Origin of the sequence: Acinetobacter sp. YH12052, from assembly GCF_013419835.1 — a bacterium.
Taxonomy (GTDB): domain Bacteria; phylum Pseudomonadota; class Gammaproteobacteria; order Pseudomonadales; family Moraxellaceae; genus Acinetobacter; species Acinetobacter amyesii.
Map to the genome: position 1 here is coordinate 172,375 of NZ_VOZI01000003.1, position 57,671 is coordinate 230,045.

Here is a 57,671-nt window from a genome sequence, read left to right on the forward strand (position 1 = left end):
CAGTTCACCCTTAGAAAATACGGTTTTTATCTTTTTCAGCCTGAGGTAATGCATCTGCAACTTTTTGTGCAATCGCCATGTAGCTTTCAGCAGCATCATCACCTGCTATCACAGATGGTTTCCCTGCATCGGCATTTTCACGAATTTGTACATTCAGCGGTAAACGACCTAAGAGCGGAATGTCGTATTGGGCTGAAAGTTGGTCGCCACCACCTGTGCCAAAGATTTGCTCTTCGTGCCCACAGTTCGAACAGATATGAGTCGACATATTTTCAACCACGCCCATCACAGGGATGTGTACACGGTTAAACAACTCAATACCTTTGGTCGCATCCATTAATGCAACGTTTTGTGGTGTCGTCACAATCACAGCACCTGTCACTGGTATACGCTGAGCAAGCGTCAATTGAATATCACCTGTGCCTGGTGGCATATCAATGACCAATACATCCAGATCAGGCCATAAAGTTTGGTTAAAGAGCTGCATTAACGCCCCCGTCGCTTTCGGCCCACGCCAAGCCACAGGGGTATTGTTATCACCTGTTAAATGGCCAATCGATAAGACTGCCAAACCATAAGCTTCAATTGGTACAAATTGTTCAGCTTCAATCATAGGCGTACGGCCTGCATTGCCGAGCATCGTTGGAATACTTGGACCATAGATGTCTGCATCTAATACCCCAACCTTTAAACCCAGCTGTTGTAATGCGAGCGCCAAGTTCACAGTGGTGGTCGATTTACCCACACCGCCTTTACCAGATGACACCAAAATGACATTTTTAATGCGTTGATGTTTCGGCACATCACGTTGCAGAGGTGCCGCTTTTTGAATTGGTGGATTGTTTGGATCTTCTTCAGCCTTGGCTTGAGTAGCAGATGCATCCACAACAGGTGGCAGATTACTCGTAGTAGACTTTTGCTCAGTTTGTTCATTAGCTTTAGGCTGTGTTGAACAGCTTTCACCTTCTGCATGGTGATGACCGCAACCACCCGATGTATGTCCAGTCTTTTGCTGAATCACGTGCATATTTAATTCTGTGATGCCACATTTTTCCAATGCATCGGCCAAATCATCATGGATTTTTTGTAAGTCATCGGCTTCTGAAGGAAAGGTATTAATCGTGATCTGTAAGATCTGACCTTGCACATTCACCTGAGTAATACGGTCTTTTAAGGCATTATCTGATTTGGGAAGTACATAGTTTTGTAAAACCTGTTGGATTTCCTCCTCTTTCACCTCTTGGGAGGGTGAAAACACAGATTTTAGAGAAGAAAGCCACGACATTATGTTGTCTCCAAACAGGAACATCAAAAGATAATAGCGATAGTTTACCTGTTCATCTGCCACAGAGTAAGAGGGAGATGAATGACTTATCCCTATAAGCTTATAAAGTTGAGTAACTGATGTTACGCACCTAAAAGTAATTTCGCATTTTAAAAATGATTTTTAAGTCTATTCAACGGAGTCTTATATCTAGGGTTTGAATAAAGAGATTAGCCTTCGGCTGGAGGTACTTTTGTTTTGGCAAAAGTACCCAAAACCATTGTCATCCGCAAAACTCGTTCACTAGCGTCAAATTATTCAAAGTATCGCAAAACCATTTTTGATTAGAAGGAGTCCTGTCTCAAACACTTGCGGATGACCTTACCGCGTATCATTCTTTTATTTGAAGCAAACGGTGCGTCTGATGTTACTGCGTAACATCAGTGAGTAATTTAGTCAGCTTTCAAGCAAGTTTTCAAGCGTGTGCCACTTAAAATGCCCTTATAGTTGATCTATGCGGCTAAACCAAAGCCATTAAATTTTAAATTGATTACATATCAACCATACTTTTACAGCGTAATTTCAGTTTATATTTCAATCGTTTCAACAGAATAATTATAGTGATGGATGTGCAATCTAAAGGCACATTTTGTGCTTTTTAGTTTTTAAAATGGGGATGACGATGTATCCGAAGACTATCTATAAGAAGAATATTTATAAAACGACTTTATGTGCCTTGATGCTCCTGACTTCAGCAGCCTATGCAGAAATTGCGACTGAAGCCATTCAAACACCTGACCGACAAACTGTGGCGATTGGTGATAGCCTCGATCTCATGCGCTCGCGTATGCAAGCTTCTCCGATGAAAATGGTGTCTTACCCACTGCAAGAGAAAAATCAACCTGCAAAACTAGCAGTAGATTACACCTATGAAATTGCCAATATGCGCTACGTGATTACCGTAGTCGATGATCACGTCAAAAATATTAAGACTGAAAATTTAGATGGATTAAAACAATGAAACCTAAAAAAGCCGCTCACGATAGAGCGGCTTTTTTCATTAGACCTAATTAAGCTTGGTCATCTTTTTTAAACTTATGCAGTGTGTCAGTGGCTTTCTTTTTTAACTCGTCAAATTTCTCTGTCGCCTGCACTTTTAGTTCATCAAATTTTTCGACAGCCTCATGTTTAAGTTCGGAGGCTTTGACTTTGGCTTCATCAAATTTATGACTCGCTTCTGCTTTTAACTGCTCTAGACGGTCTTTGGTTTCAGCATGCTGTTCTGCATGTTCATGTTTGGCGTCATTTAAGGTTTTTTCACCCTCAAGCTTGAGTTCTTCAACTTTATGCTTTGTACCATCGAGTGCTTTTTCACCTTCAAGTTGCGCCTCTTTGGCTTTGAGCTTTAGATCATCACCCAACTCTGACGCTTTATCTTTCAATTGATCAATTTTATTTTCAGTTGTCATCGTTCTCGCCTCTTCTCTGTTATTGTCTAACAATAGTTATAACGCGATTTGAAGCAGATACTTGAAATAGACGCATTTAGAAACAAATCAACCACAGGAAAACGCCATGTGATTGCCTATTTTCACAATGGCTTGATGCAAATATGCATGGTCGATTTTACTCTATGCTTTTAATTTTAAAGGATGATGTAATGCAAAGAGATCAATGCCACTCCTATGCATTGATCTCTTGAAATTAAACTTATTTGCTGACCGTACTCATAAAGCTCACTGCGGAAAACAGCCAAATAAACAGGATAAAACTCCGTCCCTGATTAAAATGCGCGACATCGGTACCATGCAAAATATTATGACGGGTCATCGCTACGGTAGAGCTGCTATCCATTTGATAGGCCGCCAATTCGGCAAAATACGGATTCAACTCATTGGCAATTTTAGATTTGTGCCAAAGGCTTTTAATTTCACTGCCTTTAAGTCCCGGTACAATTTTATAGACATCGACAAATTTAGTGCCGTTTTGATTTAAGAAACCGGTTTGAATCAAGACGTCCGTCAAAATACCTTCAAGCTGTGCATATAACACAGGGATACAGCCTGCATGAATATTTAATTTATACAGTTTAAACGCATCTAAAAGTACCTGACGGCGCGCTGCTTTATGTTCACCAATATTCAAAGCATCAAAGGCTTTCAACATTTCAGTTTGGAAAAACTCGCTATTGATGACATTCAGAAAATCAAAGTCTGCATCATTTTCATGTTGATGAAGCAGTTGCCAAAAATACAATAAATTTAAAGCATCATTCGCTACTTTCATTTCTACCGGCTGATCTAATTCATCGGCCAAAATATCGAAGTAAGGCTCATCTTGTGCCAAATGACGCAGGGTTTGAATCAGTAAGGCATGCTCATCTGCTGAAATCTGTTCTAAATATTGCTGCGCATCTTTGATAATGTGATGCCCCAATTTATGACGCTGTTCATTTTGAGGAATACGAGTGATTGGCTGATCGTCTTCATAGTCATCTTCATACATGGGCTTGTTACTCTTAGGCATCACAGTTATGCCCTATTATCACTGTAATTGTGTCAGCAATATAGATTTTTTTACTTTTGCAAAGATTTCACCTATTCCCTTGTGCAAGTACTGGCTATCTCATGTAAAATTACAGCCCATTGCATAAATACGAATGAGAGAGTCATATCCGTGCGTAATATTTTAGTTACTAACGCCCTTCCATACGCGAATGGCCCAATTCATATGGGTCATTTACTCGGTTATATCCAAGCTGATATTTGGGTTCGTGCCATGCGTGCAATGGGTCATAACGTGACTTATGTATGTGCGGATGATGCTCACGGCACAGCGATTATGCTACGTGCGGAAGCCAATGGTATTTCGCCTGAACAGCAAATTGCCAATGTGCAAAAAGAACATGAACGTGACTTTGCTGGCTTTAGAGTTGACTTTGACCATTACGACTCAACTAATAGCCCTGAAAACCAAGCACGCGCTTCAGAGATTTACATTAAGAACCGTGAAGCGGACAACATTGCTGTACGCCCTGTGACGCAATTGTTTGACCCTGAAAAAGCAATGTTCTTGTCGGATCGTTTCATTAAAGGTACATGCCCGAAATGTAAAGCGGAAGACCAATACGGCGACTCATGTGAAGTGTGTGGTACAACATACAACGCAACTGAATTGTTGAATCCAAAATCGACTTTAAGCGGTGCGACACCTGTAGAAAAATCTTCAGATCACTACTTCTTTAAGCTACCGAATTTTGGTGATTACCTACAAAAATGGACACGTGACGAAGGTCGTCTGCCTGTGTCGATTGCCAACAAACTCGATGAATGGTTTGAAGCAGGTCTGTCTGATTGGGACATCTCACGTGATGCGCCTTACTTCGGTTTTGAAATTCCAGATGCGCCAAACAAATACTTCTACGTTTGGGTTGATGCGCCAATTGGCTATATGTCGAGCTTTGAAAACTACATCAAGACTAAACGTCCTGACCTAAGCTTTGAAGACTACTGGAAAAAAGATTCTAAAAATGAGGTGTATCACTTCATTGGTAAAGACATCGTTTACTTCCACGCGTTGTTCTGGCCTGCAATGCTTGAAGGTGCAAACTACCGTACCCCTACAAGCCTATTCGTAAACGGTTTCTTGACTGTAAATGGTCAGAAGATGTCTAAATCTCGTGGTACATTCATTAAAGCGGAAACGTATCTTGAGCATTTAAACCCTGAATACTTACGTTACTACTTCGCGTCTAAACTTTCTGACAAAGTTGAAGATTCTGACTTGAACCTTGATGATTTCGTTCAGAAAGTAAACTCTGACTTGGTTGGTAAAGTGGTTAACATCGCAAGCCGTTGTGCGAAATTCATCAATACTAAATTTGATAACAAACTAAGTGCAACATGTGCTGAACCTGAATTGGTACAAAGCTTTATTGATGCAGGCGCTTCAATCGCAGCGCAATACGAAGCACGTGAATTCTCTGCGGCAATCCGTGAAATCATGGCGCTTGCAGATAAAGCCAACCAATACATCGACGAGAAAAAGCCTTGGGCACTTGCGAAAATTGAAGGCGAGGAACAGCAAGTTCATGATGTATGTTCTGTTGGTATTAACTTGTTCCGTCAATTGGCGGTTTACCTTGCACCAGTACTTCCTACCTTGGCAGCAGAAGTTCAAAGCTTCTTAAAATTAGAATCTTTCGACTTTGCGTCTGGTAAAACGATTTTGGTGGATCATGAAATTGCTCAATTCCAACCATTGATGCAGCGTGTAGACCCGAAAGCGGTTGCTGCTATGGTTGATGCATCTAAAGATTCTTTAGCTGCACCTGCCGAAGCACCAAAAGCTGAGAAGAAAAAAGAGAAGAAAGCTGAAAAGAAACCTGAGCTTAAAGTTGGCGAAGCTGAAATTATCGGTATCGAAGACTTTATGAAAGTTGACCTGCGTGTGGCTGAAGTTTTAGAAGCAGCTCATGTTGAAGGTTCAGACAAACTGCTTCAATTGACTTTAAATGTCGGCGAAGCTGAGCCACGTAACGTGTTTAGCGGTATTCGTGAGTTCTACCAACCTGAAGACTTAAAAGGCAAATTGGTAGTGATGGTGGCTAACCTTGCACCACGTAAGATGCGTTTTGGTATTTCTAACGGTATGGTATTAGCTGCGGGTAATGGCGATGGCGTTTGGGTGATTTCACCTGAAAGCGGTGCTAAAGCTGGTGATAAAGTGTCTTAATTTTTAGATTAAGATAAGAAAAAGCCTCTACGTTGTAGGGGCTTTTTTATGCCTTTAGGTTCCCTCTCCTTTTAGGAGATGAGAAGCACTGCTTCGCAAGGTAACAAAAAATCTTTTGTTTACTTGATGGTGCGTCCATGTATCACAAGTGAACGGCGACATCCATGTCGCCTACCATCTAAAACAATGCTCTGTGACTAGTTCTGTTTTTTATGAAATCGAGCAAATCAGCTGTAAATTTTAGAACTTCAGCATTTGCCTTGTCGTATTGCAAAGAATCACTTTTAGCTACTCATATACTTTAAATAAATGATTCATTTCGACAAATTGACGTAACTTTTGATCAAGTTGATCTGGAAACTCCCCAAAAAATTTATCCAACTGATCCAATTGAATACTTTCAGCTTCGGTGCTGTTTTTTAAAATATTAAATCTTAATCCTTGCTCAAATGGAACCTCTAAAGCACCAAATAATAGTATTTTCGCACTTTCTAATAATTCTAAACTTTCAAAAGCCTGTAACGCTTTTAGAGCTTGTATCGTTTCAGCATAATAATCGCCTGAGCTATTATGAAAATATTGATCAAATCCACCATTAAAAACTTCTGCAATTAATATTTTCACAACAAAATAGACTTGATTCTCAAAACTTAGTTTTTTCAAATCCTCTAAATCAGATACCTGCTGTGATAAATTCAACCAATATACATATTCTTCAGATGCTCTATATTTTTTCTCCTCATCGTAGTATTTCTTAGCTGCTTCTATTTGGTTTCTATAGCCTTTAGCACAAGGAACACATAAACCCTGATTCTTTATTGCCGTATCAGATAAAATAAGTGCTTTACAAGTCAAACAAGCAATTCTTGTTTCCATTTACACCTCCATATATTTTATGCTTGCAGATACACATTACCCTAAGCAACTTCCAATAATAAGATTATTCCTACTTAAAAAAGGCTTTGTTGCACAAACCTATCTGTAAAGGCTTTTTCAGCGATATAATTTTCAAATGAAGAAGCTTACACACAAAATCTACCGCACAACCAATTGGGCCCGCATATAACCGAGCACTCATGAGTCGCGGAAATATTGCCCTTTGGTTTGATTCTGCTACGCAATGGTATGCACCATCAAAAGGCAAACAAGGGCGAAATCAAACCTACTCCGACGCAGCCATCCAATGCTGCTTAATGATTAAATCCTTATTTCGTCTGTCTTTACGTATGGTTACTGGCTTTGTGCAAAGTCTGATTAAACTTTGCGGATTAAATTGGATAGCTCCAGATTACACCACGCTTTGTAGAAGACAAAAGCATATTGATATTGTAATCAGCTACCAAAAAAGTAGCGATGGGCTGCATCTACTCATAGACTCTACAGGCATGAAGTTTCTAGGTGAGGGCGAATGGAAGCGCAAGAAACATGGACCTGAATATCGTCGCCAATGGCGTAAACTTCATATTGGTATAGATGCTGAAACCCTTCAAATACGCGCCATTCAACTCACTACAAATAATGTGAGTGATTCACAAGTGCTTGGTGATTTACTCGATCAGATTCCACAAGATGAGCAGATTGACTCTGTTTATACCGATGGAGCTTATGACACCAAGCAATGCCGTCAGGTCATTGCAGATCGGCAAGCGCATGCGGTGATTCCACCTAGAAAAAATGCGAAACCATGGAAAGATATAAAGAGTAGCTCGCTAGAGCGAAATGAATTACTTCGAACAGTTACACGTTTAGGCAGGACACTATGGAAAAAATGGTCAGGCTATCATCGGCGAAGTTTGGTTGAAACTAAGATGTACTGCATTAAATTATTAGGAGATAAACTCAATACAAGGAGTTTTGATAGCCAAGTGAATGAGATACATACACGTGTAGCAGTCCTCAACAGATTTACGGAATTAGGTCGACCACTTACCCAAGTTACGCCTTAAATTTGGCTCAATTAGGGGCGTTTTGCATTTCCAATCTTTGTGCAACAAAGCCCTTAAAAAATAAAAATTAAACCAAAAATAATCACATTTATATTCGAGAAACGATCAATTTTTTTTATTAAAAGGAAAAACAACCTAATGTATGCTAAAAACATCCACTATCTTACAAGGTATAAGAATTCCATGAAAAATATAAAACCCCTATTCTTTGCACGTATTCTCATCAACACATAAACATAACAACTAAAAAGCCCCTAACTAGAGGGGCTTTTTATTATTTCTGCGGACTTAATCCATTCTGCGCAAAGTTTGGCGAACGAGGCCCATACAACAAGCCCTTCTGCTCACTTAAACGAGGTGAATAAAGTAAATGACTAACTGTCCCAGACAACACATAAGCTTTATCGCTTAAATGATTCGAGATTTGGTCAACTAAAGCACCCACTAGCATACCGACTAAACCAGCATTATTGTTGCTGTTAGACAGCACTTGCTTTTCAGTTCCTTCCCAAAGTAACTCACCTGTTTTTAGATCAACTAACTTCGCTTCAACAGCAACCGTTGCAACAGTTTGAATAACTTGATACTTAGAACCGTATTCCTTCACTTTGACATAAAGCGCAGCATCAGCACCAAAGATTTCTTGAAGCTTTTTAGGGCTAATCGTTTGTGCATCTGCGCCGTTATAAACACCATTTTCTTTAAACATGGTGTCAACAACACTGATTGGAAAAACGTAATAGCCAGCTTCAGCTACTGGCACCGTCACAGTCGACCAGTAACTATTGGTTGCACGAGTATCAGGTGATTCATTCACAGGTGGCATCACCAAAATAGATTTTGGCATATTTGCAGTATAGGTACTTAAATCACGTGTATTTTTAGGTGCAGTTGCACAACCCGTTAATAAGCCAACAACGGCAGTAACTGTAAATAAAGTTTTTAAATGCTTCATTTTTTTGCTCCTGCTGAAGTTTGACCCGTCATTTTTTTCAATAAACGATCCATTAATACAGTCGACTCAGGATAGACCTGACGCTCAAGCTCAAAATATTGAATCGCACGCGGTGCATCATTCATATTTAGGTATTGCAGTCCCAAATGTGCATACAGTCCAGGCGGAACAGCTAAGTTTTTCGCCTTAGCTTTTTCAACGTCTTTTTCAAGTTTTAATACTTGATCTTGTGGCATCGCTTTCTCAGGCAAACTTAAAGATAAATAAGTTTGCTGTGGAAATTCACCCCAGCTGTACAATGACTTTGGCGCAGTTGCGCACCCAACCAAACTTAGCGAAATAAGACCGCTCATCAATAAAAAAATATGTCTCACAGCAACATCCTATTACTTGTTAGACCACTTGCCAGTCTGTAAATCAAGCACAAGATTATTCACTGCTTCACGTACAGCTAAATCTAAAACTTTACCATTTAATGTTGAATCGTAAGATGCAGTAGAGCCAAAGCCAAGTACTTCTCGTTCGCTGAGTGCGTACTCACCAGCACCTTGTACAGAGTGTACAATCTCAGCCGTTTTTACATCTACAATGTTTAGATTAACTTTTGCATAAGCAATTTGAGTTTTACCACGACCTAGTACACCAAAAAGCTGGTGATCACCCACTTCTTTACGACCAAACTCAGACACATCACCAGTTAATACAAAACGCGCACCTTTAATCGACTGCGCAGATTTACTGAATCCAGATTCCTGCTGTAATTCAGATAAATTATCGCGGTTAAGTACAGAGAAATATCCAGACTGCTGAAGATGCGTTTCTAAAATTGTTTTTGCTTGACCACCTAAACGATCAACATTATCCGAAAAAATACCACGCATATAGCTTGAGCGATTGTCAAATTTACCAATCGAAACAGGTGTTTTTACACCAGTATATTGAACCGCTGCGGTTGCTGCTGTGACTTGCGGCGCTTGTATAGTTCTAGAAGTCTCTGTTGTTGAACAAGCTGTTAAAGACATACACCCCAATGCAGCTATTAATAAAATTTTATTAGACATATCATCCCTCTGATATTTATATAAAAAGCATACAAATAATAACAGTAAATAACATGATAAATGAAGAAATTTACCCGTTTAATAGCAACAAATATCGATCTAATTAACTTGTTTTTAACTCAGCTCTACCAACACATATAGCAGAATTAATACGCGACAGCCTGCAAAGATACATTTGACCTCAAAAATTTCAGCATAAAAAAGCCTCTATTCGTAGAGGCTTTTTTTGGGGAGCTAAGTTCAATCACTTCATCCCAAAAATCAGCTTTAACCCAAGCACTGTCATCACTGCCCCAGCTGCCCGATCAAAACCCGCTTTAAACTTCAAATAGACTTTACGTGGTTTTTCTGCTGACAACGCCACAGCGACCAATGAGCACCAGCCTGCATCGATAAAGAAACACAAAACTGGCAATACAAAGTAGAAATACGTCGGAATCTCTTTCGGTAAAAGTGCCGTAAAAATACTGGCTAACACAATTGCAATTTTCGGATTCGACAACTGAGTAATTAAACCAGTCGTAAATGCACGACGGAGTGACATTTGCGAATTGCTCGCATCGCCTGCTTCAATCGGTTCTTTGGCATGTTTTATAATTTTAAATGCCATCCAAAGCAGATATAAACCACCACAAATTTTTAAAGCCAAATATGCAGAAGGTACAGCCAATAATAATGCCTGCAAACCCAATACCGCTAAAAGCCCAAATATTGCAGCGCCCAAACCTGTACCAAGTGCAGTAAATAAACCGTGTTTACGTGAAATCGCAATGGAATTCTTCGCCACATAAATTGACGTTGGCCCCGGGCTCATTGCACCAAGTAATAGTGCTGCCGCAATCGAGCCTAATATCCAAAATGATTCCACTGTCACACCGTTTTCACTTAAATTCGTGGCAATTTTACAGATAGAATCTCTGAATTTCTCCCTATAATTTGCAGTGTATATTTCAATTGACCAAATTTTTCACTATAAATAACTTGAATACCGCATTAATCCATCGCATGATCGCTAAAAGTACAAATTAATATCAAGACAATGAAATTAGCCGAAGCCCTACTTTTACGCAGTGACTTACAAACTAAATTGGCCTCGCTGCAACAACGAATCAATAACAACGTGCTCATTCAAGAAGGTGATGCACCTAGCGAAGAACCGAATGCTTTAATTCAAGAAGCATTTGCCGTAAATACAGAACTTTATGGCTTAATTGAAAAGATTCACGCCACCAATGCACAGGCTAAAACCAGTTCTGGACGCTCCGTGCTTTCAGTGCTCAATGAACGTGATTTATTGACCCAACAGCATCGTATCTTGCAACAAGCGATTGACAGCTCACGCCGTGAAAATGGTCGTTATAGCTCAAGTGAAATCCGTTGGATTAAAACCATTGCAGTGGCAGATTTACAGAAACAGGCCGATAGCATTAGTCAGCAACTTAGACAAAATAACTTAGAAATTCAGGCATCCAATTGGCAAATAGACCTGATAGATTGACCTGATTTAAGCATTTGAACCACGGTTCATTCCAGTTCGGGCATACTGGGCGAGTACAGAGCCTTTTTAAATGTTTGTAAGGCTTTAATCCAACAAACTAAACTGCAGAAGTAAGACGTCTACTTCAAAATGTTCACACATCTGACGTAGCACACTGCATCTGTGACTCTTTACATGTCACGTCTCACTACCGTGTACTGACAGTATGTCCACCCTAATTTTTTTACGGATCCATCTGCTAATCGTCATCTGCAGCGGCTTCATTGAATGCAACATCTTCACGCGGTAATTTATAGTCATGGTCATTCACAGGGACACCGCCAATGATCATGGTGCGATGTTCATTTTGAGGACGATGCAATTCGTCTGTCGTATCACAGCCAACCATCCAAAAACTGCACAGGCACAGCATAGGCAGCACAGCCCGACTTAATTTGCTCATTGAATGCCCTCCATTTTTATAATTATCTTGTTTATAAATTCAGCATAGCATTTTTGTGCAGATATTCACCTTATTTATCTGCCGATTTAGGGTCAATTGTCAGGAATTATGTCTCTATGTCGTTTCCTATACTAATCATAGGATCATATGATATGTGCTGATATAAACGGAATCGTTCTCTTGGTAAACTAAATATACTCAACAGGATTTCATCTTCAGCACCTCCCGTTTTACAATGCCTACCTATTTGACCTCCAACCACCAAGATAACGATCACCAACATGTTTGAATCTATCGCCCACGCCATTCCTGAGCAGACTATTCAATATCAAGGGGTTAATTTGTGTATTAAGCGTTTGGACTTGGTACACCTGCAAATATCGGGTAATAAATTTTATAAACTTAAATACAATTTTATTGAGGCACAGAAATTAGGATTTAAACAGGTGCTTAGCTTTGGTGGTGCTTATTCAAATCACATTGCAGCCACTGCATATGCTGCACATTTATTTGGTTTAGGCAGTCTAGGCATCATCCGTGGGGAAGAACTACAACATCAAGCCCGAAATCCTACTTTAGCCACCGCCGAACAGTTTGGTATGCAGCTCAGTTTTGTCACACGCCAACAGTATCGGGAAATGAAACAAGTTGACGCTTTAGCGCAATTACGACAGGAATTTCCCGAACATTATGTCATTCCTGAAGGTGGAACCAATGCATTGGCAATCCGTGGCTGTACGGAAATCTTAAGCCATGAAAATCAACAAAATTTTGATCTCATCTGCTGTGCAGTCGGTACAGGTGGAACCATAACAGGCTTGATCGAAGCAAGTGCTGAACACCAACATGTTCTTGGCTTTTCTGCGCTCAAAGGTAATTTTCTTTGCGACGATGTTGCTCAGTTGACGCAGAAAACCAATTGGAACATCAGTGATGAATTTTGCTGTGGCGGCTATGCCAAAACAACGCCGGAACTTTTACAGTTTATGCAAGACTTTGAACATCGCTATGCGATCCCATTAGAACAGGTTTATACGGCTAAAATGTTGCGAGGTATTTTCAGCATGATTGAGCGGGGTCAGATTACAAGCCATCAACGTGTTTTAGTGATCCATACTGGTGGCCTACAAGGTCGCCTGAAAGGTTCAACCGAAGCGCTAAAAAGCGTATAATCCTGCGTCCTTTCTTCCACGCGGAAACTTACCATGTCGCAAAATCAATATGATGTCCTTGTTTTAGGTGCTGGCGCATCAGGCTTAATGACGGCATTTAAAGCGGCGCAGCGTGGACGCAAAGTTTTGGTGGTTGAAAAAGCTAATAAAGTTGGCAAAAAGATCCTAATGTCTGGCGGCGGTAAATGCAATTTCACCAATTTGTATGTCGAACCAGAAAATTATATTTCACATAATCCGCACTTTGTTATTTCGGCATTAACTCGCTATACCAACTGGGACTTCATTGGTATGGTCTGCGAATATGGCATTGAGTACGAAGAGCGCAAACATGGGCAGTTATTTACCCAAAATGGTGCAAAAGAAATTCTCACCATGCTATTGGCAGAATGTGACAAAACAGGCTTGGTGGATATTAAAACCAACTGTGAAGTAAAAGCAGTCAATGCCTTGCCAGAACAAGGCTTTCAAGTGGCAACCAATCTAGGCTATTTTGAAGCAGAATCGGTGGTTATTGCCAGTGGCGGTCTTTCTATTCCTACTTTAGGTGGTTCAGGAATTGGCTATGAGATTGCCAAACAATTTGGTCATTCTGTCTACCCCACTCGCGCTGGCTTAGTCCCCTTTACCTTCTCCGATAGTTTTAAAGAAGTCACCACTCGCTTGAGTGGCAATGCTGTTGAAGCCACGTTATCGAATGAGTTAAACAATTTTACTGAGGCTTTACTCTTTACTCACCGTGGTTTAAGTGGCCCAAGCTCATTGCAGCTTTCAAACTATTGGGATGTCGGTCAACGCTTTAACATCAATTTCCTGCCAACTTTAGATGTTTTAGATTTCCTCAAATCTAAAAAATCCAGTCAACCCAAAGTGTTACTGCGTACACTGTTCAATGAACACTTACCGAAAAGTGTGGTTGTGGAATTACAAAATCTGATTTGGCCTGAACAAGCTGAATTAGCCATTGGCAATATCAGTGATGAAAAACTGGAACTCATTGCAAGCCGTTTAGAAAGCTTTGAAGTGAAACCATCAGGCACTGAAGGTTACCGTACTGCAGAAGTTACACTGGGTGGTGTGGATACCACTGAAGTCTCATCAAAAACCATGGAAAGTAAAAAACAGAAAGGCTTGTACTTTATTGGCGAAGTGCTAGATGTAACGGGTCATTTAGGTGGATACAATTTCCAATGGGCATGGGCTTCTGCACATGCGGCTTCTGAATACGTCTGATCTCGACATAGCGTTAATTAAGCACTGAAGTTACGCCAGTAAGAGTAATTTCACATTTATAAAAATGATTTTTACGTCTATTCGACGGAGTCTTACATCTAAGGATTGAATAAAAAAATTAGCCTTCGGCTGGAGGAACTCTTACGAAGCACGCTTCTCATTAGGCAAAATGAGAAGTGAAGCTTCGCAAGGAAACCATCTTACGGAGCAATGCTCCTCACCGCAAAACTCGTTCACTACCTTCAAATGATTCGATGTATTGCAAAAACATTTTTGATTAAATGTAATCCTGTCTCAAACAATTGCGGATGACATTACCGCGTATCATTCTTTTATTTGAATCAAATAGGACTTCTGATGTCACGCAGAAACATCAGATAATCATAATCCGCAGATGAACTCTGCATAAAAAAAGGCTGATTCATTCAGCCCTTTTTCTTGCCCAATCTGACTTATTCAAGATAGTCGGTTTTAAATAATGATACTGACGACGTCGAAGTTCGTTGAATTGTCAGATCCATTTTTTCAACGGCAACTGAAATATGTTGTGGTTGCACGCTTGCTGTTTGTTTGAGTGTCGAAACTAAAGTATTGAACATTGAAATTACCCCCATTTTGCCATTCCTTTGCACGGATCATAGGTGTCATTCATGACAGCAATATGAATCCTAAGTTTTTATATTTTAAGTAATATTCCATATATCACTATTACTTAAAATACCAATTTTCGGGTAAATTTCAATCATTATTTTTGGACTGATTGGTATAATTTTTTTCACTTTCTGGCGGTGATTGTTCTGTCTGCTCCAAATCAGTGCGTTTTGATTTTGCAAAAATAAAGCGTCGTGCGCTCGCCAAAAAACCCACCGTGATCCCTGCAATAATCACTGGGGCTAAAAATTTATTCGGTGCTTTTGCCATACAATATTCCTTATAGAGCATTAAAATCGACCACCTAAGCGTGGCCGATTTTGTACAGACGGAACAGGTTAATTAGGGTCATCCGGTTTTGGCGGAGTTACAGGTGCCGAAGGTACATCGACCTCTTTTTCAGCCTCACCAGTTGAACCAAATGGATTATTTTGGGGTTGATCACTTGGGTTTACATCCAACTGATCTGGCGTGGCCGTTTCTTTTTCACTGACGCCGGGTGCAGCCTGTTGAATGTTTGGATAGCCATCGTCGATTTTCACTTCAGAAGTCATCACAGATGTTGATGGCGTTGGACTCGCTGCAGACGATGTTGGCGTATTAAAAGTGGTTTTTGCCTTCGCCTGTTCTTGAACTGGATTCGGTTCGTTGGCTTCACGTTTTGCTTTATCAATTAGATCTGATAACAATCGTTCTGCTGGATTGCGACCGCCCAAACCAAAGGCCAAAGCGAAAGCAACTGCGACCGCGCCGAGGGTTAAACCAAAGGCCAAATTTACGATCGAGTCGGCAATACCCATGGCACGTAAGCCCATGGCGACAACCAAGCCCATAATCAGCACACGAACCAAATTACCTAACCAACGTGAACTGTTGTATTCCCCACGTTGCACCACATTTGCCACAATATTGGCAAGCCAGAAGCCCACCACCAAGATCACGGCACCAAGTAAAATACTTGCACCGAACTGGATAAACATGGCAATCAAGGCACTGATTTGTTCAAAGCCTAAACGGTTAGCGGCTTCAGATACCGCAAACAGCATGGTGAAAAATACGATCAGGCAACCGACCACATCCGACACTTTGGTATTGCCCAAAAAGCGTTGAATGTCTAATTTTTCTGGTACAGCATCGACACCAGTACCCGAGATCACATCTACCACTAGACGTGCCACAAAACGTGATACCACATAAGCCAAGATTAAGATTAAACCTGCGGCAATGATGTTCGGTATCGCATACATGATCTCATGCAACATGGCTGTTGCAGGCTGAGAAATCGCCTCGATACCAAGTGCTTCGAAAGCCACAATTAAAGCCGTGATAATGACTATAGCAAAGACGAAATTACCCAATACTTGAGCAAGTTTTGCGTTTTTGAACATGCCCACTTTTTCGACTTGCTGCTGCAGGCTTAAACTGTTCACCAAGCCTTCCACGATGCCTCGTACAATCTTCGCCAAAATATAACCCACAAAGACGATAACACCTGCAATAAAGATATTGGGAAGATAAGAAACAACTTCAGTGACCATATTTTGGATTGGGAACAAGAGGCCGTTCAAACCCAAGATCGATAAAACAATCGGTAGGAAAAGTAACAAGATTAGCCAATAAACAATTTCACTGATATTTTGACTGATTGGGCTGACGCCAACCTCGGAACTGAGTTTTTCATCGAGTTGGGTTTTATCCAGCAGTTTCTTTGAACCGACTTTGACCAAACTCGCCACGATCCAACCAATAAAACCTACAGCTACCGCAGCCAAGAGCTGTGGAATAAATAACAAGAACTGCTGAATCATATTACTGAATGGGCCACTGACACTGGTCAAATTCAGCACATTGAGCGCACCAATGACGGCAATGATCAAAATAATCCAGAACACTACTCTGGAGACTATATTTTCAACATTGGAACGGTGCCCAGTTGCATTTGAAAGTTTTTGATTTGTACCTAATTGTTGCAGAACTTTTTTGACGCCAGCAGCAATCAATAAAGCAATGACCCAACCAATCAGGAGAATTGCTACTGCACTTAAAATGGGGTGAAACTGTTCCCAATAATACATGGCATCAAAACGGCCACGCGGACCACCCAGATAATCATTCATACGTTCGCCCTCATTGTTATACATGATCTGTTGTTATGTGCATTTTTACGTATGCCGCGATATCACACAGCATTGGTGCTTTAAACTTGAGCTTTCTTTTCCACCTTAGTTTTTGCGTATTTTTTAATCAACCAAAGTATGCATAACTCCAACAAAAGCTCACAATTGAATGTAAAAAAGCCTTGGCATAACCAAGGCTTTATTTGTGTCATTCTGATGAGATGCTTAAGGTTCAGATCTTGCAATCATGTAAATCTGACTCATGTATTTATCATCAATGATCTGTCGCAGTTGCAGTATTTGAATCATTGGCAACAGCTTCATCCCCCGCTGTACCGCTAGTCGTATCATTGGCAGTTGCAGTTTGTGCATTCGGTGCAGGATGATCAGGTGGTGCATCCGAAGCAGACGGTTTCATATCTGCAAACATATAAAACAATAACGCGATTAAGAAGATACCCACTAAAATTAGCATATACACTGGGATACGTTTTTTTTGTGTTGTTTCTTCTGCGCTGGTGGTATGGGGCGGTTTATTAAAATCGTGTGTCATATTCCCCTCGCTATTTTGTTGTTCGTCGTTCACTTTTTATACTAACAATACAATATCCTTTGTTGTGTGAAGAACAATTACAATCCGTGAAAACATGTAACTTGAAAGATCAGTTCAATTTACATCCGTCTTGCTGTTTAAATAGATGACTGATTTTTAGATTTAAAATCAATCGCTAAGGTAAAAACATCGGAGCATGAAATGAATGTACCATTTCAATCGTATTCATTTTCAGAGTATCAAGTGTTGCAAAAATAAATGCTTTTTTGAGCTAGATGGAATTCTCTGCTTTTGATGAATGAAATGAGCTATAATCATGCACCTTATTTTTCACCTGTTATCAAATCTATGGCGTACCATCAACAAGGTGTAACGCTTGATCTTGACACTGACGTCACTCATCAATGTTCCCTTCATTACACTCGTGATCAGCATCTTATTGGCATTATTGAATTTAGTAAGCCAAGTTATGTGTTGAAATGGGGTGATTTGGAATATTTTCGCCGACGTACTGAAGAGTTTTCAGTGATGCCATTCCCTGAATGCATCAATGCGATGGTGATTGATATTCGAAATATTGCGGCTTTTTTAGATAATGAAGTGCCTATTATTCCTTGGCGCTTGCTCGAAGAAGAATGCCCGATTCGCTTAGTTGTTCCCCAAGATCGACTGGAGCATTATGCTGGCTTTTTTGAACCGACTTGGTTGACTTCCGACGTAGACACAGCGATTCAAGAAATTCGTGAATTTATGGATATGTTTGTGCATTAACACGGAGATTAAACTAAAGTTTAATCCCGAAAACCTCCATTTGGAGGTTTTTTTATGCCCTTTTATTTTAATGATTTATTTCACAATCAAATTAATTTAAATGATATTCAACAACTTACAACAAATTTACTTATAAAAAATCTTCATAACGTATCCCATTTCTTAGTAACAATTCGGCAATAAATTTTGCTTGAGCCTTGTTCGATTTATCACCTAAGATGTAGAAAATGATCTCTTTTTTATTGTTGAAACATTCTTAAAAACAGAGCAATAAAACTAAATACGTAACAAGATCATAAAAAGTGGATATTAAATCAGGGTAAAAGGAGTTTTAACGATGACGTCAAAAAAACATTTAGCAACTTTGTTCTGTGCAAGTGCGCTCACTTTAGGGCTTAGCGCATGTAGTGACAATAAAGCACCTACAACGGATAAAGCTGCAGGAAGTGAAGCTGCTGTTTCTGACTCAGGGACTTTAGATAAGATCAAAAAATCGGGCACGATTGTTTTAGGCTATCGCGATTCATCGATTCCATTTTCATATATCGCAGATAATCCAAACCAACCTGTGGGTTATGCGCATGATCTTCAATTAAAAGTAGTTGAAGCAGTAAAAAAACAATTAAATCTTCCCGATTTAAAAATCCGTTATAACTTAGTGACCAGCCAAAACCGAATTCCATTGGTTTCTAATGGCACCGTCGACTTAGAGTGTGGTTCAACCACCAACAATAAAGAACGCCAACAACAAGTTGATTTCTCAACAGGTTTCTTTGAAGTGGGTTCACGCTTACTTACTGCAAAAGACTCTGGGATTAAAGACTTCGCTGACCTTAAAGGTAAAAAATTAGTCACCACGGCAGGAACGACATCTGAGCGTTATATTCGTCAACATGAAAAAGAGTTAGGTATTGGTGAAGTCATTTCTGCCAAAGACCACGCTGAGTCTTTCCTCATGCTACAAAATGGTCGTGCAGCGGCATTTATGATGGATGATATTTTGCTGGCGGGTGAAAAATCGAAAGCCAAAGATCCAAATAAATGGGAAATCGTGGGTACAGCACCGATTCAAGAAATTTATGGTTGTATGCTACGTAAAGGCGATACTGGCTTTAAACAAGTGGTTGATGATGCAATCAAAGCGACCTATAGCTCTGGTGAAATCAATGACATGTATAAAAAATGGTTCCAAACGCCAATTCCACCAAAAAATATCAATTTGAATTTCCCGATGTCTGATCAATTAAAAGCATTGATTAGCAATCCACATGACCGTGACGAATAACTTTCCCTAAACATTCTAAAGATGCTTAAGCCAAACGGATTTTGGCTTAAGCTCATTATAGGGAGTTCCTATGAATTATAACTGGAATTGGGGTGTGCTGTTCCAATCTACTGGTGTAGGTGATTCGACCTACCTGAATTGGATTTTAATTGGAATCGGCTGGCTGTTTGTCATCGCTTTGGTGGCATGGAGCATTGCGATGGTGCTCGGCAGCATCTTGGGTATTATGCGTACCCTACCGAGTGCTGTAACACGAGGTATTGGTACTGCCTACGTGACTATTTTCCGAAATGTACCCTTATTGATTCAACTGTTTATTTGGTTCTATGTTGTACCTAACTTCCTCCCTGCTGCGATTAAAAGCTGGTGGATGAATGACCTTGGGGCAAATACGACCGCCCTAATTTCTGCAAGTGTCGGCTTGGGTCTTTTTACAGCTGCACGGGTCTGTGAGCAAGTCAGGACAGGTATTGAAGCGCTTCCTTTGGGGCAAACCAATGCAGGTTATGCCATGGGATTTAGCACGGCTCAACTATACCGCTATGTGATCTTACCGCAGTCATTCCGCACGATTTTGCCACCACTGAGCTCTGAGTTGACCAACTGTGTCAAAAACACCTCAGTCGCGTCTTTGGTCGGTGTTGCAGAAATCATTTCACAGATGAAAACCATCAGTGAATACACGCAAAACACCATCGAAATTTATACCTATGTCACCATTATTTTCATCGTGATCAATATCTGTTTAATTGGTTTCATGAATTTTCTGGAAAAACGCCTACGCGTTCCTGGCTTAATTGCAGGAGATAAATAATGGAATGGCTCAGTTCTTTTATTCAAGACCTTCAAGCGTCTGGCCCTGCGCTATGGCATGGTTTCAGCATCACACTCAAAGTGGTGATCACGGCAACCATTGGTGGTGTCTTTATTGGGACTTTATTGGCGTTGATGCGCCTGTCCTCGATTAAAGTATTTAATATTTTTGCTAAAGGCTATGTGAACCTCTTTCGTTCTATTCCTTTGCTCTTGGTGCTGATGTGGTTCTACTTTGCAGTACCCTTTATCTACACAGGGATCACAGGTAACTATCTGACGATTGATACTGCCCTTGTGTCGAGTATCGTGGCCTTCATGCTATTTGAAGCGGCTTACTTTTCAGAGATTGTCCGTGCCGGGATTCAATCGATTCCTAAAGGTCAAACTTCTGCAGCTTATGCCCTCGGTATGAGCTATAGCCAAGCGATGCGCTTAATTATTTTGCCGCAGTCCTTTCGCAAAATGACGCCACTGCTTTTACAGCAAACCATCATTCTGTTCCAAGATTCAACCATGGTTTATGCCATCGGGCTCTTAGACTTTTTCCGCACCAACTATGTTCGAGGCGATCTCATGTCATTGTTAACTCAATACATTCTGTTTGCCGGTTTGGTGTATTTCACTATTAGTATGATCGCCACCTATGCAGTTAAAAAATTACAACGGAGGTTAAGTGTATGACCGATCAAAAAACGATGATTGACCTCCAAAATGTCAGTAAATGGTATAAAGATTTTCAAGTGCTCACCGATTGCACGACTCAAATTAAACAAGGTGAAGTGGTTGTGGTGTGTGGACCTTCGGGTTCAGGTAAATCAACGCTCATTAAAACCGTCAATGGACTTGAGCCTTTTCAGGCCGGTAAGATTTTGGTCGACGGTATTTCCATTAATGACCCAAAAACCGATTTAAATAAATTGCGTAGTCGTGTCGGTATGGTGTTCCAACACTTTGAACTGTTTCCACATTTATCCATTACCGAAAACCTGACCATTGCGCAAGTTAAAGTCTTGGGCCGATCAGAAGCCGAAGCCAAGAAAAAAGGCTTGGCTTATTTAGATCGTGTGGGTTTAAGTGCGCATGCCGCTAAATTCCCTGCACAGTTATCAGGTGGACAACAACAACGTGTTGCGATTGCACGTGCGCTCAGTATGGACCCGATTGCCATGTTGTTTGATGAGCCGACTTCGGCACTTGATCCAGAGATGATTAACGAAGTGCTTGATGTGATGGTCGGTCTTGCCAAAGAAGGTATGACCATGATGTGTGTAACCCATGAGATGGGCTTTGCGCGTCAGGTTGCGGACCGTGTGATCTTTATGGATCAAGGAAAAATTATGGAAGACTGCAGTAAAGATGATTTCTTTAATGCCCCTCGTGGTGAACGAGCGCAGCAGTTCTTAAATAAAATTCTGCATTAACATCAAAACGTTTATTTAACTGATGTTACACAGTAACATCAGAAGCGCAATTTGATTGAAATAAAAGTACGATACGCGGTAACGTCATCCGCAAGTGTTTGAGATAGAACTTCTTCTAATCAAAAATATTTTTGCGATACTTTAGATAATTAGACGCTAGTGAACGAGTTTTGCGGTGAGGAGCACTGCTCCGCAAGATGGTTTCCTTGCGAAGCTTCGCTTCTCATTTTGCCTAATGAGAAGCGTGCTTCGTAAGAGTACCTCCATCCGAAGGCTAATTACTTTATTCATTCCCTTGATGTAAGACTCCGTCGAATTGGCTTAACAATCATTTTAAAAATGCAAAATTACTTTTGCATGCATAACATCAGTTATTTAATTTCCGAAAATAAAAAAGCTCATCCTTCGATGAGATTTTTTTCATGGCAGATTACCAATAATTTTCTACAGCAATATTGCCTTCACCACGACGGTTCATGGTCAAACCACGCGCTTTTAAGGCCGCCTTGGTGTCATCAACCATTTGTGGATTACCACACAGCATGACATGCGTCGTATCAACATTAAACGCTAAGCCTGCCGCCTGTTCTAACTCGCCATTTTCAATTAAAACTGGTAAACGGTCATGCAACGGTGCATTTGGATCACGTGTCACAATAGGAATAAATTTGAAGCCCGTATGCCCTTCACCAAAGGTCTCAGCGATTTCTTGAATCCGCTCGACATAAGCCAGTTCTGATACGGTGCGCACACTGTAGACTAGATTAATTTTTTCGTATTTAGACCACGTTTCAAAGTCTTGTAACATTGATAAAAACGGTGCAAGACCCGTTCCTGTCCCCAACAGCCATAAGTCCTTCGGCAATGGCAACTGATAACGTGCCAAGGTAAGGAAGCCATATGGTATTTTTTCTAAATACAGCTCATCGCCCACTTGTAGATGCTGCAAATTTGAAGTAAACGCACCATCTGGAACGACGATAGAGAAAAACTCTAAAGTTTCATCAAAGGGTGATGACACCACAGAATAGGCACGAACCACCAATTCATCGCCCACTTTCAAACCAATTCGTGCGAACTGACCAGCGGTGAATTTAAAATGTGCAGGGCGTGTCATGGTAAAACTGAACAAAGTATTGGTCCAACGGTGTACAGATAAAACCTTTTCTAAGCTAAATTTTTCAATTGACATGATTTGAACGTGGCGTGACAGACTGTGCTCATGTTAGCATGACAGCATAATTTATTAATATTTTTTAAATGTTAAGGCCTGATTCATGCGCATGACTTTACGCCAGTTGGCTGTTTTTGTAGCAGTCGCTCAAGAAGGTACCGTTACCAAAGCCAGTGATGCTGTCAAACTTACTCAAAGTGCAGCAAGTATGGCATTGGCAGACCTCGAAGATGGTCTCGGTGCTCCACTGTTTGACCGACTTGGTAAACGCTTGCAATTGAATGACTTGGGTCGTTTTTTATTGCCACAAGCTTTGGAAATTTTAGGGCGCTGTGAAGCTTTTGAACAAGCAGCAAAAGGCGAACTACAAAGTATTGATCTGCGTTTGGGCGCGACCCTGACCATCAGTGACTACTTGATGCCAGACCTCATGGCAGATTTCTTACAAATTCAACCTCAAGCACATTTACAACTTCAAGTCGGCAATACCCGCCAAATGATTGAAGCGGTAAATCAATTTCAGTTGGATTTGGCCTTAATTGAAGGTTCATGCCATCTGCCACAGTTGCAATGTATTCACTGGCGTGACGATGAACTTGCAGTATGCTGTTCACCAGAGCATCCCTTAGCGAATTTGGATCGTGCGCTAACTGCGGCTGACTTTGATAACGTGGAATGGATCTTACGTGAAGAAGGTTCAGGCACACGTGAAGTATTTGACAACGCAATTTTAAAAGACCTGCCAGATGCCAATATTCGTTTAACCTTGGGTCATAACGAAGCCATTTTAAAAATCGTGGCAGGTGGTCTTGGTATGTCATGTATTTCTAAACTTGCGATTGAGCCTTTACGTGAAAAAGGTCAATTAGTGGTTTTAGATACGCCGTTCTGGCAACTTGCCCGTCCATTATTTATGTTGGTACATCGTCAGAAATACCAAGGACCGGGTCTCAAAGCCTTTATGCAATTTTGTGAAAAATCTGTTTAAACTAAAAAGCGCCTAATGGCGCTTTTTTTATTTATTAAATTGTCGTTCGCAAGGTATTCCGTCGTTGTTTCCGTCCATTTTCGTACCTGGACAATGTTGTAGAAAATACACCGCTTCTTCATAAGATTTCATCTGACTACAATGCGTACGCCCATCACAACTAAACTGTGCTTTCTCTACTGCCCTTGGCGTATCACTTGAAGAAGGTGCCCGCGCAGTGTATTGAACAACAGACTGAGCTTGCGTTGAAGCTGTGCCGTATAGATTTTTTTCACCTTGCTCAGACAGCACCCGATCGGGCAAATCACCCTGAGCTTTACGTTGTTCTTTTACAATATTTTCATTTTCTTGCATGAGCTGTTGTAAATGTAGCTGCTTCTGTTCTTGGTACTGCTGATATTTCCCATAAACAGCCACAGCTAATACTAGAATTACAATGAGTCCAATCATGCTGAAGATTTTACTGCCCCAAACTGTGCCTTTGGCTGTATCGTGAGGAGTAGCTTGGTCATTCACTCGATCCGACCTTGATTCAAATGACGGATTTATCTGTTCATGAGTGGACTGCTCTTTTTTCAAATCTAAACGGATGATATTTACAGCTTTAAATTTACCTTGATCTTCTTCAATCCTGTATTTGAGATTTTCTCCAACACGTGGTTCGATGTGTCGGCTAGGAAAATCACGAATATGAAAAAATAAATCCTTTGCTTGATCTTGTTGTATAAATCCAAAGCCGCGCTCAACGTTATAGCTTTTGATTTTCCCCTCTTTAAACATAAAAATTGTCTCTCATCTTTTCTTTTAATACTCTTATGATAATAAAAAAGAGGCCCTATAGACCTCTTTTTCAATTTCAAAGATTTCCACGAAATCTTAAAATCACATTATTTACGCAAATTTGAAAGCAAAGCTGAAGTAATTGACTGGTTATTTGCCACTACTTTAGATTTTTTAGCTTTTGCAGATTTGTCTTCTTCACGCTCAATGTTTATGGCTTTATAACGATCACCATTTTTCACCACATTAAATTTCACACGATCATTACGTTTTGGCTCGACACCATCTGCGGGAAAGTCAGAGATATGGAAAAATACATCACCTTCTTCACATGAAAGAAAGCCAAAGCCCTTTTCAGGATTGTACTGCTTCACTTTACCTTTATATTGTTCGGACTTCATAAAGTATCCTATTCCATTTATTCCAATGTCTTTAGTATATAAAAAAGAGGCTATAAAAGCCCCTTTTCTGTTCATGATGCAAAAATTAGTCTTTTTGAACTGAACCGAAAATTTTATCGCCTGCATCGCCAAGACCAGGAACGATATAACCGTTTTCATTTAAACCTTGGTCTACAGATGCTGTGTAAATGATCACATCTGGGTGAGCTTCATTTACACGTTTAATGCCTTCTGGAGCGGCAACAAGCACCATGACACGAATATCTTTACAACCACTGGCTTTTAGAACGTCAATAGCAGCAACGAGCGATGAACCTGTTGCAAGCATTGGGTCAATAATCATCGCTAAACGGTTTTGTACGTCTGGTACTAATTTTTTGTAGTAAGTACGCGCTTCTAAAGTTTCTTCATCACGCTCTAAACCCAATACAGATACCTTCGCACTTGGAATCAGGTTTAAGAAACCATCCAACATACCAATACCTGCACGTAAAATCGGTACAACTGTTATTTTTTTACCGGCAATACGATCGACAGTTACTTTACCATTCCAACCATCAATTTCATGATCGACCATCGGTAAATCTTTCGTTGCTTCATAAGTCAGAAGCATAGTCACTTCTTGAGCAAGCTCACGGAAGTTTTTAGTACTAATATCTGCACGACGAAGTAAGCCGAGTTTATGTCGAATAAGAGGATGACGGATTTCATGGATAGCCACGGGAGAACACCTAAAAGGTTAAGATAAAATTTCAACCATTATAAAGCTATTTAACAAATGATAAAAATAAAAAAGCCCCCTTTACAGGAGGCTTTTTTGTAATAAGCAAATTAATTGCTTAATTCATTAGTTAAATCCACTTTGAATTAAGCTAAAAATGAACTGTTGTAATTCAGGTGAGATCGCAAAGTATGCCACTTGAGAAACTGCAATGATTGGATCTGGATATACACCGATCAACAACACAAGAGCAGCTGCGCCAAGCACCATAATACCACCCACTTTTTGACCCCAATGATCGACAGCGTCGATACGTGGGTTATCTGGTGGAGTCATGTACATCACAACCATCACACGTAGGTAGTAGTACAAACCGATACCTGAACCAAGGATCACCATCGCAGCTAAGAACCATGAACCACCAGCAACTGCTGTTTTGATCACAAGGAACTTACCAATAAAGCCCGCTGTTAATGGGATACCTGCAAGAGATAACATCATGACAGTGAGTGTTGCAGTCAACACTGGACGACGCCAGAACAAACCACGGTACTCAGCAAGGCTACCTGCTTCGTCTTTGTTGTTGTAAGGGCTAGACATCAGTGTCACAACACCGAACGCACCAATCGTTGTTAATACATAAGTAATCACATAAACGTTGACGCTGCTGAATGTTGCAAAGCCTTGTACTTGAACAAAGTCAGTATTACGTGCACTGACAATCGCAACAAGTAAGTAACCAAAGTGAGCGATTGAAGAGTATGCAAGGATACGTTTCAAGTTCACTTGACGTACTGCTAGTAAGTTACCCGCAAGGATAGACAATACTGCAATGATGGTCACGATCGTGATGAAGCTGTCAGAAAGGATTAAGCCAGAAGCCAAGAAGTAACGAACGAATAGACCGATCATTGCCACTTTAGCCACAGTCGCTAAGAATGTCGCGATTGGCGCTGGCGCACCGGCATACACGTCTGGTGTCCATTTGTGGAATGGCGCAAGAGACAATTTAAATGCAACAGCAAAGACAATTAGTGCAAGACCAAGGACTACGCCCGGTTGGCTGAAAGTTGTGAACATTTTGCCTGGTTCAGCAACGAATGCCATTGTACCTGTGTACGCATATACATAAGCCATACCCATCAACAACATCGCAGAAGCGGTTGCTGAAAGCACCAAATATTTCACACCCGCTTCAAGCGACTGTGAACGTTGGTGTGTATAAGCCAATAGGCCGTATACAGGAATCGACATTAACTCAAGGCTGATAAAGAATGACGCATAGTGAGAACTTGCAACCATTAACAATGCACCTGTTACAGAGCACAGCATCAAGATATAAAGTTCTTCACGGTTATCTTTATAGGTTTCGATATACGCATGTGACAATGTGCAGCAAGCAAGTGCTGCAATCAAAATCACGAATTGGTACAACATCGTAAATGGATCTACGATGAACAAATTCATTACGTTTGCAGGTGCATACTGCCCTGCAACGAAAACAAAAATAATATAAAAGGCTGCAAGGTTCAGACCGATAACGGAAGTCGTTGCAACTAAATTGTGGTTACGCTTGATTGCAATTAGCAACATCACGACGATCGCAGTTAAAGCCACGATCATCACAGGAGCTAATGGCATAAGCTCAGAAAATGACATTGTGAAGTCCATGGCTTATTGCATCTCCACATTTTCAGGTTGTACAGCAATCTGCTGCACAACATCAACGACTTCTTGAACTGGGATATAGCTATTTGCAATCCACGCCATGCTTGAATTTGAAATATCAAGGAAGGTTTGTGGGAATAGACCAAGCCATACTAGACCAAGAGCACAGATTAAAAGAATCACAACTTCACGCGCATTTAAGTCTTTCAACGGATTTGCGTAATGCTGTTTTTGTTCTTCGTTTGGTGTACCAAACAATGCTTTGTGGATCAGGATTAAACCGTAAAGACCGGCAAATACTAAGCTTACTGCAGCAAGGATTGTATACACAGGGAACTTGTCATAAGAACCCATCAAGATCAGGAATTCACCGATGAAGTTACCTAGACCTGGAATACCTACAAGTGCCGCAACAAAGAACATTAAGAAGAATGAAAGGTATTGGAACTGACCACGGATACCGCCCATCAAACGCATGTCACGTGTATGCAGACGTTCGTAAACCTGACCACACATAATGAACAATGCAGCAGAAGATAGACCGTGAGCCAGCATCATAATCATCAAGCCTTGGAATGTCAGGATGTTACCTGCATACAAGGCAAGAAGTACGAAGCCCATGTGCGAAATAGATGTGTACGCAAGCAGACGTTTCATATCTGTTTGTTGGAATGCACACCATGCACCGTAGAAAATACCGATTAGACCAAGAATGATCGCGATGTCAGCAAACTGAGCAGATGCTACTGGGAAGAATGGAATAACGAAACGTAAAAGACCATAAGCCGCAGTTTTAATCAAGATACCTGCAAGGTCGACAGAACCCGCTGTAGGTGCTTGCGCATGTGCATCTGGTAACCAGCCGTGTAAAGGGAAAACTGGAAGTTTTACCGCAAAACCAATGAACATACAGATCATGAATGCATACGCAAGTGCTGGAGCTTTCGCCTCAACAGTGTGTGCAACACTCATCAAGAAGTCATAGTTAAAGCTGATTTGACCGTGAAGTTGGAAGCCAACAACCACTAGACCCAAGATACCGATCAACATGATCAGACCCGCAACCTGAGTATAGATAAAGAATTTAGTTGCAGCGTAAACGCGTGACTTACCTTCTGCCCCTTTATGACCCCAAAGTGCGATCAAGAAGTAGATTGGTACCAGCATCATCTCCCAGAAGAAGAAGAACAGGAACATGTCAATCGCTAAGAATACACCGATCACACCACCTAAAGACCAAAGTAGGTTTAAGTGGAAGAAACCAACGTTCTTTTGAATCTCACCCCATGAACAGCCAACTGCAAGTACACCCAGTAATGCAGTTAAACCCACCATAAGCAGTGAAAGACCATCCACCGCAAGGTGAATGTTAATCCCTAAAGTGGTAATCCACGGTAGGTTAAATTGAGCAGCCCACTGTGGAGCTTGTGTACCCAACTCATAGTTATAAATACCGCTTTGCCATAAAACGACGGTTAACACCAACGTTAATAGCATACCAATTAAGGCAATATAGCGTGGTAAGTGCTTGTCGAGTTTATCGACAAGCCAGCATACAAAACCTGCAATGAACGGAATAAGGATCAGAGCGGGTAGAATTAAATTGTTTGGAGTTTCCATTTTATTTCCCCACGACCTGAATCACGACCAGGATCAATAGTAATGCAAACGTACCGAATGCCATACTAGATGCGTATTCACGCAATGAACCTGTTTGACGTGAACTTGTAAAGCTATTACCGCCTTTAACAAGTGCAGGCAATACAAGCCATAAGCCGTCAATTGGATCACGACCAAAGATTTTAGCCAGTAGCAAATAAGGCTTAACGAAAACAATGTTGTACAAAGCATCGAAACCAAGTGCATTACGACAGATATTTGCAAGACCCGCGCCCAGTGAAGTTTTCGCGAACGATTTCACTGCACCATAAGCAAAGGCAAATAACACTACACCTACTGCAAGACCTGCAAGTGCAATACCAACAGCTGTGTATTCAGCGCTATGCATACCGTGTTCTAGTGCTTCTGGAATATTAAACGCTGGGATTTGTGCAGCATTTAAAATATTCGTTACTGGTGCTTTTAATACATAAGCTAAACCAGTTGAAAGCACTGCAAGAATCGCCAATGGACCCCAGTAAGTAACACCTTTGATTTCATGGTAAGGCGTGTTTTCTTTACCAAAGAATACAACCCAAATAAGACGGAATGTATAAATTGAAGTTAAGAACGCACCTGCTACACCAGTCCAGTACAAGCAGTCATAAACTGCAATCGCTTGACCTTTCACCCATACCGCACCAAGAATCGCATCTTTCGAGAAGAAGCCGATAGTGATGAATGGAATCGCTGCCAATGCACCGCCACCAATCGCGAAACAAGCAAACAAGAATTTGTTTTTGTGGAATAGACCACCCATCTTGAAGATGTTTTGTTCGTGATGGTAAGCCAAAATCACAGCACCAGAAGACAAGAATAATAATGCCTTGAAGAATGCGTGAGTCAGCATGTGGAATAGACCAGCTTGGTAAGCTTCAGCACCTACAGCCATAAACATATAACCCAACTGACTCATAGTTGAGTAAGCAAGAATACGTTTGATGTCTGTTTGTACCAATGCAGCAAAGCCTGCAACCAACAATGTCACTGCACCCGTGATTGAGATGAACATCATCACTTCTGGCGCTTGTTCAAATACGCTGAACATACGGCTACATAGGTAAACACCTGCTGTTACCATTGTTGCTGCGTGGATCAATGCAGATACTGGTGTAGGACCAGCCATCGCATCTGCCAACCATGTTTGTAATGGGATCTGAGCAGATTTACCTGCAGCACCCAAGAACAACATCAATGCAGTCCAAATCGTAATCGAAGAACTCTGAGCCAAAACTGTTGGCGCAGCAGCTACAACTTCTGCAATGTTTAAAGTGCCGAATTGTTGGTAGATCAAGAACAATGCGATCAGTAAGAATACGTCACCCACACGTGTCACAGTGAATGCTTTAATTGCAGCAAAACCGTTTGCAGGTGTTTGGTAGTAGTAACCAATTAATAGGTATGAACATAGACCTACACCTTCCCAACCGAGGAATAACAACGCTAAGTTGTCACCCAACACTAAAAGCAGCATGCTTGCCACGAATAGGTTGAAGTATGAGAAGAAACGTGCAAAGTCTTCTTCGCCACGCATGTACCACGTTGCAAAGATGTGAATTAAGAAACCCACACCTGTGATCATGCCCATCATCAATAATGATAAGCCATCTAAATGAAGCGTGAAGCCCGGTGCTAAGTTACCTGCACTGAACCAAGTCCAAAGATGCTGAGTTGTTGCAACTGAACCATTATTAACAAAGTCGATACCGGCAATTAATGCAAATAAAGCTGAAAGACCAACTGAACCTGCACCAATAATTGCAGCAACTGATTCAGGAAGATTTTTACGACCTGCCGCCAACAGGATAAAACCAATTAGCGGGAAAAGTACTGTTAAATATAAATAACTCATCCGCGCATCTCACTAGCAGCATCCACATCCAGATGATGGAAGCGATGATAGAACTGAAGGACGATCGCAAGACCGATACACGCCTCTGCTGCAGCAAGCGTTAAGATCAAGATAAACATCACTTGACCATCTGGCTGTGCCCATGCGCTTCCTGCCAAAACGAACGCTAAAGCAGCAGCGTTCATCATGATTTCAAGGCTCATTAAAATAAATAGTAGGTTGCGTCGAACCATCACACCGTAAAAACCCAGTGCAAAAAGAATGGTTGCAACGATCAAACCATGTTCTAAAGGGATGTTGCCCATTATTCTTTGTCCTCTTCTGCACCTGGCTCACGTTTGCCAAGATGGAATGCAGCGACAAGTGCGCCAAGCAATAACATCGCAGCAACTTCAACCAGCAATAAGTACTGAGTAAAGAGTGAAGTACCCACTTCTTTCGGACCGACAACTTGAGCACCCATGACAGTGCCTGCAGTTGTGTAGTCTGACTTCAACATCCAAACAAGGATTAGACCCATTAGAAAGCTCATCAACGCAGGATATGCCCACGCTGAAGAAGTCAGCCATTTGCTTTCTTGTTCAACTGTATTTTGACCAAGATTCAGCATCATCACGACGAATACGAATAGCACCATGATTGCGCCAGCGTAAACGATAATTTCGAGGGCACCGGCAAACGGCGCACCCACGATCATGAAGATACCTGCAACTGCAAGTAAAGAGATAATCAAGCTTAATAAAGCGTGTACTGGGTTCGTGTTAGTGACTACACGAACGGTAGAGACGATGGCCACAAGCGCCATCAAATAAAATGGCCACATCATGGTAATAGACTCCGTACATCAACTGGTGTGCTTTCGCGTTGAGCCTGACCTTTATCTTTACCAGCAACAGCCATACCTGTTACGCGGTAGAAGTTATAGTCTGGGTATTTACCAGGACCTGAGATAAGAAGGTTTTCTTTCTCATATACTAAGTCCTGACGAACATACTCACCTAACTCAAAGTCAGGTGTCATTTGAATCGCAGTCGTAGGACATGCTTCTTCACACATACCGCAGAAAATACAACGTGAGAAGTTGATACGGAAAAATTCCGGATACCAACGACCATCTTCTTTTTCAGCTTTTTGTAGTGAAATACAGCCGACTGGACATGCAACCGCACAAAGGTTACATGCTACACAGCGCTCTTCACCATCAGGGTCACGCGTTAACACGATACGACCACGGAAACGTGGTGGTACGATGTCTTCCGCTTTAACCTCTGGATATAAAATAGTGTCACGTTTACGTGTCGCGTGTGAGAATACCATCCACAACGAACGTACAATTGACCCAAATCCAGCTAGAAATTTAAACATTTTATTCTCCCTGCTGTCTTAGGCCTGATTCATTAGAATCACAGCACCAGTTACCAGAAGGTTAACCAACGCCAATGGCAAGCAAATTTTCCAACCAAAGTTCATGACTTGGTCATAACGTGGACGCATTAAAGAGCCACGAGCCAAGACAAACATCATTACAAAGAATGCTGTTTTAATAATGAACCAGAACGCAGCTGGAATGAATGGAATATCTAGGTTGAAAGGCGCTAACCAACCACCGAAGAATAAAGTCACGATTAATGCAGAGATCAGTACGACGTTGACGTATTCCGCAACGAAGAACATACCCCATTTCATACCGCCGTATTCGACATGGTAACCTTCCGCCAATTCTTGTTCTGCTTCTGGTTGGTCAAATGGATGACGGTGAGTTACCGCAACACCCGCAACCACGAAGATCAAGAAACCTAAGAACTGAGGAATAACAAACCAAACATCACGTTGCGCTTCAACAATTTCACGCATGTTGAATGAGCCTGCAATCGCAACCACACCCATCAGTGAAATACCCAAGAACACTTCATAAGAAATGGTTTGAGCAGCAGAACGTAAACCACCAAGTAATGCGTATTTGTTATTTGATGACCAACCACCGAACAATACTGCGTATACCGCAATACCAGCCATTGCCATAAAGAACAATAGACCGATGCTCATGTCTGAAACACCTAGATAAGGTGAAACAGGAATAACCATGAATGATAGCACCGCAGTTGCCATCGCAACTGCTGGAGCCATACGGAAAGTCAATTTGTCAGCAAATTTTGGTGTCCAGTCTTCCTTAAACATGATTTTCAGCATGTCGGCAACAATCTGGAACATACCGCCCGGACCTACACGGTTCGGACCGTAACGGTCTTGCCATAAGCCGAGTAAACGACGTTCAATAAAAGACATCAACGCAGCGATCAATACCACTACCAGTAAGATCACAATTGCTTGAAGAACTGAATAGGCGATTGGCCAGTTTTCAGCCCACAGCGGCGTTTGACGGATTAATTCTTGTTCCATGAATTACACTCCTACCGCGACTGAAACAGGTTCTGCAAGCGATACTGTAGGTGCTAGACCCACTGGGTAACCGATATAACCTGTAGGTAAGTATTCAATCACTTGAACTGGAAGGACGATTTCAGCATCCCCTGCTTTCACAGCGATACGTTGACCATCTTGAACATTTAAGCGTGCTGCATCTTGTTCACCCACAGCAAACATTGCTTCAGGAATACGTGATTCCATCGCAGGTGTTTTCACTGTAAATTCACCAGAAGCGAAGATGTGATGCATAGGTACAAGACGGAAGCTTTCACCATTAACCGCAACAGGTGCAGGTGCAACGAAAGTACGTGCTGGACGTTTCGCTAATCGATCAAATAAACGAACGCCTGCATCACCACCTTTTAAGTGACCACCCACGTTATCTTGGAATTTGTTCCAAGCTTGTGGAGAGTTCCAACCTGCAGACCAAGCAAATGGTACTAGTGAAGCTGGAGTTTGGTTACCTACATAACCTTCCATAGAGAACGTCAACGCAGAGTCTTTATCGACTGGTTGTTTTGGTTCATGAATAGAAAGTGGTGCGCGCATCGCAGTACGACCTGAGTAACGACGTGGTTCACGTGCCACTTTCAGACCATGTACACGGAAGCCAGCATCTGGTGCGACATCTTGAATTGCTTCAAGTGCAGGAACGTTTTTCGCTACTGACTCAATCACGTCATCAAGAAGTGTCCAAGAAATCGCTTTGCCTTTCACGCCAGTTTCAATGGCATGTAACCAGCGCCAAGATTCTTTGATCGCAAGTTCAGGTTTGTAGTAGCTTGGGTCATACACTTGGTAGAAACGTTGTGCACGGCCTTCTTGAGAGACAACAGTACCGTCACCTTCAGCAAATGAAGCAGCAGAAAGTACGATGTTGGCTTTTTTCACAGTTTCAGTTTCAGAATGATCAAGTACAATCACTTCTTTACCAGAAAGTGCGGCATTCACCTGAGCGGCTGGTAAGCGACGATAAAGGTCATTTTCTACCACGATCACAGTATCGTAATCTTGTGCAAATGCTTGTTCTAGGCTTTGACCACCAAAGATCGCTAAGCCCATTGAGTTCACTTCAGGAACAGTCAATGTTAAGCCCGCATTACCAAGGTTCTGTGCAACTTGTGCAGCAGCCTCCATGATTGATGCGTCTTGTAAGCTTGTACCCGAAATCACAAGTGGTTTCTTCGCAGCTTTTAAGGTGTCGGCAATGGTTTGTGCAAATGCTTTCGCATCGTCATCAAGACCCGTAATCGCTTCACCTTTTACGCCGGCAGCAATCGCAAAGCCTAAACGTGCGATATCGTTTGGAGAAGCAACTACTTCGCCTTCTGCAACATCAGACAAACGTGTTTGTGTTGCCGCTAAGATGTAAATCGGAGATTTCGCATCTTGAGCAATACGTTGTACAGGTTCAGCCAACCACTCTTGCGTACGGCGCTCTGCAGCCATTTCTTTAGCTTTATTTTTCGCAGCTTGGCGAACAGATAGAGCCATACGAGGCGCAGTTTGAGTCAGATCTTCACCCAAAATCAACACAGCATCGTAGCTTTCGATTTCACGCATACCAGGGTTATAAACACCTTCGGTTTGCATAATAGAAGCTGCAAGTTCAACAAGTTTTTGCTCTTTTTGAGACATACCCGTTGAGAAGTTGTCTTGACCTACAAGTTCGCGAAGCGCGAAGTTTGATTCAACTGATGCACGTGGTGAACCGATACCCAATACTTTTTTGCCTTGGATATTTTCAATTACGGTATCCAATGCTTGGTCTACAGAAACTGTAGTTACATTTGCACCAGAACGGAATTGTGGTTGACGTGGACGATCTTCACGGTTCACATAACCTGTACCGAAACGACCTTTATCGCAAAGGAAGTATTGGTTCACGTCACCGTTAAAGCGGTTTTCTACACGACGTAGTTCGCCATAACGTTCACCTGGAGAGATGTTACAACCTGAAGAACAGCCTTGGCATACGCTTGGCGCATACTGCATGTCCCATTTACGGTTATAGCGTTCAGAGTGAGTTTTATCTGTGAATACACCTGTTGGGCACACTTCAGTCAAGTTACCAGAGAATTCAGATTCTAAAGTACCTGATTCTGGACGACCAAAGTAAACACGCGAAGCGTTTGCATACACACCAAAGTCTGTACCACCTGCATAATCTTTGTAGTAACGCACACAACGGTAGCACGCAATACAACGGTTCATTTCATGAGAAATGAAAGAGCCTAGCTCTTGGTTGTAATGCGTACGTTTTGTGAAGCGGTAACGACGACGGTCATGCTGAGTCATTACAGTCATATCTTGTAAATGACAGTGACCACCCTCTTCACACACTGGACAGTCGTGTGGGTGGTTGGTCATCAAGAATTCAACAACAGAAGCACGGAAATTTTTTGCTTCGTCATCTTCAATCGAGATGTAGGTATTGTCAGATGCAGGCGTCATACATGACATAACTAAACGACCGCGAGTATCTTCAGGATTCGCGTATTGAGTCACAGCACATTGACGGCAAGAACCGACAGAACCTAAGGATGGATGCCAACAAAAGTATGGGATGTCGATGCCAAGGCTAAGACATGCTTGTAGCAAGTTCTCTGAGCCGTTGACTTCATACGATTTTCCATCGACATGAATTGTAGCCATAGTCGAATTCCTTAAGCTTGTTCTACGTTGCTAGTTTGAGCTGCCGCATTTACGACTTTAGCTTCAAACTCGCCACGGAAATGTTTGAGTGCGCCCATTAACGGTTCCATCGCACCTGGAGCATGCGCACAGAAAGTTTTACCAATCCAAAGCTTACGAGTAAGTTCTTGTAAGTGATCGATATCTTCTTTCTTACCTGTGCCATCTTCCAAGGCTTTAAGCGCTTTAACCGCCCAAGGTAAGCCATCACGGCATGGTGTACACCAACCGCAAGATTCACGCGCAAAGAATTCTTCTAAGTTACGTGTCGCAGAAACCATACACTGAGTTTCATCGACTACCATGAGCAAACACGTACCTAAACGTGAACCTGCTTTCATGATGCTTTCAGCATCCATAGGAAGGTCAATATGTTCAGCAGCAAGGAAGTCTGTAGAAGCACCACCCGGTAACCATGCTTTGAGTTTTAAACCATCACGCATACCACCCGCATGATCTTCAATCACTTCACGCGCAGTTGTACCAAATGGAAGTTCCCAAAGACCTGGGAATTTTACTTTGCCTGAAGCGCCATAAATTTTAGTACCTGGATCTTTCGACTTACCTTCAGATAAACCGATATACCATTCAGGACCACGAAGCATAATTGCGGGTAAGTTGTTGTAAGTCTCTACGTTGTTAACAATCGTAGGACGACCCCAAGCACCTGCAACTTGTGGGAATGGCGGTTTAGTACGAGGGTTCGCACGGCGACCTTCAAGCGAGTTAATCAATGCAGTTTCTTCACCACAGATATAACGACCTGCACCAGTATGCACGTGTAACTCGAAGTTCCAACCTGTACCTAAGATGTTTTCACCCAAGTAACCTTTGGCACGAATTTGGTCCAATGCTTCATTTAAGTATTGAGCCGCTTCGATGTATTCACCACGGATGAAGATATAACCCTGTGTTGCTTCTAATGTATAAGCAGCAATCAACATACCTTCGATCAACTGATGAGGAAGTTTTTCCATCAACAGACGGTCTTTAAAGGTACCTGGTTCCATTTCATCGGCATTACAGATAAGGTAACGAGGGCCTGAGTTATCATTTGGCGCCATAAGCGACCATTTGATCCCTGCAGGGAAGCCCGCACCACCACGACCTTTTACAGTCGCAGCTTTGATCACTTCAAGCACTTCTTTCGGTTGCATGCCAACAGCTTTCTTAAAGCCTGCATAACCTTCAAGTGCTTCGTAATCATCTGCACTGCGAACGTGTTCCTGTTTGCTCAAACGCCAAGTTAATGGGTGAGTTTCTGGGTTACCGTCGCCATAAATTGGTTTTGGTTCAGTATTCATACATACTTCTCCAATAACTGTTTAATTGAAGTCACTTCAACTAGACCGTGAGTGTCTTCGTCAATCATTAACGTCGGACCTTTGTCACAGTTACCTAGGCAGCAAATTGGCAATAAAGTAAAGCGACCATCTGCAGTCGTTTGACCAAATGAAATGCCTAATTCACGCTGGAATGCTTCAGCAAGTGTTTCCGCACCCATCAAGAAACAAGCAATCGAGTCACATAATAAAATTACGTGGCGACCAACTGGTTGACGGTAAATACGGTTATAGAAAGTTGCAACACCTTCAAGGTCTGCAAGGCTCATGCTAAGCAATTGCGCAATAGCATTCATCTGTGCATCATCTACCCAGCCATTACGGCGTTGTACACACTTCAAAGCATCAAGACATGCTGCGCGTGGGTACGGATAGTGACCAATGTGATGTTCGATATCGTGGATTTCTTCCGCAGTTAAAATCCCTTCAACATTCACACGTGGTTTTTTGTCAGTCAAAATCATCATAATGCGATTACCCCTTAGCGATCCACGTCAGCCATTACGACGTCAATTGTCGCTAAATAAATGATTAAGTCAGACATTAAGCTGCCGTTAATCACAGAAGGCATTTGCTGTAAGTGCGTGAAGGTTGGTGTACGGATACGTGTACGGTAACTCATCGTTGACTTGTCTGAAGTCAAGTAGTAGTTCGACGCACCTTTTACCACTTCCGCCATTACAGAGCTTTCGCCTGCTGGCATTACAGGACCCCATGACACGCTCAAGAAGTGCGTAATCAATGTTTCGATGTCTTGTAAAGTTTTATCTTTTGGTGGTGGAACAGCCAGTGGATGGTCTGCTTTGTATGCACCAGAAGGCATGTTGTCTAAACATTGCTTGATGATTTTCAGCGATTCTTCAATTTCACGGAAGTGAACAAGAACACGTGCATAAGCATCGCCTTCGTACTCTAAAGGCACATCAAAGTCGTAGTTTTCGTAGCCGCTATAAGGACGGTATTTACGAACGTCGAAATCAATACCTGTAGCACGTAGACCAGTACCCGTTACACCCCAAGCCAATGCAGATTTAGCATCATACTGAGCAACATTACGGGTACGACCGATAAACACTGAGTTTTTAAGTGCTGCAGTGTAATACTCGTTCATACGCTTCGGCATCCAATCTAGGATTTCGCGAATGAGGTGCTGCCAGTTGTTTGGCAAGTCGTGCGCTGTACCACCGATACGGAACCATGCTGGGTGCATACGGTAACCCGTGATCGCTTCGATCGCGTCATAGATTTTTTGACGGTCAGCGAACATATAGAATACTGGGGTCATACCGCCGGCATCCTGAATCGCAGTACCAATGAACAATAAGTGGTTATTGATACGGAACAATTCAGACATCATGACACGGATACATTGTGCACGATCAGGAACGGTAATCCCTGCCATTTGCTCTACGCCAAGAACGTAAGGCATGTTTTGCGCACAACCACCTAAGTAGTCAACACGGTCTGTATACGGAATGAATGAGTGCCATGTTTGACGCTCAGCCATTTTTTCCACACCACGGTGGTGATAGCCGATGTCAGGAACACAGTCTTTCACTTCTTCACCGTCCAACTGCAAGATCACACGGAAGGCACCGTGCGCAGATGGATGGTTAGGACCCAAGTTTAGGAACATGAAGTCTTCATCATCGTTCCCACGCTTCATACCCCAATCTTCAGGTACGAAACGAAGATGTTCTTGTTCGTAATCCTGTTTTGCTTGGTTTTGGCGATAAGGCGTGTATTCGGTCGCACGTGCAGAATATTCTTTACGTAACGGGTGACCTTCCCAATATGTTGGCAACAAGATACGACGGAGCATTGGATGCCCTTCGAAGTTGATACCGAACATGTCGTAAGCTTCGCGTTCGTACCAGTTGGCATTCGGCCAAATATTGGTTGCCGTTGGAATGTTTACATCATTCTCAGCTAATGCAACCTTGATACGAATATCACTGTTACGCTCTAACGATAACAAGTGATAGAACACAGTGAAGTCAGATGCAGGCAGACCATCGCGGTGTATACGTAAACGCTCATCAACCGCAGACAAGTCAAACAGCATCACGTATGGACGTGACACCGTACGCAAGAACATTAAAACTTCTTGTACACGTGCGCGCTCAACCCAGACTGTTGGAAAGTCTTCAAAAGTCGTTTGCACGTAGAAGTTCTCACCAAATTTGGTTTTGAGCTCTTCTACAATTGCAAATGCAGGGCGGGAATCAACTGGAGTTGATTCTGGCATAGCAATGTCAGTTTCAGCCATTGGCTTGGCTTCCTATTTAATACAAATTCAGTCAATCAAAACGACAATTACACCCAGTCCGGGTGTATCAATATTTCGTCGCAGTGATTATTTAATTTCATCCATTGAGCGTAAGTTTTTCACTGCAATACGCTGTGCGTTCTTACGGTCACGTTCTGGCATCATCTTTGGCTTATACACTGGCTTAAGATCATCACCAATCACGGCCGATAAAGGACGGCGCTCAAGTTGAATCTGGTCTTGCAATAACATCAATGCCTGAATTAAAGCTTCAGGACGTGGTGGGCAACCTGGGATATACACATCGACAGGGATGATTTTATCCACACCTTGTACAACTGAATAAATGTCGTACATACCACCAGAGTTTGCACATGCGCCCATTGAGATTACCCATTTAGGCTCAAGCATTTGCTCGTACAAACGTTGAATTACAGGCGCCATTTTCATGAAGCATGTACCTGCAACAATCATCAAGTCAGCCTGACGTGGTGAAGCACGAATAACCTCGGCACCGAAACGTGACAAGTCATGCACGCCTGTTAAAGTCGTTGCATACTCTACGTAGCAGCAAGATGTACCAAAGTTGAACGGCCAAACTGAGTTTTTACGACCCCAGTTTACTGCTGTATGTGCAACATCCTCTAAACGAGTCATGAACACATTTTTATTCACTTCTTCTTCAAGCGGATCGGTAACGATTTGACGCTCTTGAAGTGGATATTGATCAGCATCCGGATTCGCACGGGTTAATGTATATTTCATCCCGTCTTACTCCTTGTCAGATGATGCAGTCGGTGACTTAGATTTCACACGACCAGATGATTGCGCTGGAATTTGACCTGTAGGGTCCATAACCAACTCTTCAATAGAGTTAAAGCGTGTGATTTCTGCGATGTCCATATTTGGTGAACCAATTTTCAACGCTTTACCTGCAGCTTTACGCTTATCAGAAGGCGCCCAATCTAATGCACCTACTTTTACCGCGTAAATTAAAGCAATCAATAAATCGACCACAAAAATAACCACGGTTGTAAAACCAAACCAGCCTGCTTCACGAACAGAAGTAGACCATGCATAAAGATAAAGTGCTTCGATATCAAACACGACGAAGAAAATTGCAACTAAATAGAATTTCGCAGACAAGCGAATACGTGCACCACCAGCACCTACTACACCTGACTCAAACTGCTCTTGCTTAGCACGACCCCATGATTTACCCCCAAGGAGTAAAGGGACGGTCAGCATAAAGACGCAAAGGAATGTAACGCCGATCACGAAGGCAATAATTGCCCAATCGTATGGAGTAATGGCACTCATGCGGGGATAACTCCTGGCAGGCCTATTTATTAACAAAGAATGTATGTATTGGCCTTCAAATACACCAAACACAAAATTAATCCCGCCAATTGTACCTGATTGAGGAGGCTTCTTGCTAGCTTATCGGTATTCGTCTTTAGGATGATTTTTTAATCATTTCAGCATTTAAATTGGGTTTACTCCCTTAAAATTAGGATTAATCGCTTAATTAGATTAGATTGCATTTTTTTATTAATTATTACATTTATGTGATTTTATCAGAAAATTATGACTGTTCAGTTTCATCAACAAACCCTTCATTTCTCAGCATACACATTCAAATTGCCGTATTTTTATCAACTGCGTCATTTATTAAATAAATACTCCCCCACCTCAACTTTGTTGTTTCTTTATTCACTTCTTCTGATTTTGGTCTTTTCTTCAACTGAAAACTGAACCGTATTGAGTCTATGTAAAAAGACCTTTTTTTAGCTTCTTGTGGCTTTTTTGCAATTCTTTGACACGACCTATAAAGAGTGTGATATTTGTAGTTAAAACACAAAAAGCAATCACAACGGAGAGACAATAATGACTTTAGAATTTACGCATAAACCTGATTATTTTCTATCTGCGCAATTGGTGATTCACCATATTAAAAACTACTTAGATAAGCATCCTGATGCTCAAAATGCCATTTTTGATTTACGCGATATCTATGAGTTATTACGTCAAGATTTAGCTTCTGCAACCACCAACCTTAGCGGGATTATGAATATTGTAGATGAATATAAAATTGAGACCCTAAACGGCGACCAAAAACTCATTAGCAATTATTCTATCGATGCTAAAAACAACTCTTTACTCATCGATTTCAATGCAGATGCCCTTGCTGCTCTGAAAAATGGCAAACCCATTATTGAACCTGATGCAACGATTACCGAATAAGTAAAAACCTGATAAAAAAAGCCATTCAAATTGAATGGCTTTTTTTATGTATCATTCGCCAAATGCAGCTGAGGTAGATTTATTAGGCTGCTTAGCTTTCATTGGCACTCAGCTCTTTACCATCTAGCTTCGGTTTATTTTTCTTAAAACGAGTTGCAGGCCATGTCATGGTGAAACGCGCCCCGCCTAATATTGGACTTTCATCAATATCAATAGTCCCGCCAAACCAATATGCAATGCGACTAACAATCGATAAGCCTAAACCATAGCCCCCTGAGGCACGTGTGCGACTATCATCTAAGCGTGCAAAGGCATCAAAAATACGCTTACGATCTTCTTCTGGAATGCCGGGGCCATCATCTTCAACACAGATATAGGCCATGCCTTCATCATTCACACCACCACTGATCAGCACTTTATCATCACAATAACGCACTGCATTACCCACCAAGTTTTGTACAACGCGATGTAAATAGCGACGCTCGGTTTCCACAATCACCCCAATCGGTGGTGCTTGCAATTCCAAGGTTTTCCCTGTCTTTAAGGCTTCGGTTTCAATCAAGACCTGATCTAAAACTTCAAACAAGCTGACATCTTCAAACTCTAAAGATGGCATGCCCTGTTCGAGCTTGGCATAAGTCATGATCTCATCAATCAAGGTATTGAGAGCTTCGATATCTTTGTCGATTTGTTCAACTTGCTGCTGACGGTAGTCGTAGTCGTCTTCATCCGCCATCATTTCTACACCAAAGCGAATCCGCGCCACAGGTGTTCGCAGTTCATGCGATACCGCGCGCATCAACTCACGCTGTGCTTCAATTAAACGTTCAATATGATCTGACATTGAGTTATAGCTCGATGCCAAGGTACCAAATTCATCGGTACTTTCGACAGGCAGACGTACAGATAAGTCCCCGCCCTTCATTTTATTTAACGCATAATTTACAGCACGCAGCTTACGTTGCATCGGCACCAATAGACCATAAACACCCAAGCTCAAGACAAACAAGCTCAGTAGCGTAATACCGGCTGCCAACTGAAAAGGCATCCAATTGAATAGCGGTACCGGCCCCATAACCAAGACTTCTGAAGTTGAGCTTGGAATTGGCGATACGATCGAAATGGTCGTGCCGCGTTCCGTCGCACTGTCACGATACAAAATAATACTGTGATCTAAACGTAGCCGGCCGATTTGCTCAGAATCTAAAGGCAAACTCTGAACATTTTGAATTGAAATTGGATATGAAAAATGATGCTGAATTTTTTCAAGATATTGTTTTTCTTGACCTGGGTAATAAACCAAATAATCCAGTATAAAGACAGGCAACGCCTTCATTTGGCGTTCTGAAATATTATCAGCTTTTATATACAGTAGATGTGCAGGATCATCTTTTAAACCAATAATAATATAAGCTGCTGTGGTTTGTGCGTCCCAACGCACTACAGCTTTACGCTCTTCTATACGTTTTGTTTCCGCTCGGGTTAAATCAACCTGATTAGCTTTTACATAATAAATAGGCAACTCAAGTAGATCAGATGCATCTGACACCCAATCTGACTTTTGTTGTTCATTTGGCTGACGTGCAATACCTTCACTTATAATGAAAGCCAAACCGTCAGTAAGCGATTCACGATATTCTTGCGCGCGCTGGTAGTTAATGATTTGCACCAGCAAATAGCCAAATGTAGCGACTAAAAAGACTAAAATCAGTAGCCCCGCATAAACGCGCAAAAATATACTGTGTTTAAACACGTAAAAGTGTCCTACTTTGCCAAACTAAGGGACGGTATTTTACATTAAATGCCGTTGGTTTCTTTTACGAATAAATAACCTTTACTACGTACGGTCTTAATGCGTTTCGGGTTTTCTGGATCATCGCCAATTTTTGGACGAATTCGCGAGATACGCACGTCAATTGAACGATCTTGACCATCGTATTCAATACCACGCAGACGCTCAAAAATATCTTCACGAGAAAGAATGCGACCTGCATTAGATGCCAACAACCATAAAAGGTCATATTCTGCACTGGTAAAGTCAACCAACTCATTATTGAGTGTGACAGAACGACCACCATTATCAATTACAAGATCATCAAATTCGATGCGCTGTGCAACCTCATCTTCTGGTGCTTTGTCTGTACGACGTAATAATGCACGAATACGCGCAAGTAAAACGCGAGGTTGAACAGGTTTTGCAACATAGTCATCTGCACCCATTTCTAGACCCAACACTTGGTCCATGTCTTCGGTACGTGCAGTCAACATTAAAATTGGTTGATGGTAGTGTGGACGAACTTCACGACAAATGGTTAAACCATCTGCACCCGGAAGCATCACGTCGAGTAATACCATATCTGGTTGTTCAGCGATAATACGGCGAATCGCACGATTACCGTCTGGTTCTACCCCAACTTCAAGTCCGTTACGGATTAAGTATTCTTGAGTTAAACGAGCAAGACGCTCATCGTCTTCAACAATTAAAATTTTAGGTAACTTTTCTTCTTGGCTCATTGATTGCCCCTTATTTGATTGGGCGTATCCTATTTGAAATCCGATAGATACGCTTAAACATAGTTTGCAATATACACACGTTTACATTGTAAACAAGATGGCATTCACCAAACTGATACATCAATATCGTATTTTGTAATAAATTTTAACCTGCTACATTTTTGCAGCCGTATTTACCAATCATTTCCATGCCCTATTGCTCACAATACCAACAATTATAAATTTGGATACATTTTCATCGAATAAAAACTGACTGATTAATTCACAACTTTTTAGGCTTTCTGAAGTTATCCACAATGTTATCTATAAGCACTCTTTTTCGACTTTGCTATGCTATGCCCTTGTCGGATAAGGCATATATAACAAAGATAAAAAATAGGGATTTTTTGAGATGGATTTCTGCCAGAAAAGTTCAAAGCATTTAGTAAAATGTCAATATTGATATACCCTGAATTTTCCCGTATCTTGTGTTCAATAAATTTTTAAACCACTAGGTCTTGTGTTTAAACCTCAAACACTGTGGCATAAAAATTGCCCAGTTCAAACGGTCCTAACATAAAAATAGATGACAAATGGAGCTATGCTAGCATGAGCGTAACGAATTCAACCCCTGGTCAAATTCAGGTGATTAAACGCACCGGTGACGTTGCACCTTTTGATGCAGAAAAAATCTCTGTGGCGATTGGTAAAGCGTTCTTGGCCGTTGAAGGCCAGCAAAGCGCTGACTCCAGCCGTATTCATGACCGTATCTCTCAATTAACTGAGATGGTATTGAATACCTTTAACCGTCGCTTACCTTCTGGCGGTACCATTCATATTGAAGAAATTCAGGATCAGGTTGAACTTGCGCTTATGCGTACAGGTGAGCAAAAAGTTGCTCGCTCTTACGTGATTTACCGCGAACAACGTGCCGAAGCTCGTAAACAAACTGGTGCTCACCACCACCCTACTTTACAAGTGACAAGTTCAAACGGTCAGCTTAAACCGCTTGATCTTGGCGCACTTGAGGCAAATATTGTCAAAGCAGCTGAAGGTTTAGAAGGCATCGATGTTCGAGCGATTATCGATGAGACTGTAAAAAACCTTTATAACGGCGTAAAAGAGTCAGACATCTCAACGACCATGATGATGGCTACTCGTACACGTATCGAACAAGAACCAAACTATACATATGTGACTGCGCGTTTATTGCGTAACGACCTTGTTGCTACAGGGTTAGAGTTCTTAGGTTTAGATACTGACACGAATGAAGGCGACGCTTTAGAAACTTTCTTGAAGAAAGGTATCGAGCTTGATCTTCTTTCTCCAGAACTACTTAACTTTGACCTTGCAAAATTGGCTGCTGCGATTCAACCAGAACGCTCAAACCAATTTACTTATTTAGGTCTACAAACCTTATTTGACCGTTACTTCATCCACTCAGATGGTGTACGTTTCGAATTACCACAATTATTCTTCATGCGTGTTTCAATGGGTCTTTCATTGAACGAAGCAAACCGTGAAGAACGTGCAATCGAATTCTATAACTTATTGTCTAGCTTCGATTACATGGCATCTACGCCTACTCTATTTAACTCTGGTACTTTACGTCCACAGTTATCTAGCTGTTACTTAACAACGATTTCAGATGACCTTTACAACATTTATGGCGCAATGCGTGATAACGCAATGTTGTCTAAATGGGCGGGTGGTTTAGGTAATGACTGGACGCCAGTTCGTGCGCTTAACTCGTACATCAAAGGTACAAATGGTAAGTCACAAGGTGTTGTACCGTTCCTTAAAGTTGCCAACGATACTGCTGTTGCAGTTAACCAAGGTGGTAAACGTAAAGGTGCAGTATGTGCATACCTTGAAACTTGGCACTTGGACATCGAAGAATTCCTAGAGCTTCGTAAGAACACAGGTGATGACCGTCGTCGTACACACGACATGAACACAGCAAACTGGGTTCCTGATTTGTTTATGCAACGTGTATTCGAAGATGCTGAATGGACTCTGTTCACACCATCTGAAACACCTGATTTGCATGACCTAACAGGTGCAGAATTTGCTGAACGCTATGCTTACTACGAAGGCATTGCGAAAGAAACCAACATGCTACATAAGAAAGTCCGTGCGAAAGACTTATGGCGCAAAATGTTGTCTATGTTGTTTGAAACTGGTCACCCTTGGATCACCTTCAAAGACGTATGTAACTTACGTTCACCACAACAACACGTTGGTGTAGTTCACTCTTCTAACTTGTGTACAGAAATTACGCTGAACACTAACGAAGATGAAATCGCAGTATGTAACTTAGGTTCAATTAACCTTGTACAACACGTTCAAGGCGGTGTGTTAGATCGTGAAAAGCTTGCTCGTACAGTTAAAACTGCTGTTCGTATGCTCGACAACGTGATTGACATCAACTACTACGCTGTTCCACAAGCGCGCAACTCGAACTTGAAACACCGTCCAGTGGGTATGGGTATCATGGGCTTCCAAGATGCTTTATACGAAATGAAATTGGCTTATGGTTCTGATGCTGCGGTTGAGTTCGCTGATGAATCTATGGAAGTGATTTCTTACTACGCGATTCAAACATCTAGCGACTTGGCACTTGAACGTGGTACTTACGAGACATTTAAAGGTTCACTTTGGGATCAAGGTATCTTGCCAATTGACTCTTTAGATATCGTACAAAAAGCACGTCCTGACCGTATGTTCGAAGTTGACCGTACAACACGTTTGGACTGGGATACTTTACGTACTAAAGTTCAAAAAGACGGTATGCGTAACTCAAACGTGATGGCGATTGCACCGACTGCAACCATTTCGAACATTTGTGGCGTGTCTCAATCAATCGAACCAACTTTCCAAAACTTGTATGTGAAATCTAACCTTTCTGGTGAATTCACAGTGATCAACCCGTACCTAGTACGTGCGTTAAAAGATCGCGGTCTTTGGGATTCTGTAATGGTGAACGACCTGAAACACTTCGAAGGTTCGGTTCAAAAAATTGCACGTATTCCTGAAGAGCTTAAAGCAATCTTCGCGACTGCGTTCGAAGTTGAACCACGTTGGATTGTTGATGCTGCATCACGTCGTCAAAAATGGATCGACCAAGCTCAGTCTCTTAACCTTTACATCTCTGGTGCAAACGGTAAGAAACTCGACATGACGTATAAAATGGCATGGTTACGTGGTCTAAAAACCACTTACTACCTACGTGCATTGGGTGCGACGTCTGCTGAGAAATCAACCATTAACACTGGTGCATTGAACGCGGTTAAGCCTGCTACTGTTGCAGCACCTGTAACTGCTGTTGCGAAAGAAGAACCTAAAGCTGAAGTTGCTGCTGAAGAAGAAGGTTTTGGTCAAGCAGCTCCAGTGCCAATGGCATGTTCAATTGACAACCCTGATTGTGAAGCTTGTCAGTAATCTGACAGGTTTTAAATCCTCCCCAACCCTCCTTTAATAAAGGAGGGAGATTCCTCGAAGCAAATGGCGGGATGCAAGTCCCCCTTTGCAAAAGGGGGATTTAGGGGGATTCCAAACTGAATAAAAATAAAATAGGAGGTGCGGATGTAGAGATTTATAAAGTTTAAGCAATAAAAAATGGCCTATCACAAGTGACAGACCATTAGTTTCAAAACCCAAGCTTTCAGAGGAAATACTTCCCTGACATGCTAAAGTTATTGAATGTTAAATTTGGCGATCTAACGAAAGATACTTTAGCAAAGTTTAGGGTATGAGTCACTCCTCTGAAAGCATCTTTTACAAAAAGGAGTTGCTGATGAGAGTAATGTGCTCATTGGATAAACCTGTTAGTGTTTGCGACTATACTCGAGTTCGATTCAATCGAACTGAATATGTTCGTTCACACTGCCGGAGTTTTCCAAACCACGCTCAGCTAAGCTTGTGGTAAACATGAGAGGCCTATAGGCCTCTTATTAAAGACTTTAAGGAAACTACCCCATGCCACATATGACGCATAACTATCAGTTAGGGCTTATCGCCTTGGTGGTTTCCTTTATTTTGACTTTTTATGTCCCGATCGCCTATTTCTGGTTTAAGGCATATAAATCGCGTAATCAAAATAAGTAGTGGGGATATTTGCTCTACCGAACACTTTTAGAGCAGTGATCGACAAAACTTAATTTTGCTTACACAAATTGAGCGTATAGTAGGACATCTCAGCGACGCTGGATGTCTATAAAAGATATAAAGCAACGAAGAGAGAACTGTTATGTCTATCCTAAGTTGGGACGATTTCGAAGATGATGAACCGAAACAAGCTGCACAAGCTCACCAGCCTGCGCCCGTCGAACCGCAAAAAACGACTGATTCGCAAGTGGTATCTAATGCACAGCACTCATCGCCGAATTTGGCAGCTGCACAACCCGCTCGAACCAGTACAAATCGACCAACAGATCCAACCGATCCGTTGGCAAGAGCATCTAACGCTCTAGAAAATCTAGACGTTGCACCTGGCTTAGAAGAGCTAGAAATGGGTGCTCAGCGTGTTCAAGTTGACGATAAAGCGATGATCAACTGCCGCGCTGACTTAAACCAACTTGTACCGTTCAAATACGAATGGGCTTGGCAAAAATATCTAGACGGTTGTGCAAACCACTGGATGCCGCAAGAAGTGAACATGAACCATGACATCGCACTTTGGAAGTCTGAAAATGGCTTAACCGAAGATGAGCGTACCATTGTTATGCGTTCTTTAGGTTTCTTCTCGACTGCGGATTCATTGGTTGCGAACAACTTGGTTCTTGCAATCTACCGTCACATCACAAACCCTGAATGCCGTCAGTACATCTTACGTCAATCATTTGAAGAAGCGATTCACACGCACGCTTACCAATACTGTATCGAATCTTTAGGTATGGACGAAGGCGAAGTCTTCAACATGTACCGTGAAATTCCTTCAGTGGCTCGTAAAGCAGCTTGGGGTCTGAAATATACACAATCTTTAAGTGATCCTACGTTCAAAACAGGTACACCTGAAAACGACCAAATCTTGCTTCGCAACTTGATCGCGTTCTACTGCGTCCTTGAAGGTATCTTCTTCTACTGTGGTTTCAGCCAAATCTTGTCTATGGGACGTCGTAACAAGATGAATGGTGTTGCTGAGCAATTCCAATACATCTTACGTGATGAATCCATGCACTTGAACTTTGGTATCGACATGATCAACCAAATCAAGATCGAGAACCCTCACCTATGGACTGCTGAGTTCCAAGAAGAAATCATTCAAATGATTCTTGAAGGTACAATGCTTGAAATCGAATATGCTCGTGACACTATGCCACGCGGTGTATTGGGTATGAATGCAGGCATGATGGAAGAATACTTGAAGTTCATCTGTAACCGTCGTTTAAGCCAATTAGGTTTACCTGAACAATTTGCTGGTGTGAATAACCCATTCCAGTGGATGTCAGAAATGATGGACTTACGTAAAGAGAAGAACTTCTTTGAAACTCGCGTAACGGATTACCAAACTGGTGGTGCGTTAAGCTGGTAATAAATTTTTCAGCGAAATATCAAAAGCGGAACCAAGTGTTCCGCTTTTTTTATGAAGAATTTCATTCACCCAAGCAAATCTATGCATTTAATTTAATTCATATTCTGCTAATATAAAACGGTATAAAAATACATTAATTAATAAAAATCACATAATAAAAGAGGACAGAATGAAAGGTCAGATATTAGATTATTCAGTACAAACCAATTCAGGCATCATCAGTGGAGATGATCAAAACCGTTATGAGTTTACAGGTGCAGAATGGCGTGGCCAAAACTCACCTAAACGTGGCGATCATGTAGATTTCGATATCAGTCCCGAAGGTCAAGCGGTTCAAGTATTCAATGCACTTGGCAGCAGTAATCCTATTCAACAAATTTCACAGCACCTCGATAAAATTTCAAACCAAGACCAAGCTGAATCAAAATTCAACATGATTGATTGGTTTGTCAAATGTCTAAAAAATTATGCCAACTTTACTGGACGTGCACGCCGTAAAGAATATTGGTTTTTTGTTTTGGTCTATCTTATCGCAATGATTATTACTCTGATTGTCGATTCAGTGCTTAGAACCAGAGGAATATTCACAGGTATTTTCATCTTAGCAATGGTTATTCCGTCCCTTTCTGTTGCAGTACGTCGTTTACATGATATTAATAAATCTGGTTGGTATTGGTTAATACAAATGATTCCACTCGTTGGGCCAATTCTGGTTCTAATTTGGCTTGCAACGGAAACTAAACCTGAAGTAAACCAATGGGGACAACCTGCAAAATAAATAAAAAATCGTGGCTACTATTTATGTAGCCACCCTATCAACAGCACATTAACTCAGGAAAAATATGAAAGGACAAATACTAGATTTTTCGATTCAAACTAATACTGGGGTGATTAGTGCTGAAGATGGAAAACACTATCAATTTGCTGGTCATAAATGGCGAGGTCAAAGACCACCTACACGTGGAGAACAGGTTGATTTTGCTTTGGACGAAAGTGGGCAAGCGATTCAAGTCTATATTGCATTACACCAACAAAATTTTTCCACGAATACGCGAACAAACTACAGTGAAGAAGAGGAAAACTATGACTTTTTCGCGTGGTCATTCAAACCACTGAAAAAGTTTGCTGAATTTGAAGGACGTGCTCGACGTAAAGAGTTCTGGTTCTTTTGGCTATTTTGTATATTGGTCATTATACTTGCCTCTGTTTGCGATTTCGTTATTGGCAGTGAACCTTGGCTAGAAAATATTACTAATATCGTTTTACTCATTCCTAGCTTAGCTGTTGGCGCACGTCGACTACATGACACAGGACGTTCAGGTTGGTGGCAACTTTTAATGCTCACAATCATTGGGATCATCCCACTGATTATCTGGTGGGCTACAGACACCAAAGCCGAGAACAACCAATGGGGGCAACCCGCTAGAGATCTGCAACAATAAAATAAGGCGCACAATGCGCCTTATCTTTTAACACAAAAATTTAGCCATATTTACGTGCAAAATCTTCATCTGAAGTGCATAGATAAATAATAAATTCAATAAAAGCAACAATGGATGGAATAAAGGTCCAACAGAATAGTAGATACACAATCCCCCATCCAATACGACCCAAATAGAATTTATGGATACCAAATCCACCAAGGAAGAATGCTAAGAGTGCAGCAACAATTCGACTCTTTTGACCGTATTGCGTGCCTAAAGCATTCGGCACAGCGACTAAGTAAATATCGGTTGCGTAACCCATTCCACTTGTCTCAAAATCAACAAATTGTCCACGAGCAGGAACAGTTTGTCCTTTCCAATCGCTTCCAGAAAATTGATAACGATTCTGATCATCTCCGCTGATGATGCCTGTATTATTTTGAACAGAAAAATCGAGTATTTGCCCTTTCATATAATCCTCTATGTTTTATCTTTATTTGATGATTCTTGGACGTTATTTTCATCAGCAATATAACGAATTATTGATGAATATCATATCATTAACTTATCTTGCCAAATAGCATTTTGTAAACATCAATCTCAATGCATATACCACTGCCATCGCAAATATTGCATAACCCGCAGGAGTAATAAACAACGGAATACACAAAACAATCACCACGGTTAAAGGATATAAAAGTTTTCTAAAGCCACTTTGATGATGCAATTCATGGAGTAAATATAAACTTGTCGTATAAATCACGAGGTTGATCGCCACAAAGTAGCTTTCTTTTTCAGAACTAATCAGTACCTCATGCGAAACCATATTGACTGCGGCAGCTAAACTAGCACCAATCGCCGCAATACTAATAAAGACAAAGAAATGTCCATAACCCCAAGTAAATGCCATTTTGCGGCTATTTAAACGCTCTGCAATACTGGTATCAAAATAAGACCACCACATGGTGAACATCATCATCAGGCCGCCCACCATCAGAAAAATCAGTTCAGTACTAAAATGCTGATTTGTTAATGCATCGGTTATGGCAATCGAGGATCCGACAATAGATTCGCCTAAAACGATAATGGTAAGCAGTGAATATCGCTCTGCAATATGATGCGCATGCCAAGGTGTACGGCTTGCAGCTTCTGCAAAAACTGGGATAGACAGTTCAGCAATTGCGAGCAAAATGAAAAGATAAACGGTGAAATGCAGCGGTGAAAAATGAAAGAACAGCCACCCCACTTGCACCAGTATGATGCCAAAAGCATAGCGTAATGCTGTTTTCCGACGGGACAGATCATGCTTTGCAACGCGAAACCACTGCTGTAACTAAGCCCAGACGCATAATGGCATAACCAATCACAATTACGTCAAAATCCTGCTTTTGAAAAGCGCTTGGAATACCTGCAGCAATGACCAAAGAACCAATGATCTGTACGAAAGTTAAGATTCGATAGAGCGCATCATCATTATCATACGCCGAAGCAAACCAACTAAAGTTCATCCACGCCCACCACAAGGCAAAAAACACCATGCCATACAGCGTTAAACCCTGAGCTAAATGATTTTCAACAATGGCATGATGCAGTTGCTGCCCTGCTGTTGCGATCGCCACGACAAAGATCAAGTCAAAAAGCAATTCTAAAGAGGTCGCGACACGATGATGCTCATGTGGATCACGTGGGTGCAAAGGTTTGAGCCACTGACTAGGGAATAAAAATGATTTGGACATAGCATTCAGCTTTATTGTTTTCTGTCTGAATTTTTTCAAAAGCCTGAAACAGTTACAAGATCGATTACATAAATCAGATGAGAAACAGTTTTCTAGAAAAAGGATAATGGCTTTAAAAACACACTTAAGATTTAGATATTTCAATTGTAGAAGTTAAAAATTCAAAGTGACAAAACTGCGAAAGACGTTTTAAGATAAAAACTCGATAGATCGATGTGTTTTTTATATCTCAGCTATATTTTTCTCTAAATTTTAATGACATACTGCTATCCACTAAAATAATAATGAAACCTAAAAGTAATGTTAGAAGAAAAATTAGCGTCTTTTCCTGACGCAGTTTGGGTACAGATTCATTATGATCAAATGCAAGTTTTAACGCGTGATCATCAAATTGTAGCTGAACAAAACTGCCCTCTGGCTTTTATAGAACGTGGAAGTTTTGTCCGAAACTATCATGTTGCAGAACAGTGCTTCAACCAACTCATACAACAGATCCACTTCAAGTGGTATGAGTTTGGACAGCCGGTTATTTTTATTCAGTTAAAAGAACGCTTAAGTGAAGAAGTCAGCGCACTCGAGCTACAAGCCATTCAAGAAATGGCTCTAAGCGCAAATGCACATTTTGTATTTGTCTACGATAAACATGGCATCGCACTCGAAGCAGAAACCATCAAAAATGATGAGTCACCTTTGCTCAAATGGTTTTTCTGTGGGCTGATTTTTCTGATTTTGCTGATTATCTTTAAATAATCAGCATCATTCTCTTGATTAGGTGCAACTACGACACTTTCTGCTGCTGCAATTGCTCAATACTCGAAATCAAATCGTTAAAACGATCAATCACCAGTGCCGGTGCAGCCGTTTGAATTTCTTCTGCACTACCATAACCATAGCTCACAGCAATACTCTGCACTGCATTACGGCGTGCGCCTAAAATATCGTATTCACGGTCTCCCACCATCACACATTCCTTCGCATCCAACTGTTCTTGCTGCAAAATGTATTCAATTAAATCGCCTTTGTTGGTGCGCTCACCGTTCAGTTCACTGCCATAGATCACAGTAAAATATTTTGCCAAATCAAAATGTTCTAAAATTTGGCGGGCATAGACCGTCGGCTTTGCTGTAGCGACGTACAAGTGAAAGCCTTGCTGTTGTAAAGTTGCTAGAGTTTCGGCAACCGCAGGATACACTTTATTTTCAAATAAACCGGTAACGGCAAAGCGCTCGCGATAGCCAAGTAAAGCCTGATCTGCAAGTACATTATGCACATCGACATTGAGGATTTCGGCCAAAGAGGCTTTCAAAGGTGGTCCAATGATCCAATCGATATTGGTCTCATCCGAAATGGGATGTCCAATTTTCGCCAGTCCATAGCGTGCTGAAGTGGTAATGCCAACTTTTGGATCTGTTAATGTTCCATCGAGATCGATCAATATATTCTTAATCACAGCTTTTACCTTATCCATTCACTTCTGCAAAAATACTATCGAGTGTTCGCTCAAAGTTGCCTATACTATCGCAAATTTTGTGTAATAAGGACATCATTGTGCGCCCTACTGTACTGTGCTTTTCAGGTCTTGACCCTTCAGGTGGTGCAGGACTGCAAGCGGACATTGAAGCCATTGGTCAAAGTGGCGCACATGCTGCCATTGCGTGTACAGCATTAACCGTTCAAAACTCACAACAAGTGTATTCATTTGAAGCAACCTCACGTGAGTTATTGCTGGCTCAAGCACATGCTGTCGTCGGTGACCTCCCTATTCGCTGTGTAAAATCAGGAATGCTAGGAACGACTGAAAATATCGCGGCTCTCGCTGAGTTTTTACGTGAACATCCCGAATATCATTATGTTCTCGACCCCGTTTTAGTTGCCAATAGTGGTGGCTCTTTGGGCGATCAAGCAACTTTGGTCAAAGCCTTTGCAGAACTAATTCCACTTGCCACTGTGCTTACACCCAATACCGTAGAATTACGTGCGCTCACAGGTGAAGAGGATATTTCTAAAGCAACTGCGCAACTTTTTGCGATGGGTGCTCAAGCGGTATTAGTAAAAGGTGGGCATGAAAATACGCCTGACTATATTCAAAACTCGTTATATGTTCAGGGTGAATTAGTCTCTGAAACCCGTTGTCCACGACTGGATGGGGAATATCATGGTTCGGGCTGTTCATTGGCGAGTTTTATTGCAGGGCGTTTAGCCTTAGGTGATGAGCTCAAAACGGCTGTTCATCATGCCGAAACATGGTTATTTGGTGTGTTGAAAATCGCTGAATCACCTGTTATCGGCGGACAGAAAATTCCAAAACGTTTTTAAAGTTCTCGGTTATTTATTTAAACCGGATAGAATAAAACCCTGCATCATTTAAAGCCCTGAATATCAGGGCTTTTTCAAATTAAGAGTCGAGTTGAACTCGATAGACCAAAGTTGGAATTTCCCATGCACCACCAGCAAATCCTTTGCACTGTGTGGTTTTTGCCATATAGGTTTGGATAAAGCGCTGACCATTCCACGACCACTCCCCTGTACTATGACAATCTCCAATGCCTCGTCCACGTTGATTGGAGAAAATTTGCCCTTCGCTAAAACCACTTCCAGAAAAAGTCACGGATTGTTTGATTTGCTTTAAGTTACGATCCATCAGCCAATAACCATTACCAGTATTATATGCCCCACGCCAACATGGCACTTCGACCAAGGCATTTTTCCCATTGATTGGAAACACCACGACCCGATCATCCTCTAAAAAATTTGCATCAAAGAGTTGAGGACAATCTTCCACTGTCGTTTTCTTCTTTATCAATCCAAATAATTGTTTGGCGGTGGGCGCATTGACGGCATACCGTGTTTGTAAGCCCTTACTGTAATTTTGAATATTCACTTTCGGAATACTTTTCGGTTTAAGTACATTGGCCGAACTACTATTGGCTTTACGCAATAATGCCGAATTTGTCCCTATGCGCTTTTGAAAATCATCCATACGGAGTAATACTGCGCTTGCGCCCTGCACAGACAATAACCATGTTTTGTTGTTGCCTTTCCACACAATCGGTTGATTGGCTTGTAAGGCTTGAATCAGTTTTTGAGTTTGAGCTGCACTTAACTGACCTTCCGCAGTTTTGGCATCAAGCTGCACAGTTCCCTGATTTTTACCTAAAATGTAAAGTTGAAGTGGTTGATTTGCCGCATTGAAGGTTTCAGGATCGAGTTTTACTCGTGCGCTGACTTGCGCTTGAGCGCCCGCGGCACGTTGTAATAACACAGAAATAGCGGGCTGATTGCCCTCCGCTTGATAACCTGCAACGCGACAAGTCCCCGTATTATCACAAGCGATTTCCCAATCCTTATGTGAAAAATAGTTTCCTTGAATTTGAGCAAAGCTCATACTACAACCCAATGCAGCAACGTAGCCCAATAGAAGTTGCCAGATGACATTATTTTTGTTCATGTCTTTGGCTCAAAATAATTATATTAGAACCATCTTAAAATGCTTTTCACCGAAACTCCAGCCTAAAAAGATCTGCTGCATCATTTGAAATTATGAAGATGAATCATTCAGTTGCTGTATCTCCTCACATTTTTTTCGCTTCACATTTTCATCACTGAGCGTATTCATCAAATCTGCCGCCAGTCCTTTTAACAGACTCATATCATCATCGGTCATTTGATTCGGCTGCCGATCTAAAACACAAAAACTTCCCAACGCCACCCCATTACGGTCTCTAAGTGCAACGCCTGCATAAAAGCGAATGCGGTTATGCATCAATTCAGGTAAATGCGCAAAGCGTGGGTCACGTTGTAGGTCTTCAATAATCAAACGTTCATTTTGATACACCAAATGACTGCAGATCGAATCTTGCTTCGACTGACGTATCTGCATCGGTTGCTCGGTAGCCTCAGCCAAAGGGCTACCTGGGGTATAGACCCAGTCTTGCTTGACCCAAGAAATTTGTGCATATTTCACATCGAAGGCTTGTCTGGCTTCTTCAATATATTGTTCATAGATCGGTAAATTCCGCTCATCCAAAACATTCAGTTCTTCTAATGCTTTTAAGCGCTGCGCTTCAACGCTAGGATCAGGCTCATCCAACCAAGATTCACCATGCTTCAATTGAAAAGCTTCAATGGTTAATAACAAGTCATTCATATTATTGACCACTGCATCGACGGTGAAATTTTCTTTGATCGCATCTAATTGGGATATCTCATCACAGCTCCACAGTGCAAAAATCAGTTTTATATCTGGAAACTGTGCCTTAAAAACATGGCTTAAAAGGCGAATTTGAGCTTCTGGTGCTGTATGGAAAATCGAAATACATACGATCTGAATATCCTCTTGGATATCA

Annotated in this window: 54 protein-coding genes and 2 pseudogenes (1 of these 56 running past the window's edge); 19 read left to right on the top strand and 37 right to left on the bottom strand. The window is 41.5% G+C overall.

Features of this window, described 5'->3' with window-relative positions; translation table 11 throughout:
• Positions 1-10: 10 nt before the first annotated feature.
• Positions 11-1,285 (bottom strand): iron-sulfur cluster carrier protein ApbC, encoded by a 1,275-nt coding sequence (gene apbC / locus FTU06_RS03335; protein WP_180144936.1) that lies wholly within the window; start codon positions 1,283-1,285, stop codon positions 11-13.
• 661 nt (positions 1,286-1,946) lie between these two features.
• Between apbC and FTU06_RS03340 the strand changes: the two genes are divergently transcribed.
• A complete protein-coding gene (locus FTU06_RS03340) occupies positions 1,947-2,285 on the top strand; it encodes a hypothetical protein (RefSeq protein ID WP_180144940.1) in 339 nt (112 codons plus the stop codon).
• A 49-nt stretch (positions 2,286-2,334) separates the two neighbouring features.
• On the opposite strand, the gene FTU06_RS03345 is transcribed toward FTU06_RS03340, so the two are convergent.
• A complete protein-coding gene (locus FTU06_RS03345) occupies positions 2,335-2,733 on the bottom strand; it encodes a hypothetical protein (protein ID WP_180021294.1) in 399 nt (132 codons plus the stop codon).
• Positions 2,734-2,974: 241 nt separating this feature from the next.
• A complete protein-coding gene (locus FTU06_RS03350) occupies positions 2,975-3,769 on the bottom strand; it encodes a hypothetical protein (RefSeq protein WP_180021465.1) in 795 nt (264 codons plus the stop codon).
• 171 nt (positions 3,770-3,940) lie between these two features.
• Here FTU06_RS03350 and metG point away from each other — a divergent pair, with 171 nt between their 5' ends.
• The gene (gene metG / locus FTU06_RS03355; RefSeq protein ID WP_180144948.1) at positions 3,941-5,998 is read left to right on the top strand and encodes a methionine--tRNA ligase; all 2,058 of its coding nucleotides are present in this window, start codon (positions 3,941-3,943) and stop codon (positions 5,996-5,998) included.
• A 288-nt stretch (positions 5,999-6,286) separates the two neighbouring features.
• Here metG and FTU06_RS03360 read toward each other — a convergent pair whose 3' ends face one another.
• Positions 6,287-6,874, bottom strand: a complete 588-nt coding sequence (locus tag FTU06_RS03360; protein ID WP_180021298.1) for a DUF4375 domain-containing protein — start codon at positions 6,872-6,874, stop codon at positions 6,287-6,289.
• 136 nt (positions 6,875-7,010) lie between these two features.
• Here FTU06_RS03360 and FTU06_RS03365 point away from each other — a divergent pair.
• A pseudogene (locus FTU06_RS03365) lies at positions 7,011-7,944 on the top strand (IS5 family transposase).
• Positions 7,945-8,218: 274 nt separating this feature from the next.
• Here the strand turns inward: FTU06_RS03365 and FTU06_RS03370 are convergent.
• From FTU06_RS03370 to FTU06_RS03385, 4 genes are all read right to left on the bottom strand, one after another.
• On the bottom strand, positions 8,219-8,899 hold the full coding sequence (locus tag FTU06_RS03370) for a GNA1162 family protein (RefSeq protein ID WP_180007515.1): 681 nt from the start codon (positions 8,897-8,899) through the stop codon (positions 8,219-8,221).
• Positions 8,896-9,252 (bottom strand): DUF4810 domain-containing protein, encoded by a 357-nt coding sequence (locus tag FTU06_RS03375; protein WP_180007598.1) that lies wholly within the window; start codon positions 9,250-9,252, stop codon positions 8,896-8,898. Before FTU06_RS03375 ends, FTU06_RS03370 begins: the two co-directional genes overlap by 4 nt.
• Before the next feature lie 33 nt (positions 9,253-9,285).
• The gene (locus tag FTU06_RS03380) at positions 9,286-9,960 is read right to left on the bottom strand and encodes a CsgG/HfaB family protein (protein ID WP_180007514.1); all 675 of its coding nucleotides are present in this window, start codon (positions 9,958-9,960) and stop codon (positions 9,286-9,288) included.
• 244 nt (positions 9,961-10,204) lie between these two features.
• Positions 10,205-10,828, bottom strand: a complete 624-nt coding sequence (locus FTU06_RS03385; protein WP_180144951.1) for a LysE family translocator — start codon at positions 10,826-10,828, stop codon at positions 10,205-10,207.
• Positions 10,829-10,999: 171 nt separating this feature from the next.
• Here FTU06_RS03385 and FTU06_RS03390 point away from each other — a divergent pair, with 171 nt between their 5' ends.
• Positions 11,000-11,458, top strand: a complete 459-nt coding sequence (locus FTU06_RS03390) for a DIP1984 family protein (protein WP_180004754.1) — start codon at positions 11,000-11,002, stop codon at positions 11,456-11,458.
• A gap of 238 nt (positions 11,459-11,696) precedes the next feature.
• Here the strand turns inward: FTU06_RS03390 and FTU06_RS03395 are convergent, their stop codons facing one another.
• On the bottom strand, positions 11,697-11,900 hold the full coding sequence (locus tag FTU06_RS03395) for an NF038215 family lipoprotein (protein ID WP_180064033.1): 204 nt from the start codon (positions 11,898-11,900) through the stop codon (positions 11,697-11,699).
• 281 nt (positions 11,901-12,181) lie between these two features.
• Here FTU06_RS03395 and FTU06_RS03400 point away from each other — a divergent pair, with 281 nt between their 5' ends.
• Complete coding sequence (locus FTU06_RS03400) at positions 12,182-13,072, top strand: 1-aminocyclopropane-1-carboxylate deaminase/D-cysteine desulfhydrase (protein ID WP_180144954.1); 891 nt, start codon at positions 12,182-12,184, stop codon at positions 13,070-13,072.
• 33 nt (positions 13,073-13,105) lie between these two features.
• On the top strand, positions 13,106-14,305 hold the full coding sequence (locus FTU06_RS03405) for an NAD(P)/FAD-dependent oxidoreductase (RefSeq protein ID WP_180144956.1): 1,200 nt from the start codon (positions 13,106-13,108) through the stop codon (positions 14,303-14,305).
• A 452-nt stretch (positions 14,306-14,757) separates the two neighbouring features.
• Here the strand turns inward: FTU06_RS03405 and FTU06_RS03410 are convergent, their stop codons facing one another.
• The 4 genes from FTU06_RS03410 to FTU06_RS03425 all read right to left on the bottom strand — a co-directional run bounded on the left by FTU06_RS03410 (position 14,758) and on the right by FTU06_RS03425 (position 17,626).
• Positions 14,758-14,919 (bottom strand): hypothetical protein, encoded by a 162-nt coding sequence (locus FTU06_RS03410; protein WP_180009855.1) that lies wholly within the window; start codon positions 14,917-14,919, stop codon positions 14,758-14,760.
• Positions 14,920-15,043: 124 nt separating this feature from the next.
• Entirely contained in the window at positions 15,044-15,226 is a 183-nt protein-coding gene (locus FTU06_RS03415; RefSeq protein WP_180094345.1) for a hypothetical protein, read from the bottom strand.
• Between the two features lie 68 nt (positions 15,227-15,294).
• Positions 15,295-17,073, bottom strand: a complete 1,779-nt coding sequence (locus FTU06_RS03420; protein ID WP_180144959.1) for a mechanosensitive ion channel — start codon at positions 17,071-17,073, stop codon at positions 15,295-15,297.
• Between the two features lie 274 nt (positions 17,074-17,347).
• Entirely contained in the window at positions 17,348-17,626 is a 279-nt protein-coding gene (locus FTU06_RS03425) for a hypothetical protein (protein ID WP_078191085.1), read from the bottom strand.
• Positions 17,627-17,974: 348 nt separating this feature from the next.
• Between FTU06_RS03425 and FTU06_RS03430 the strand changes: the two genes are divergently transcribed.
• The 5 genes from FTU06_RS03430 (at position 17,975) to FTU06_RS03450 (ending at position 21,919) form a co-directional block, all read left to right on the top strand.
• Positions 17,975-18,397 carry a hypothetical protein gene (locus FTU06_RS03430; RefSeq protein ID WP_078191199.1) on the top strand — a complete coding sequence of 141 codons (423 nt, stop codon included), beginning with the start codon at positions 17,975-17,977 and terminating at the stop codon, positions 18,395-18,397.
• A gap of 337 nt (positions 18,398-18,734) precedes the next feature.
• Positions 18,735-19,682: a transporter substrate-binding domain-containing protein gene (locus FTU06_RS03435; protein WP_180004747.1), complete on the top strand. Its 948-nt coding sequence runs from the start codon at positions 18,735-18,737 to the stop codon at positions 19,680-19,682.
• A 70-nt stretch (positions 19,683-19,752) separates the two neighbouring features.
• Positions 19,753-20,496: an amino acid ABC transporter permease gene (locus FTU06_RS03440; RefSeq protein WP_180144962.1), complete on the top strand. Its 744-nt coding sequence runs from the start codon at positions 19,753-19,755 to the stop codon at positions 20,494-20,496.
• Positions 20,496-21,179, top strand: a complete 684-nt coding sequence (locus FTU06_RS03445) for an ABC transporter permease subunit (protein WP_168378570.1) — start codon at positions 20,496-20,498, stop codon at positions 21,177-21,179. The genes FTU06_RS03440 and FTU06_RS03445 overlap by 1 nt, the downstream gene beginning before the upstream one ends.
• Positions 21,176-21,919, top strand: a complete 744-nt coding sequence (locus tag FTU06_RS03450) for an amino acid ABC transporter ATP-binding protein (RefSeq protein WP_373684134.1) — start codon at positions 21,176-21,178, stop codon at positions 21,917-21,919. Before FTU06_RS03445 ends, FTU06_RS03450 begins: the two co-directional genes overlap by 4 nt.
• A 430-nt stretch (positions 21,920-22,349) precedes the next feature.
• On the opposite strand, the gene FTU06_RS03455 is transcribed toward FTU06_RS03450, so the two are convergent.
• Positions 22,350-23,111 carry a ferredoxin--NADP reductase gene (locus FTU06_RS03455; RefSeq protein ID WP_111884895.1) on the bottom strand — a complete coding sequence of 254 codons (762 nt, stop codon included), beginning with the start codon at positions 23,109-23,111 and terminating at the stop codon, positions 22,350-22,352.
• Between the two features lie 85 nt (positions 23,112-23,196).
• Here FTU06_RS03455 and gigC point away from each other — a divergent pair, with 85 nt between their 5' ends.
• Positions 23,197-24,081: a LysR family transcriptional regulator GigC gene (gene gigC, locus FTU06_RS03460; RefSeq protein ID WP_180107322.1), complete on the top strand. Its 885-nt coding sequence runs from the start codon at positions 23,197-23,199 to the stop codon at positions 24,079-24,081.
• A gap of 27 nt (positions 24,082-24,108) precedes the next feature.
• On the opposite strand, the gene FTU06_RS03465 is transcribed toward gigC, so the two are convergent.
• The 16 genes from FTU06_RS03465 to ndhC form a co-directional block, all read right to left on the bottom strand.
• A complete protein-coding gene (locus FTU06_RS03465) occupies positions 24,109-24,861 on the bottom strand; it encodes a cold shock domain-containing protein (protein WP_180144965.1) in 753 nt (250 codons plus the stop codon).
• A gap of 107 nt (positions 24,862-24,968) precedes the next feature.
• A complete protein-coding gene (locus FTU06_RS03470; RefSeq protein WP_078192288.1) occupies positions 24,969-25,262 on the bottom strand; it encodes a cold shock domain-containing protein in 294 nt (97 codons plus the stop codon).
• 85 nt (positions 25,263-25,347) lie between these two features.
• Positions 25,348-25,983, bottom strand: a complete 636-nt coding sequence (upp, locus tag FTU06_RS03475) for a uracil phosphoribosyltransferase (protein ID WP_078192289.1) — start codon at positions 25,981-25,983, stop codon at positions 25,348-25,350.
• A 126-nt stretch (positions 25,984-26,109) separates the two neighbouring features.
• A complete protein-coding gene (gene nuoN / locus FTU06_RS03480; protein ID WP_180023143.1) occupies positions 26,110-27,654 on the bottom strand; it encodes an NADH-quinone oxidoreductase subunit NuoN in 1,545 nt (514 codons plus the stop codon).
• Positions 27,655-27,657: 3 nt separating this feature from the next.
• Positions 27,658-29,271, bottom strand: coding sequence for an NADH-quinone oxidoreductase subunit M (nuoM, locus tag FTU06_RS03485; protein WP_180073877.1), 1,614 nt, complete (start codon positions 29,269-29,271; stop codon positions 27,658-27,660).
• A 1-nt stretch (position 29,272) separates the two neighbouring features.
• Positions 29,273-31,162 (bottom strand): NADH-quinone oxidoreductase subunit L, encoded by a 1,890-nt coding sequence (gene nuoL / locus FTU06_RS03490; protein WP_180144967.1) that lies wholly within the window; start codon positions 31,160-31,162, stop codon positions 29,273-29,275.
• A complete protein-coding gene (gene nuoK / locus FTU06_RS03495; RefSeq protein ID WP_067665227.1) occupies positions 31,159-31,467 on the bottom strand; it encodes an NADH-quinone oxidoreductase subunit NuoK in 309 nt (102 codons plus the stop codon). The genes nuoL and nuoK overlap by 4 nt, the downstream gene beginning before the upstream one ends.
• Entirely contained in the window at positions 31,467-31,985 is a 519-nt protein-coding gene (gene nuoJ / locus FTU06_RS03500) for an NADH-quinone oxidoreductase subunit J (protein WP_171262661.1), read from the bottom strand. Before nuoJ ends, nuoK begins: the two co-directional genes overlap by 1 nt.
• Positions 31,985-32,527, bottom strand: coding sequence for an NADH-quinone oxidoreductase subunit NuoI (gene nuoI / locus FTU06_RS03505; RefSeq protein ID WP_078191099.1), 543 nt, complete (start codon positions 32,525-32,527; stop codon positions 31,985-31,987). Before nuoI ends, nuoJ begins: the two co-directional genes overlap by 1 nt.
• An 18-nt stretch (positions 32,528-32,545) precedes the next feature.
• Positions 32,546-33,562, bottom strand: a complete 1,017-nt coding sequence (nuoH, locus tag FTU06_RS03510) for an NADH-quinone oxidoreductase subunit NuoH (RefSeq protein ID WP_078191100.1) — start codon at positions 33,560-33,562, stop codon at positions 32,546-32,548.
• A 3-nt stretch (positions 33,563-33,565) separates the two neighbouring features.
• A complete protein-coding gene (gene nuoG / locus FTU06_RS03515; RefSeq protein ID WP_180144970.1) occupies positions 33,566-36,244 on the bottom strand; it encodes an NADH-quinone oxidoreductase subunit NuoG in 2,679 nt (892 codons plus the stop codon).
• 11 nt (positions 36,245-36,255) lie between these two features.
• Positions 36,256-37,587 carry an NADH-quinone oxidoreductase subunit NuoF gene (gene nuoF / locus FTU06_RS03520; RefSeq protein WP_111884890.1) on the bottom strand — a complete coding sequence of 444 codons (1,332 nt, stop codon included), beginning with the start codon at positions 37,585-37,587 and terminating at the stop codon, positions 36,256-36,258.
• Entirely contained in the window at positions 37,584-38,093 is a 510-nt protein-coding gene (nuoE, locus tag FTU06_RS03525) for an NADH-quinone oxidoreductase subunit NuoE (protein WP_078191103.1), read from the bottom strand. The genes nuoF and nuoE overlap by 4 nt, the downstream gene beginning before the upstream one ends.
• 14 nt (positions 38,094-38,107) lie before the next feature.
• On the bottom strand, positions 38,108-39,895 hold the full coding sequence (gene nuoC / locus FTU06_RS03530) for an NADH-quinone oxidoreductase subunit C/D (RefSeq protein WP_180144973.1): 1,788 nt from the start codon (positions 39,893-39,895) through the stop codon (positions 38,108-38,110).
• An 87-nt stretch (positions 39,896-39,982) separates the two neighbouring features.
• Positions 39,983-40,660 carry an NADH-quinone oxidoreductase subunit B family protein gene (locus FTU06_RS03535; protein WP_078191105.1) on the bottom strand — a complete coding sequence of 226 codons (678 nt, stop codon included), beginning with the start codon at positions 40,658-40,660 and terminating at the stop codon, positions 39,983-39,985.
• A gap of 6 nt (positions 40,661-40,666) precedes the next feature.
• Entirely contained in the window at positions 40,667-41,215 is a 549-nt protein-coding gene (gene ndhC, locus FTU06_RS03540; protein WP_078191106.1) for an NADH-quinone oxidoreductase subunit A, read from the bottom strand.
• Between the two features lie 567 nt (positions 41,216-41,782).
• Between ndhC and FTU06_RS03545 the strand changes: the two genes are divergently transcribed.
• Complete coding sequence (locus FTU06_RS03545) at positions 41,783-42,139, top strand: hypothetical protein (RefSeq protein WP_180009319.1); 357 nt, start codon at positions 41,783-41,785, stop codon at positions 42,137-42,139.
• Between the two features lie 91 nt (positions 42,140-42,230).
• Here FTU06_RS03545 and bfmS read toward each other — a convergent pair whose 3' ends face one another.
• Both bfmS and bfmR read right to left on the bottom strand, forming a co-directional pair.
• A complete protein-coding gene (gene bfmS, locus FTU06_RS03550; RefSeq protein ID WP_180144977.1) occupies positions 42,231-43,892 on the bottom strand; it encodes a sensor histidine kinase BfmS in 1,662 nt (553 codons plus the stop codon).
• A gap of 44 nt (positions 43,893-43,936) precedes the next feature.
• Positions 43,937-44,653, bottom strand: a complete 717-nt coding sequence (gene bfmR / locus FTU06_RS03555) for a response regulator transcription factor BfmR (RefSeq protein ID WP_067764711.1) — start codon at positions 44,651-44,653, stop codon at positions 43,937-43,939.
• 588 nt (positions 44,654-45,241) lie between these two features.
• Between bfmR and FTU06_RS03560 the strand changes: the two genes are divergently transcribed.
• From FTU06_RS03560 to FTU06_RS03575, 4 genes are all read left to right on the top strand, one after another.
• Complete coding sequence (locus FTU06_RS03560) at positions 45,242-48,073, top strand: ribonucleoside-diphosphate reductase subunit alpha (RefSeq protein WP_180144980.1); 2,832 nt, start codon at positions 45,242-45,244, stop codon at positions 48,071-48,073.
• 808 nt (positions 48,074-48,881) lie between these two features.
• On the top strand, positions 48,882-50,165 hold the full coding sequence (locus tag FTU06_RS03565; protein WP_078191110.1) for a ribonucleotide-diphosphate reductase subunit beta: 1,284 nt from the start codon (positions 48,882-48,884) through the stop codon (positions 50,163-50,165).
• A gap of 169 nt (positions 50,166-50,334) precedes the next feature.
• Positions 50,335-50,943, top strand: coding sequence for a DUF805 domain-containing protein (locus FTU06_RS03570; protein WP_180004739.1), 609 nt, complete (start codon positions 50,335-50,337; stop codon positions 50,941-50,943).
• Between the two features lie 64 nt (positions 50,944-51,007).
• Positions 51,008-51,607 carry a DUF805 domain-containing protein gene (locus tag FTU06_RS03575; protein ID WP_180144983.1) on the top strand — a complete coding sequence of 200 codons (600 nt, stop codon included), beginning with the start codon at positions 51,008-51,010 and terminating at the stop codon, positions 51,605-51,607.
• A 40-nt stretch (positions 51,608-51,647) separates the two neighbouring features.
• On the opposite strand, the gene FTU06_RS16730 is transcribed toward FTU06_RS03575, so the two are convergent.
• Complete coding sequence (locus tag FTU06_RS16730; RefSeq protein WP_228144741.1) at positions 51,648-52,061, bottom strand: TM2 domain-containing protein; 414 nt, start codon at positions 52,059-52,061, stop codon at positions 51,648-51,650.
• Positions 52,062-52,154: 93 nt separating this feature from the next.
• Positions 52,155-53,325 (bottom strand): annotated as a pseudogene (locus tag FTU06_RS03585) (low temperature requirement protein A).
• A 300-nt stretch (positions 53,326-53,625) separates the two neighbouring features.
• Between FTU06_RS03585 and FTU06_RS03590 the strand changes: the two are divergent.
• Entirely contained in the window at positions 53,626-54,075 is a 450-nt protein-coding gene (locus FTU06_RS03590) for a hypothetical protein (RefSeq protein WP_168378559.1), read from the top strand.
• A 28-nt stretch (positions 54,076-54,103) separates the two neighbouring features.
• Here FTU06_RS03590 and FTU06_RS03595 read toward each other — a convergent pair whose 3' ends face one another.
• Positions 54,104-54,775 (bottom strand): HAD-IA family hydrolase, encoded by a 672-nt coding sequence (locus FTU06_RS03595; RefSeq protein ID WP_180145006.1) that lies wholly within the window; start codon positions 54,773-54,775, stop codon positions 54,104-54,106.
• Positions 54,776-54,873: 98 nt separating this feature from the next.
• Here FTU06_RS03595 and FTU06_RS03600 point away from each other — a divergent pair, with 98 nt between their 5' ends.
• Positions 54,874-55,641, top strand: a complete 768-nt coding sequence (locus tag FTU06_RS03600; protein ID WP_180144986.1) for a hydroxymethylpyrimidine/phosphomethylpyrimidine kinase — start codon at positions 54,874-54,876, stop codon at positions 55,639-55,641.
• Between the two features lie 79 nt (positions 55,642-55,720).
• Here the strand turns inward: FTU06_RS03600 and FTU06_RS03605 are convergent, their stop codons facing one another.
• Both FTU06_RS03605 and FTU06_RS03610 read right to left on the bottom strand, forming a co-directional pair.
• On the bottom strand, positions 55,721-56,773 hold the full coding sequence (locus tag FTU06_RS03605) for a DUF1176 domain-containing protein (RefSeq protein WP_180144989.1): 1,053 nt from the start codon (positions 56,771-56,773) through the stop codon (positions 55,721-55,723).
• A 90-nt stretch (positions 56,774-56,863) separates the two neighbouring features.
• On the bottom strand, positions 56,864-57,671 hold the final stretch of the coding sequence (locus tag FTU06_RS03610; RefSeq protein WP_257234242.1) for an AI-2E family transporter. It continues 1,628 nt past the right edge of the window; only the last 808 of its 2,436 coding nucleotides appear in the window; its start codon lies off the right edge, out of view — the gene reads right to left on this strand; the stop codon is at positions 56,864-56,866.

Excerpts from the sequence above, each read along its gene's own strand:
- apbC (WP_180144936.1), bottom strand. The coding sequence starts at position 1,285 with ATGTCGTGGCTTTCTTCTCTAAAATCTGTGTTTTCACCCTCCCAAGAG.
- FTU06_RS03340 (WP_180144940.1), top strand. The coding sequence starts at position 1,947 with ATGTATCCGAAGACTATCTATAAGAAGAATATTTATAAAACGACTTTA.
- FTU06_RS03345 (WP_180021294.1), bottom strand. The coding sequence starts at position 2,733 with ATGACAACTGAAAATAAAATTGATCAATTGAAAGATAAAGCGTCAGAG.
- FTU06_RS03350 (WP_180021465.1), bottom strand. The coding sequence starts at position 3,769 with ATGTATGAAGATGACTATGAAGACGATCAGCCAATCACTCGTATTCCT.
- FTU06_RS03360 (WP_180021298.1), bottom strand. The coding sequence starts at position 6,874 with ATGGAAACAAGAATTGCTTGTTTGACTTGTAAAGCACTTATTTTATCT.
- FTU06_RS03370 (WP_180007515.1), bottom strand. The coding sequence starts at position 8,899 with ATGAAGCATTTAAAAACTTTATTTACAGTTACTGCCGTTGTTGGCTTA.
- FTU06_RS03375 (WP_180007598.1), bottom strand. The coding sequence starts at position 9,252 with ATGAGCGGTCTTATTTCGCTAAGTTTGGTTGGGTGCGCAACTGCGCCA.
- FTU06_RS03380 (WP_180007514.1), bottom strand. The coding sequence starts at position 9,960 with ATGTCTAATAAAATTTTATTAATAGCTGCATTGGGGTGTATGTCTTTA.
- FTU06_RS03390 (WP_180004754.1), top strand. The coding sequence starts at position 11,000 with ATGAAATTAGCCGAAGCCCTACTTTTACGCAGTGACTTACAAACTAAA.
- FTU06_RS03395 (WP_180064033.1), bottom strand. The coding sequence starts at position 11,900 with ATGAGCAAATTAAGTCGGGCTGTGCTGCCTATGCTGTGCCTGTGCAGT.
- FTU06_RS03400 (WP_180144954.1), top strand. The coding sequence starts at position 12,182 with ATGTTTGAATCTATCGCCCACGCCATTCCTGAGCAGACTATTCAATAT.
- FTU06_RS03405 (WP_180144956.1), top strand. The coding sequence starts at position 13,106 with ATGTCGCAAAATCAATATGATGTCCTTGTTTTAGGTGCTGGCGCATCA.
- FTU06_RS03410 (WP_180009855.1), bottom strand. The coding sequence starts at position 14,919 with ATGGGGGTAATTTCAATGTTCAATACTTTAGTTTCGACACTCAAACAA.
- FTU06_RS03415 (WP_180094345.1), bottom strand. The coding sequence starts at position 15,226 with ATGGCAAAAGCACCGAATAAATTTTTAGCCCCAGTGATTATTGCAGGG.
- FTU06_RS03420 (WP_180144959.1), bottom strand. The coding sequence starts at position 17,073 with ATGAATGATTATCTGGGTGGTCCGCGTGGCCGTTTTGATGCCATGTAT.
- FTU06_RS03425 (WP_078191085.1), bottom strand. The coding sequence starts at position 17,626 with ATGACACACGATTTTAATAAACCGCCCCATACCACCAGCGCAGAAGAA.
- FTU06_RS03430 (WP_078191199.1), top strand. The coding sequence starts at position 17,975 with ATGGCGTACCATCAACAAGGTGTAACGCTTGATCTTGACACTGACGTC.
- FTU06_RS03435 (WP_180004747.1), top strand. The coding sequence starts at position 18,735 with ATGACGTCAAAAAAACATTTAGCAACTTTGTTCTGTGCAAGTGCGCTC.
- FTU06_RS03440 (WP_180144962.1), top strand. The coding sequence starts at position 19,753 with ATGAATTATAACTGGAATTGGGGTGTGCTGTTCCAATCTACTGGTGTA.
- FTU06_RS03445 (WP_168378570.1), top strand. The coding sequence starts at position 20,496 with ATGGAATGGCTCAGTTCTTTTATTCAAGACCTTCAAGCGTCTGGCCCT.
- FTU06_RS03450 (WP_373684134.1), top strand. The coding sequence starts at position 21,176 with ATGACCGATCAAAAAACGATGATTGACCTCCAAAATGTCAGTAAATGG.
- FTU06_RS03455 (WP_111884895.1), bottom strand. The coding sequence starts at position 23,111 with ATGTCAATTGAAAAATTTAGCTTAGAAAAGGTTTTATCTGTACACCGT.
- gigC (WP_180107322.1), top strand. The coding sequence starts at position 23,197 with ATGCGCATGACTTTACGCCAGTTGGCTGTTTTTGTAGCAGTCGCTCAA.
- FTU06_RS03465 (WP_180144965.1), bottom strand. The coding sequence starts at position 24,861 with ATGTTTAAAGAGGGGAAAATCAAAAGCTATAACGTTGAGCGCGGCTTT.
- FTU06_RS03470 (WP_078192288.1), bottom strand. The coding sequence starts at position 25,262 with ATGAAGTCCGAACAATATAAAGGTAAAGTGAAGCAGTACAATCCTGAA.
- nuoN (WP_180023143.1), bottom strand. The coding sequence starts at position 27,654 with ATGGACTTCACAATGTCATTTTCTGAGCTTATGCCATTAGCTCCTGTG.
- nuoM (WP_180073877.1), bottom strand. The coding sequence starts at position 29,271 with ATGGAAACTCCAAACAATTTAATTCTACCCGCTCTGATCCTTATTCCG.
- nuoL (WP_180144967.1), bottom strand. The coding sequence starts at position 31,162 with ATGAGTTATTTATATTTAACAGTACTTTTCCCGCTAATTGGTTTTATC.
- nuoK (WP_067665227.1), bottom strand. The coding sequence starts at position 31,467 with ATGGGCAACATCCCTTTAGAACATGGTTTGATCGTTGCAACCATTCTT.
- nuoJ (WP_171262661.1), bottom strand. The coding sequence starts at position 31,985 with ATGTGGCCATTTTATTTGATGGCGCTTGTGGCCATCGTCTCTACCGTT.
- nuoI (WP_078191099.1), bottom strand. The coding sequence starts at position 32,527 with ATGTTTAAATTTCTAGCTGGATTTGGGTCAATTGTACGTTCGTTGTGG.
- nuoH (WP_078191100.1), bottom strand. The coding sequence starts at position 33,562 with ATGGAACAAGAATTAATCCGTCAAACGCCGCTGTGGGCTGAAAACTGG.
- nuoG (WP_180144970.1), bottom strand. The coding sequence starts at position 36,244 with ATGGCTACAATTCATGTCGATGGAAAATCGTATGAAGTCAACGGCTCA.
- nuoF (WP_111884890.1), bottom strand. The coding sequence starts at position 37,587 with ATGAATACTGAACCAAAACCAATTTATGGCGACGGTAACCCAGAAACT.
- nuoE (WP_078191103.1), bottom strand. The coding sequence starts at position 38,093 with ATGATGATTTTGACTGACAAAAAACCACGTGTGAATGTTGAAGGGATT.
- nuoC (WP_180144973.1), bottom strand. The coding sequence starts at position 39,895 with ATGGCTGAAACTGACATTGCTATGCCAGAATCAACTCCAGTTGATTCC.
- FTU06_RS03535 (WP_078191105.1), bottom strand. The coding sequence starts at position 40,660 with ATGAAATATACATTAACCCGTGCGAATCCGGATGCTGATCAATATCCA.
- ndhC (WP_078191106.1), bottom strand. The coding sequence starts at position 41,215 with ATGAGTGCCATTACTCCATACGATTGGGCAATTATTGCCTTCGTGATC.
- FTU06_RS03545 (WP_180009319.1), top strand. The coding sequence starts at position 41,783 with ATGACTTTAGAATTTACGCATAAACCTGATTATTTTCTATCTGCGCAA.
- bfmR (WP_067764711.1), bottom strand. The coding sequence starts at position 44,653 with ATGAGCCAAGAAGAAAAGTTACCTAAAATTTTAATTGTTGAAGACGAT.
- FTU06_RS03560 (WP_180144980.1), top strand. The coding sequence starts at position 45,242 with ATGAGCGTAACGAATTCAACCCCTGGTCAAATTCAGGTGATTAAACGC.
- FTU06_RS03565 (WP_078191110.1), top strand. The coding sequence starts at position 48,882 with ATGTCTATCCTAAGTTGGGACGATTTCGAAGATGATGAACCGAAACAA.
- FTU06_RS03570 (WP_180004739.1), top strand. The coding sequence starts at position 50,335 with ATGAAAGGTCAGATATTAGATTATTCAGTACAAACCAATTCAGGCATC.
- FTU06_RS03575 (WP_180144983.1), top strand. The coding sequence starts at position 51,008 with ATGAAAGGACAAATACTAGATTTTTCGATTCAAACTAATACTGGGGTG.
- FTU06_RS16730 (WP_228144741.1), bottom strand. The coding sequence starts at position 52,061 with ATGAAAGGGCAAATACTCGATTTTTCTGTTCAAAATAATACAGGCATC.
- FTU06_RS03590 (WP_168378559.1), top strand. The coding sequence starts at position 53,626 with ATGTTAGAAGAAAAATTAGCGTCTTTTCCTGACGCAGTTTGGGTACAG.
- FTU06_RS03605 (WP_180144989.1), bottom strand. The coding sequence starts at position 56,773 with ATGAACAAAAATAATGTCATCTGGCAACTTCTATTGGGCTACGTTGCT.